This window comes from Streptomyces sp. NPDC026092, from assembly GCF_040638605.1.
Taxonomy (GTDB): Bacteria; Actinomycetota; Actinomycetes; order Streptomycetales; family Streptomycetaceae; genus Streptomyces.
In genome coordinates, this window is sequence record NZ_JBEZYN010000008.1 from 1 (window position 1) to 54275 (window position 54275).

Annotated in this window: 58 protein-coding genes and 1 pseudogene (1 of these 59 running past the window's edge); 25 read left to right on the top strand and 34 right to left on the bottom strand. The window is 71.7% G+C overall.

The features are described 5' to 3' along the window. Both AB0F56_RS14875 and AB0F56_RS14880 read left to right on the top strand, forming a co-directional pair. A pseudogene (locus tag AB0F56_RS14875) lies at positions 1 to 420 on the top strand (hypothetical protein); the annotation flags it as partial. A gap of 360 nt (positions 421 to 780) precedes the next feature. Continuing rightward, the gene (locus tag AB0F56_RS14880; RefSeq protein ID WP_362008710.1) at positions 781 to 1668 is read left to right on the top strand and encodes a PhzF family phenazine biosynthesis isomerase; all 888 of its coding nucleotides are present in this window, start codon (positions 781 to 783) and stop codon (positions 1666 to 1668) included. A 70-nt stretch (positions 1669 to 1738) separates the two neighbouring features. On the opposite strand, the gene AB0F56_RS14885 is transcribed toward AB0F56_RS14880, so the two are convergent. The 3 genes from AB0F56_RS14885 to AB0F56_RS14895 all read right to left on the bottom strand — a co-directional run bounded on the left by AB0F56_RS14885 (position 1739) and on the right by AB0F56_RS14895 (position 3932). Beyond that, a complete protein-coding gene (locus tag AB0F56_RS14885) occupies positions 1739 to 2884 on the bottom strand; it encodes a sigma-70 family RNA polymerase sigma factor (RefSeq protein WP_362009488.1) in 1146 nt (381 codons plus the stop codon). A gap of 8 nt (positions 2885 to 2892) precedes the next feature. Continuing rightward, positions 2893 to 3300: a YciI family protein gene (locus tag AB0F56_RS14890; RefSeq protein WP_362008713.1), complete on the bottom strand. Its 408-nt coding sequence runs from the start codon at positions 3298 to 3300 to the stop codon at positions 2893 to 2895. A gap of 173 nt (positions 3301 to 3473) precedes the next feature. Next, complete coding sequence (locus AB0F56_RS14895) at positions 3474 to 3932, bottom strand: hydrolase (protein ID WP_362008715.1); 459 nt, start codon at positions 3930 to 3932, stop codon at positions 3474 to 3476. Between the two features lie 75 nt (positions 3933 to 4007). On the opposite strand from AB0F56_RS14895, the gene AB0F56_RS14900 reads away from it, so the two are divergent. After that, the gene (locus tag AB0F56_RS14900) at positions 4008 to 4748 is read left to right on the top strand and encodes a VOC family protein (RefSeq protein ID WP_362009491.1); all 741 of its coding nucleotides are present in this window, start codon (positions 4008 to 4010) and stop codon (positions 4746 to 4748) included. Positions 4749 to 4887: 139 nt separating this feature from the next. Beyond that, positions 4888 to 6264: a glycerophosphodiester phosphodiesterase family protein gene (locus AB0F56_RS14905; RefSeq protein ID WP_362008718.1), complete on the top strand. Its 1377-nt coding sequence runs from the start codon at positions 4888 to 4890 to the stop codon at positions 6262 to 6264. A 31-nt stretch (positions 6265 to 6295) separates the two neighbouring features. On the opposite strand, the gene AB0F56_RS14910 is transcribed toward AB0F56_RS14905, so the two are convergent. Next, complete coding sequence (locus AB0F56_RS14910; protein WP_362008719.1) at positions 6296 to 6748, bottom strand: MarR family transcriptional regulator; 453 nt, start codon at positions 6746 to 6748, stop codon at positions 6296 to 6298. Next, positions 6745 to 7239 (bottom strand): MarR family transcriptional regulator, encoded by a 495-nt coding sequence (locus AB0F56_RS14915; RefSeq protein WP_362008721.1) that lies wholly within the window; start codon positions 7237 to 7239, stop codon positions 6745 to 6747. Before AB0F56_RS14915 ends, AB0F56_RS14910 begins: the two co-directional genes overlap by 4 nt. 159 nt (positions 7240 to 7398) lie before the next feature. Here AB0F56_RS14915 and AB0F56_RS14920 point away from each other — a divergent pair, with 159 nt between their 5' ends. From AB0F56_RS14920 to argG, 3 genes are read left to right on the top strand one after another with little or no spacing between them, the layout of a single operon-like run. After that, a complete protein-coding gene (locus AB0F56_RS14920; protein ID WP_362008724.1) occupies positions 7399 to 8721 on the top strand; it encodes a diacylglycerol kinase family protein in 1323 nt (440 codons plus the stop codon). Then, positions 8718 to 9305 (top strand): phosphatase PAP2 family protein, encoded by a 588-nt coding sequence (locus tag AB0F56_RS14925; RefSeq protein ID WP_362008727.1) that lies wholly within the window; start codon positions 8718 to 8720, stop codon positions 9303 to 9305. Before AB0F56_RS14920 ends, AB0F56_RS14925 begins: the two co-directional genes overlap by 4 nt. Before the next feature lie 51 nt (positions 9306 to 9356). Beyond that, positions 9357 to 10802: an argininosuccinate synthase gene (gene argG, locus AB0F56_RS14930; protein WP_362008729.1), complete on the top strand. Its 1446-nt coding sequence runs from the start codon at positions 9357 to 9359 to the stop codon at positions 10800 to 10802. Positions 10803 to 10873: 71 nt separating this feature from the next. Here argG and AB0F56_RS14935 read toward each other — a convergent pair whose 3' ends face one another. The 3 genes from AB0F56_RS14935 to AB0F56_RS14945 form a co-directional block, all read right to left on the bottom strand. Beyond that, a complete protein-coding gene (locus tag AB0F56_RS14935) occupies positions 10874 to 11296 on the bottom strand; it encodes a DUF6114 domain-containing protein (protein ID WP_362008731.1) in 423 nt (140 codons plus the stop codon). A 2-nt stretch (positions 11297 to 11298) separates the two neighbouring features. Further along, entirely contained in the window at positions 11299 to 11961 is a 663-nt protein-coding gene (locus AB0F56_RS14940; protein WP_362008734.1) for a DUF6230 family protein, read from the bottom strand. 224 nt (positions 11962 to 12185) lie between these two features. Further along, positions 12186 to 12857 (bottom strand): TetR/AcrR family transcriptional regulator, encoded by a 672-nt coding sequence (locus tag AB0F56_RS14945; RefSeq protein ID WP_362008737.1) that lies wholly within the window; start codon positions 12855 to 12857, stop codon positions 12186 to 12188. Between the two features lie 320 nt (positions 12858 to 13177). Here AB0F56_RS14945 and AB0F56_RS14950 point away from each other — a divergent pair, with 320 nt between their 5' ends. Beyond that, positions 13178 to 13840 (top strand): Tat pathway signal sequence domain protein, encoded by a 663-nt coding sequence (locus AB0F56_RS14950; RefSeq protein WP_362008740.1) that lies wholly within the window; start codon positions 13178 to 13180, stop codon positions 13838 to 13840. An 85-nt stretch (positions 13841 to 13925) separates the two neighbouring features. On the opposite strand, the gene AB0F56_RS14955 is transcribed toward AB0F56_RS14950, so the two are convergent. Continuing rightward, entirely contained in the window at positions 13926 to 14714 is a 789-nt protein-coding gene (locus AB0F56_RS14955; protein ID WP_362008743.1) for a hypothetical protein, read from the bottom strand. A gap of 43 nt (positions 14715 to 14757) precedes the next feature. Next, on the bottom strand, positions 14758 to 16683 hold the full coding sequence (locus tag AB0F56_RS14960) for a ricin-type beta-trefoil lectin domain protein (protein ID WP_362009493.1): 1926 nt from the start codon (positions 16681 to 16683) through the stop codon (positions 14758 to 14760). A 265-nt stretch (positions 16684 to 16948) separates the two neighbouring features. Between AB0F56_RS14960 and AB0F56_RS14965 the strand changes: the two genes are divergently transcribed. Next, positions 16949 to 17938: a LacI family DNA-binding transcriptional regulator gene (locus AB0F56_RS14965; protein WP_362008745.1), complete on the top strand. Its 990-nt coding sequence runs from the start codon at positions 16949 to 16951 to the stop codon at positions 17936 to 17938. Positions 17939 to 18064: 126 nt separating this feature from the next. Continuing rightward, positions 18065 to 21151: a glycoside hydrolase family 3 N-terminal domain-containing protein gene (locus AB0F56_RS14970; RefSeq protein WP_362008748.1), complete on the top strand. Its 3087-nt coding sequence runs from the start codon at positions 18065 to 18067 to the stop codon at positions 21149 to 21151. Positions 21152 to 21157: 6 nt separating this feature from the next. On the opposite strand, the gene AB0F56_RS14975 is transcribed toward AB0F56_RS14970, so the two are convergent. Beyond that, positions 21158 to 22057: an MBL fold metallo-hydrolase gene (locus tag AB0F56_RS14975; protein ID WP_362008751.1), complete on the bottom strand. Its 900-nt coding sequence runs from the start codon at positions 22055 to 22057 to the stop codon at positions 21158 to 21160. A gap of 100 nt (positions 22058 to 22157) precedes the next feature. Here AB0F56_RS14975 and AB0F56_RS14980 point away from each other — a divergent pair, with 100 nt between their 5' ends. Further along, positions 22158 to 23123 (top strand): AraC family transcriptional regulator, encoded by a 966-nt coding sequence (locus AB0F56_RS14980; RefSeq protein WP_362008753.1) that lies wholly within the window; start codon positions 22158 to 22160, stop codon positions 23121 to 23123. Here AB0F56_RS14980 and AB0F56_RS14985 read toward each other — a convergent pair. After that, positions 23105 to 23449, bottom strand: coding sequence for a MerR family transcriptional regulator (locus tag AB0F56_RS14985; protein WP_362008755.1), 345 nt, complete (start codon positions 23447 to 23449; stop codon positions 23105 to 23107). The genes AB0F56_RS14980 and AB0F56_RS14985 overlap by 19 nt on opposite strands. Positions 23450 to 23549: 100 nt before the next feature. Between AB0F56_RS14985 and AB0F56_RS14990 the strand changes: the two genes are divergently transcribed. Continuing rightward, entirely contained in the window at positions 23550 to 24194 is a 645-nt protein-coding gene (locus AB0F56_RS14990; RefSeq protein WP_362008757.1) for an NAD(P)H-dependent oxidoreductase, read from the top strand. Here AB0F56_RS14990 and AB0F56_RS14995 read toward each other — a convergent pair. Both AB0F56_RS14995 and AB0F56_RS15000 read right to left on the bottom strand, forming a co-directional pair. Then, positions 24173 to 25099 (bottom strand): endo alpha-1,4 polygalactosaminidase, encoded by a 927-nt coding sequence (locus tag AB0F56_RS14995; RefSeq protein WP_362008759.1) that lies wholly within the window; start codon positions 25097 to 25099, stop codon positions 24173 to 24175. The two genes, AB0F56_RS14990 and AB0F56_RS14995, sit on opposite strands and share 22 nt — an antisense overlap. Before the next feature lie 72 nt (positions 25100 to 25171). Further along, positions 25172 to 25348: a hypothetical protein gene (locus AB0F56_RS15000; protein ID WP_362008762.1), complete on the bottom strand. Its 177-nt coding sequence runs from the start codon at positions 25346 to 25348 to the stop codon at positions 25172 to 25174. Between the two features lie 20 nt (positions 25349 to 25368). Between AB0F56_RS15000 and AB0F56_RS15005 the strand changes: the two genes are divergently transcribed. Further along, complete coding sequence (locus AB0F56_RS15005) at positions 25369 to 25527, top strand: hypothetical protein (protein WP_362008764.1); 159 nt, start codon at positions 25369 to 25371, stop codon at positions 25525 to 25527. Positions 25528 to 25541: 14 nt separating this feature from the next. Here AB0F56_RS15005 and AB0F56_RS15010 read toward each other — a convergent pair whose 3' ends face one another. From AB0F56_RS15010 to AB0F56_RS15025, 4 genes are all read right to left on the bottom strand, one after another. Next, on the bottom strand, positions 25542 to 25988 hold the full coding sequence (locus AB0F56_RS15010) for an SRPBCC family protein (RefSeq protein ID WP_362008766.1): 447 nt from the start codon (positions 25986 to 25988) through the stop codon (positions 25542 to 25544). A 112-nt stretch (positions 25989 to 26100) separates the two neighbouring features. After that, positions 26101 to 26541 carry a DUF5990 family protein gene (locus tag AB0F56_RS15015; protein ID WP_362008768.1) on the bottom strand — a complete coding sequence of 147 codons (441 nt, stop codon included), beginning with the start codon at positions 26539 to 26541 and terminating at the stop codon, positions 26101 to 26103. Further along, a complete protein-coding gene (locus AB0F56_RS15020; protein ID WP_362008770.1) occupies positions 26538 to 26867 on the bottom strand; it encodes a helix-turn-helix transcriptional regulator in 330 nt (109 codons plus the stop codon). The genes AB0F56_RS15015 and AB0F56_RS15020 overlap by 4 nt, the downstream gene beginning before the upstream one ends. A gap of 22 nt (positions 26868 to 26889) precedes the next feature. After that, complete coding sequence (locus AB0F56_RS15025) at positions 26890 to 27483, bottom strand: cysteine hydrolase family protein (protein WP_362008772.1); 594 nt, start codon at positions 27481 to 27483, stop codon at positions 26890 to 26892. Between the two features lie 144 nt (positions 27484 to 27627). On the opposite strand from AB0F56_RS15025, the gene AB0F56_RS15030 reads away from it, so the two are divergent. Next, positions 27628 to 28998 carry a cytochrome P450 gene (locus AB0F56_RS15030; protein ID WP_362008774.1) on the top strand — a complete coding sequence of 457 codons (1371 nt, stop codon included), beginning with the start codon at positions 27628 to 27630 and terminating at the stop codon, positions 28996 to 28998. A 16-nt stretch (positions 28999 to 29014) separates the two neighbouring features. On the opposite strand, the gene AB0F56_RS15035 is transcribed toward AB0F56_RS15030, so the two are convergent. Further along, the gene (locus AB0F56_RS15035; RefSeq protein ID WP_362008776.1) at positions 29015 to 29680 is read right to left on the bottom strand and encodes a permease prefix domain 1-containing protein; all 666 of its coding nucleotides are present in this window, start codon (positions 29678 to 29680) and stop codon (positions 29015 to 29017) included. After that, positions 29677 to 30018 (bottom strand): helix-turn-helix transcriptional regulator, encoded by a 342-nt coding sequence (locus AB0F56_RS15040; RefSeq protein WP_362008778.1) that lies wholly within the window; start codon positions 30016 to 30018, stop codon positions 29677 to 29679. The genes AB0F56_RS15035 and AB0F56_RS15040 overlap by 4 nt, the downstream gene beginning before the upstream one ends. 84 nt (positions 30019 to 30102) lie before the next feature. Here AB0F56_RS15040 and AB0F56_RS15045 point away from each other — a divergent pair, with 84 nt between their 5' ends. From AB0F56_RS15045 to AB0F56_RS15070, 6 genes are all read left to right on the top strand, one after another. Further along, entirely contained in the window at positions 30103 to 30549 is a 447-nt protein-coding gene (locus AB0F56_RS15045; protein ID WP_362008781.1) for a hypothetical protein, read from the top strand. Positions 30550 to 30554: 5 nt separating this feature from the next. Further along, on the top strand, positions 30555 to 30797 hold the full coding sequence (locus AB0F56_RS15050; RefSeq protein WP_362009496.1) for a hypothetical protein: 243 nt from the start codon (positions 30555 to 30557) through the stop codon (positions 30795 to 30797). Between the two features lie 56 nt (positions 30798 to 30853). Then, on the top strand, positions 30854 to 31438 hold the full coding sequence (locus tag AB0F56_RS15055; protein WP_362008784.1) for a hypothetical protein: 585 nt from the start codon (positions 30854 to 30856) through the stop codon (positions 31436 to 31438). A gap of 23 nt (positions 31439 to 31461) precedes the next feature. Next, the gene (locus AB0F56_RS15060; protein WP_362008786.1) at positions 31462 to 32292 is read left to right on the top strand and encodes a DUF5995 family protein; all 831 of its coding nucleotides are present in this window, start codon (positions 31462 to 31464) and stop codon (positions 32290 to 32292) included. 118 nt (positions 32293 to 32410) lie between these two features. Further along, the gene (locus AB0F56_RS15065) at positions 32411 to 32926 is read left to right on the top strand and encodes an NUDIX hydrolase (RefSeq protein WP_362008789.1); all 516 of its coding nucleotides are present in this window, start codon (positions 32411 to 32413) and stop codon (positions 32924 to 32926) included. An 85-nt stretch (positions 32927 to 33011) separates the two neighbouring features. Beyond that, positions 33012 to 33851 (top strand): SGNH/GDSL hydrolase family protein, encoded by an 840-nt coding sequence (locus tag AB0F56_RS15070; RefSeq protein WP_362008792.1) that lies wholly within the window; start codon positions 33012 to 33014, stop codon positions 33849 to 33851. Here AB0F56_RS15070 and AB0F56_RS15075 read toward each other — a convergent pair. Beyond that, positions 33799 to 34203, bottom strand: coding sequence for a DUF5997 family protein (locus AB0F56_RS15075; RefSeq protein WP_362008795.1), 405 nt, complete (start codon positions 34201 to 34203; stop codon positions 33799 to 33801). The genes AB0F56_RS15070 and AB0F56_RS15075 overlap by 53 nt on opposite strands. Positions 34204 to 34261: 58 nt before the next feature. Between AB0F56_RS15075 and AB0F56_RS15080 the strand changes: the two genes are divergently transcribed. Beyond that, positions 34262 to 35035 carry a LysR family transcriptional regulator substrate-binding protein gene (locus AB0F56_RS15080; RefSeq protein ID WP_362008797.1) on the top strand — a complete coding sequence of 258 codons (774 nt, stop codon included), beginning with the start codon at positions 34262 to 34264 and terminating at the stop codon, positions 35033 to 35035. 32 nt (positions 35036 to 35067) lie between these two features. Beyond that, positions 35068 to 36060 carry an MBL fold metallo-hydrolase gene (locus AB0F56_RS15085; protein WP_362008799.1) on the top strand — a complete coding sequence of 331 codons (993 nt, stop codon included), beginning with the start codon at positions 35068 to 35070 and terminating at the stop codon, positions 36058 to 36060. Positions 36061 to 36080: 20 nt separating this feature from the next. Here the strand turns inward: AB0F56_RS15085 and AB0F56_RS15090 are convergent, their stop codons facing one another. From AB0F56_RS15090 to AB0F56_RS15125, 8 genes are all read right to left on the bottom strand, one after another. Next, positions 36081 to 36245, bottom strand: coding sequence for a hypothetical protein (locus AB0F56_RS15090; protein WP_362008801.1), 165 nt, complete (start codon positions 36243 to 36245; stop codon positions 36081 to 36083). 199 nt (positions 36246 to 36444) lie between these two features. Then, positions 36445 to 37629: a cytochrome P450 gene (locus AB0F56_RS15095; RefSeq protein WP_362008803.1), complete on the bottom strand. Its 1185-nt coding sequence runs from the start codon at positions 37627 to 37629 to the stop codon at positions 36445 to 36447. Then, the gene (locus AB0F56_RS15100) at positions 37619 to 38329 is read right to left on the bottom strand and encodes a tRNA-dependent cyclodipeptide synthase (RefSeq protein WP_362008806.1); all 711 of its coding nucleotides are present in this window, start codon (positions 38327 to 38329) and stop codon (positions 37619 to 37621) included. Before AB0F56_RS15100 ends, AB0F56_RS15095 begins: the two co-directional genes overlap by 11 nt. Positions 38330 to 38618: 289 nt before the next feature. Next, on the bottom strand, positions 38619 to 40028 hold the full coding sequence (locus tag AB0F56_RS15105) for a serine hydrolase domain-containing protein (RefSeq protein ID WP_362008808.1): 1410 nt from the start codon (positions 40026 to 40028) through the stop codon (positions 38619 to 38621). 141 nt (positions 40029 to 40169) lie between these two features. Further along, the gene (locus tag AB0F56_RS15110; RefSeq protein ID WP_362008811.1) at positions 40170 to 40958 is read right to left on the bottom strand and encodes a hypothetical protein; all 789 of its coding nucleotides are present in this window, start codon (positions 40956 to 40958) and stop codon (positions 40170 to 40172) included. Between the two features lie 176 nt (positions 40959 to 41134). Next, on the bottom strand, positions 41135 to 41479 hold the full coding sequence (locus AB0F56_RS15115; RefSeq protein ID WP_362008813.1) for a hypothetical protein: 345 nt from the start codon (positions 41477 to 41479) through the stop codon (positions 41135 to 41137). A gap of 72 nt (positions 41480 to 41551) precedes the next feature. Continuing rightward, a complete protein-coding gene (locus AB0F56_RS15120) occupies positions 41552 to 43078 on the bottom strand; it encodes a carboxylesterase family protein (protein ID WP_362008816.1) in 1527 nt (508 codons plus the stop codon). Positions 43079 to 43159: 81 nt separating this feature from the next. Continuing rightward, on the bottom strand, positions 43160 to 45670 hold the full coding sequence (locus AB0F56_RS15125) for a SpoIIE family protein phosphatase (protein WP_362008818.1): 2511 nt from the start codon (positions 45668 to 45670) through the stop codon (positions 43160 to 43162). Positions 45671 to 45845: 175 nt separating this feature from the next. Between AB0F56_RS15125 and AB0F56_RS15130 the strand changes: the two genes are divergently transcribed. Beyond that, a complete protein-coding gene (locus AB0F56_RS15130) occupies positions 45846 to 47222 on the top strand; it encodes an NAD(P)/FAD-dependent oxidoreductase (RefSeq protein WP_362008821.1) in 1377 nt (458 codons plus the stop codon). Here AB0F56_RS15130 and AB0F56_RS15135 read toward each other — a convergent pair. Continuing rightward, positions 47158 to 48339 carry a Cmx/CmrA family chloramphenicol efflux MFS transporter gene (locus AB0F56_RS15135; protein WP_362009498.1) on the bottom strand — a complete coding sequence of 394 codons (1182 nt, stop codon included), beginning with the start codon at positions 48337 to 48339 and terminating at the stop codon, positions 47158 to 47160. The genes AB0F56_RS15130 and AB0F56_RS15135 overlap by 65 nt on opposite strands. Before the next feature lie 298 nt (positions 48340 to 48637). Beyond that, positions 48638 to 49729, bottom strand: coding sequence for a magnesium/cobalt transporter CorA (gene corA / locus AB0F56_RS15140; protein WP_362008824.1), 1092 nt, complete (start codon positions 49727 to 49729; stop codon positions 48638 to 48640). A 172-nt stretch (positions 49730 to 49901) separates the two neighbouring features. On the opposite strand from corA, the gene AB0F56_RS15145 reads away from it, so the two are divergent. Beyond that, on the top strand, positions 49902 to 51257 hold the full coding sequence (locus AB0F56_RS15145) for a serine hydrolase domain-containing protein (RefSeq protein WP_362008827.1): 1356 nt from the start codon (positions 49902 to 49904) through the stop codon (positions 51255 to 51257). A 54-nt stretch (positions 51258 to 51311) separates the two neighbouring features. On the opposite strand, the gene AB0F56_RS15150 is transcribed toward AB0F56_RS15145, so the two are convergent. The 3 genes from AB0F56_RS15150 to AB0F56_RS15160 all read right to left on the bottom strand — a co-directional run bounded on the left by AB0F56_RS15150 (position 51312) and on the right by AB0F56_RS15160 (position 54026). Continuing rightward, the gene (locus AB0F56_RS15150) at positions 51312 to 51908 is read right to left on the bottom strand and encodes a hypothetical protein (RefSeq protein WP_362008829.1); all 597 of its coding nucleotides are present in this window, start codon (positions 51906 to 51908) and stop codon (positions 51312 to 51314) included. A 127-nt stretch (positions 51909 to 52035) separates the two neighbouring features. Next, positions 52036 to 53001, bottom strand: coding sequence for a tellurite resistance/C4-dicarboxylate transporter family protein (locus tag AB0F56_RS15155; RefSeq protein WP_362008831.1), 966 nt, complete (start codon positions 52999 to 53001; stop codon positions 52036 to 52038). Positions 53002 to 53111: 110 nt separating this feature from the next. Continuing rightward, positions 53112 to 54026 carry a PfkB family carbohydrate kinase gene (locus AB0F56_RS15160; RefSeq protein ID WP_362008833.1) on the bottom strand — a complete coding sequence of 305 codons (915 nt, stop codon included), beginning with the start codon at positions 54024 to 54026 and terminating at the stop codon, positions 53112 to 53114. 205 nt (positions 54027 to 54231) lie between these two features. On the opposite strand from AB0F56_RS15160, the gene AB0F56_RS15165 reads away from it, so the two are divergent. Continuing rightward, positions 54232 to 54275 carry the 5' portion of a hypothetical protein gene (locus tag AB0F56_RS15165; RefSeq protein WP_362008835.1) on the top strand. The gene runs 577 nt beyond the window's last position, so only the first 44 of its 621 coding nucleotides appear in the window; its start codon is at positions 54232 to 54234; its stop codon lies beyond the right edge, outside the window.

Sequence of the window (54275 nt, forward strand, 5' to 3'; positions counted from 1 at the left end):
GGCACCGCCCGGCACCGGGTCCAGGAGACCGCGGTGCACACCTACGACGCCCAGCTCGCCGGAGGCTCCCCGCAGCCGCTGCCGGTCGAGCTGGCACTCGACGGTGTGGAGGAGTTCCTGTTCACCGTCTGCGCAACGCCGAGTGCCTGGCCGCACAAGCCCACGGCCTTCGACTTCCACGCCACCGAGGGCCGCTCCTGGCGCCTCACCGTCGACGGCGACGGCGCACGCATCACCCGCATCCCCGCTCCCACCGCCGCGACCGGCGAAGACTCGGACGCAGCCGGCGCCTCCGTCCACGGCACGGCCAGTGAGCTGGTCCTCTACCTGTACGACCGGATCCAGGCCGACTCCTTGCACGTTGACGGAGACGCAGGGCTGCTCGACCTGCTCCGCGCCTGGGAGCCGGAGGAGAAGTAGGACGTAGCGGGGGCGGTTGGCCGCGCCTCCATCGTTTACGGGATACGCCTTAGGGCATGTCCGGTCGATCATGAGCGGGTCAGATGACCCGTGCGGCTGCGGTGCCAGGCCGGCAGCTCGCGCGGCGGTACGGGCAAGCCGACCTTCATCTCCACCTTCATGCGCGCGCGGCGGATCCCGGGGAGGGCCACGTGTCTCCGCTCGCGCGCAGTGAGCATCGTCGAGGGCGCGAGCAGATCGATGCGAGGGGGCGTATGCCATGAGCGCAGGCCGAGATGGCCGAGATCGTGACCGCGGAGTGGAGCTCCGAAACGGTCCCTGTCTGGGAACCAACCCGGGGATCCCCGCCGTTGCCCCGGCATGAACTACATCCGGGAGACCCCCGACGTCCTGCGTTACACCGCCTTCTCCGACGATCCCGAGGGAGGCAATCCCGCCGGAATCGTTCTCGACGCAACGGGCCTCAGCGACGAGGAGATGCTGGCGATCGCCGCCGAAGTCGGCTACAGCGAGAGCGCGTTCCTGACAGCGCCGCCCGAGGGAGCGGGCTCCGGCGCGTGGGACGCCGGGCGGGCGTACACCATCCGCTACTTCAGCCCCAAGGCGGAAGTGCCCTTCTGCGGTCACGCCACCGTCGCCACGGCCGTGGCCCTCGGCGAGCGCGTCGGCCCCGGCGACCTGGTATTCACGACGCGGGCCGGGACCGTGCCGGTCACCGTGACGCGCGAGGGCGGGGCGCTGCGGGCCACCCTCACGAGCGTCGAGCCGCACGTCGAGGAGATCGCGGCCGATGACCTGGCAGAGGCACTCGCCGCGCTCGACTGGCCGGCCGGCGACCTCGATCCCGCCCTGCCTCCCCGCATCGCCTTCGCGGGCGCCCGCCATCTGGTCCTTGCGGCTGCGAGCCGAAAGCGCCTGGCCCACCTGGCGTACGACTTCGCCCGCCTGGAGGCCCTCATGCACCGGCTCGACCTGACGACGCTGCAGTTGGTCTGGCGCGCCTCTGCGGAGGTCTTCCACGTCCGCGCCCCGTTCCCGGTGGGCGGTGTGGTCGAGGACCCGGCGACCGGGGCGGCGGCCGCCGCCTTCGGCGCGTACGCCCGTGAGCTCGGACTCGTGCCCGAGGCGACGGCCCTCACCCTCCACCAAGGGGAGGACATGGGACGCCCCGGCGTCCTCACGGTGGAACTGCGGGCGGGCGACCGGCGGATCAGGGTCGGCGGCGCAGGGACCCGCATCCCGGCCTGACTCGAGCGACAGGCTCTAAGACTCCCCCGCGCTCGCACCGAACGTCCCCGAGGACTTCGAGCGCGTCCCGTCAGTGAGGTCGGCGGGCGTTGAGGCGGGCGGCCTGGCGGGTCAGGTGGTTGCGTTCGGCGAGGTTGGGGGCCTTGTGGGCCGCCTCGGCGTACAGGCGTGCCGCCGTCGCCAGGTCGCCGTCGCGTTCGTGGAGGTAGGCCGCCACCGCGGCGTGGCGGGGCAGTGAGGTGTCCAGCGCGGCGAGGGCCGCCAGGCCGGCGCGCGGGCCGTCGGCCTCGCCGACCGCGACCGCGCGGTTGAGCCGGACGATCGGGCTGTCGGTCAGCCCCGCGAGCTCGTCGTACCACTCGACGATCTGCACCCAGTCGGTCTCCTCGGCGGTGGGCGCGTCGGCGTGGAGGGCCGCGATGGCGGCCTGGGCCTGGAACTCGCCCAGCCGGTCGCGGGCGAGGGCCGCCTGGAGGATCCCGATGCCCTCGGCGATCAGCGCGGTGTCCCACCGGCCGCGGTCCTGCTCGGCGAGCGGCACCAGGCTGCCGTCGGGCGCGGTCCGGGCGGCGCGCCGGGCGTGGTGGAGGAGCATGAGGGCGAGCAGCCCGGACACCTCGGGGTGGTCGATGCGGGCCGCGAGCTGCCGGGTGAGCCGGATGGCCTCGGCGGCGAGGTCGACATCGCCGGAGTAGCCCTCGTTGAAGACGAGGTAGAGGACGCGCAGCACGGTGGCGACGTCGCCCGGCCGGTCGAAGCGCACGCCGGAGACGGTGCGCTTGGCCCGGCTGATGCGCTGCGCCATCGTCGCCTCGGGCACCAGGTAGGCCTCGGCGATCTGGCGAGTGGTCAGCCCACCGACGGCACGCAGGGTGAGCGCGACCGCCGATGCAGGGGTCAGTGAGGGGTGGGCGCAGAGGAAGTACAGCTGGAGCGTGTCGTCCATCTCGGGCGCCGGACCTGGCTGCGGCTCCTCCTCGGAGCGGTCCTCACGCCGGCGGCGGGCCGCGTCGGCGCGGGTCGCGTCGAGGAACTTGCGCCAGGCCACGGTGACCAGCCAGCCCTTCGCATCGCGCGGAGGGTCGGCCGGCCAGACGCGGAGCGCCTCGATCAGAGCGTCCTGTACGGCGTCCTCGGCCGCCGCGAAGTCTGCTCCGCGGCGGACGAGGACGGTGAGCACGCTCGGTGTGAGGCTTCTGAGCAGGGCCTCGTCCATCGGTGACGTCACTCGGTGATGGTCGGCGGCTCGGAGAAGAACGGGCGCACCTCCAGCCATTCGTGGATCGGCTTGCCGCCCGCGCCGGGGGCGGCCGACAGCTCTCCGGCCAGTTCGACGGCGCGCTCGTAGCTGTCGACGTCGATGATCATCCAGCCGGCGATGAGGTCCTTGGTCTCGGCGAACGGTCCGTCGGTGACCGGCGGGCGTCCCTCCCCGTCGTACCGGACCCACGCTCCTTCGGGGGCGAGCGCCTGGCCGTCGACGTACTCGCCCGTCTTCTCCAGCCGGGTCGCGAAGTCGCTCATGTACTGCACGTGCGCCGAGATCTCCTCGGGGGTCCACTGGTCCATCGGCACGTCGTTGACCGCCGCCGGGGCGCCGCGGTAGTGCTTCAGCAGCAGGTACTTCGCCATCGTGGTTCTCCTTGGTGCTCGTGCGACCCATTGTGGTCGCGTTCACCCCGGGGACGGAGCCGGACGCGGGTTCTCGACATCAGCGTCCGATTTTTTTCTTGAGCTCTCGTGGATGCGGCTGGGTGAGGCGTGTTTGTCGTCTGTGGAGGAGAGCCGGACGGCGTTGCCCGGGCTTACCGTGTCCGACTCGCTTCGGCAGGCGAGCGTCCGGGCTCTCGGATGGCCCTCTTCGCTCCGATCAGGACGCGGTAGCGCTGCCGTGCCGCGAAGTCGGTCAGCCTCCAGACGGCTGGGCGTCCCACTTCCGCGCTGAGGTGGAGGACGGCATCCGGGCCGACGAACACGCCGACGTGTGCGCCGTAGGGATCCTCTGTCGCATTGAACAGGAGCAGGTCGAGCGGTTCGGCGGTCGGAGTGTGGACCGTGGCTGTGGTGTCGTCCCACAGGTCGCTGGAGCGCAGGGGCGGCAGGGTCAGGCCGAAGTGCCTGAGCACCTCGTAGGCGAACACCTGGCAGTTGGCCCCCGTCTCGAGGCCTGGCCTCTTGGTCACCGCCGCCGATCCCGGGAAGCGGGAACCGACGTGCGGGACGGTCCAGAACGCGGCCGGCAGGCGGGAGAGCAACGGTTCCATGTCTCCATCATGGCTTCTGCCTGGTGGGCGGCTACTGGGCGGGTGTCGATGCGAGCGGTGCATAGGATCGTCGGTATGGCGCTGCGACCTGTTCACGTGAACATCAAGGCTCTTGACGGCTCGGCGATCGGCCGGTTCTGGGCGTCGGCGCTCGACTGGTACGCCTACAGCCCTGGTGCGACCACTTACGTCGGGCCCGCCGGCGGTCTCGTCTGGCCGGACCCGGTCCATGTCTGCATCGACGTCGTTCCCGTTCCGGAGCCCAAGACAGCGACGAAGAACCGGGTCCACCTCGATCTCGCCACCACCTCTACGGCCCATCAGGCGGAGTTGGTCGCTCGCCTCAAGGCCCTCGGTGCCACACCCGTCGACGTGGGCCAGGGAACCGTGCCGTGGACGGTTCTCGCCGATCCTGAGGGCAACGAGTTCTGCGTGCTGGAGCCTCGGGAGGTCTACCGGGACACCGGGCCGATCGCCGCCGTCGTGGTCGACTGTGCCGATCCGCGGGCCATGGGCCGGTTCTGGGGTGAGGCTCTGGACTGGGTCCTGCATGACGTCACTGACGAGAATGCCGTGATGCGGTCTGCCAAGGGGGTTGGACCGTATCTCGAGTTCCTCCGCACGCCCGACATGAAGACCGTGCCTGACCGTGTCCATCTCGACCTCCTGCCCTACCCCGGTGACGACACGACTGCGGAAGTGGACCGGCTGCGGGCGCTCGGCGCCACCGACCTCGACCTCGGTCAGGGCGACGTCCCGTGGACGTGTCTGACCGACCCGGAGGGGCACGAGTTCTGCGTCCTCCCCCTGCCCTGACGCGGCAGGCCGGCGCGCGACGGGGTGAGCGCCTGCAGGTCGGGGCCTGCGGGTCGGGGCCTCCGGCTCGGCGAATCCCGCCATCGGACACGTACGTGATGGCCAAGGACGGCGAGGTGGAGGCCACTAGCCTCCGCGTATGCGTCGTGATCTCTTTCGTTCCGCGTTCGTCCTGGGCTCGTGCGTGGCGCTGTGCTGTCTGAGTGGTGCTCATGTCGCCGCGGCACAGCCCTCGGATGCCGGCGTTGTCGTCCGGGAGGACTTCTCCTCCCGTGGATTGCCCGGGCAGTGGCGGGTGGTCGGCGGGAAGTGGCGGGTGGACGGGGGGCGGCTGGTCGGCGATTCCGGGGTGGGGCGGGGGGTGGTGACGTTCGGGGGTGGTTCGGCCGATTTCCGGTTCGAGGCTCGGGCTCGTTTCGAACGGGGGGAAGAGTCGAAGCGGTGGTTCGGGTTGGGGGTCGATGTGCCTGCTTCCGGGAGCCGGCCGGAGACTGTCGGCGTGGTACGTGGCGGAAAGACCGGGTTCTCGTTCGGGGAGGGAAGTGGTGAGGGGGCGCCCGTTCCGTTCGTGGGGGCTGCGGATGGAGAGGTTCGGGTGCGTGTCGAGGCTCGGGGGCGGCAGGCGGTCTGGTTTCTCGACGATCGGCAGGTGTTGGTGACCAGCCGGTCCCAGGCCAGTGGTGGGGTGGCGCTGGCTGTGGGTGGGGGGACCGTGTCGTTCGACGATGTGCGGGTGACGCGTGTGAGGTCGTCCGCGTTTCAGCGTGTAGCCGCCGCGCCGGTGACCGTGGTGGCGCACCGGGGAGCCTCCTCCGTCGCCCCCGAGAACACGATGGTCGCGCAGGAGGTGGGGCGGCGTTCCGGGGCGGTCTTCATCGAGAACGACGTCCGGCTGAGCAGTGACCGCGTGCCCTTCCTCATGCACGACACGACCGTGGACCGGACCACGGACGGCGTGGGGAATCTCTCGGCGTTGAGTGCCGCGCAGCTTCGTGGGCTGGATGCGGGGTCCTGGTTCGCGCCGGCGTTCGCCGGAGCCCGAATTCCCACGCTCGCCGAGCAGTTGGCCGATCTCCGGACCCGCGGCGGAAGCCTGCTCCTGGAGACCAAGCAGGCCGACAGCATCGAGGACATCGCGACGGTGATCGATGTCGTACGGGCGGAGAACATGACCGGGCGGGTGATGGTCCAGAGTTTCGATCCCCAGCACCTGCGGTGGGTGCGCGCGCTCGCCCCCGAGATTCCACTCGGCCTGTTGCGCGACAAACTGGACGCCGACCCCGTCGCCGTGAGCCAGGAGTTGGGTCTGGCCCTCTACATCCCCAGTGGCGCGGCCCTGGAGGCCCGGCCGGGCGTCGTGGGCGATCTGCACGCGGCAGGCCTTGGCGTGTGGGTGTGGACGGTGGACACCGCCGAGCGGTGGGGCCGGTACGACGGCTACGGCGTGGACGGGGTCATCACCAACCGGGCCGGCGAGCTCAACGGCTGGCTCAGTGGGCGGGCCGCGGGGCGGTGAACGAGGCCACGGGCCCTCCCCTGGCCGACCGTCAAGAGCTCAGCGCCGCCAGCTCCGCGTTCGCCCGCTCCGTCACCAGCGTGAGGACGCGGCCCGCGGCCACCAGGTCCTCGGTGGGGATGTCGCCCCAGATGCGGGCGGAGATGGGCGCGGACTCCGCGCCCACGGCAGCGACCAGTTCGCGACCCGTGTCCGTGGGGCGCAGGTGCGGGCCGTCGGTGACGAGGAGGTCCTTGGCGAGCAGTTCGTCGAGTGTGGCGTGGGCGTCGGCCGGAGTGGCTTTGACCGAAGCGACGACCTGGGCTGCGAGGTCCTCCGGTGTCTGTGGGGTCTCGGCCGTGACGGCGGCGCGCAGGGCGATCTGCTGCTGGAACGTGGCGCCGTGCCGGGCCAGGACGTGCTCCAGGACGCCGCGTGCGGCGTAGTGGGCCAGGCCGAGGGCGCGGGAGTCGGCTGCCGGGGTGGTCGATGCGGTGGTGGTCATGGTGTGTGCCTCTCCGTGTTCTCGTCGTTCGGTACGGGTGGAGCGAGAGGTGCGTCGAGCAGGGTCGTGAGTTCGGCGGTGAACGCGTGCGTTCTTGGGTCGTCGAGTCCGCCGAGCGGTTCCAGAAGCTGCTGGAGGAGGTCCTGGACGACCTCGATGGCCTGCCGGGTGACCGTCGTGCCGTCCTCGGTGAGGGCCAGTTGTACGGCGCGCGGGTCGCGGGGGTCGCGGGTGCGCTCGATCAGGCCGGACGTCTCCAGGGCGCGCGCCAGCTTCGATACGTACAGCGCCTCCAGGCCCGTGTGGTCGGCGAGGCGGCGCTGGCTGGGGCGCTCGCCGGTGCGCTGCATGCCGTACAGCGAGGCGACCAGAACGTACTGCGCGTGCGTGAGGCCCATGGGGGCCATCGCGCGATCGACCGCGACGCGCCACTTGTTGGCGAGTCGCCATACCAGGAAGCCGGGCGTGGGGCCCCGTGAAGCCTTGCTCATGACTCATACGGTACATGGCTATTATCGCCATGGCTACTACATCTGTCGGAGCCCGCTCACCCGGACGGGTGCCTCCCGGGCGCCGTGCCGCCGTACCTGCGGGAAGGGTGGCGGGACGACCCTGCGCATAAAGGCCCGACGGCCGGTAAGGCGAGGAGCATGGCGACAGACCTGAGCGACGAGCGAGCGGATGCACGGTCCCGGCTATGGGCGCGGGGGGCCGTGCTGGCGGTGGCGGCTGCCGTCGCCGTGCTGTTGGTGGCCGTCGGCGGGGGTGGGGCGCTCGTTGTCCTCAGTGGGTTCCTGGCGCTCGTCGTGTCCGCTGCGGGTGTCTGGTGGATGGTGGCCCGGCGCGGGCCGCTGCGGTGGCTCGGAGCGATCCTCATGGTCGGCGCGCCCGTCGGCCTGCTCGTCCTCTACGTGCACAGCGGGCTCTGGGTGATCGCTCTCGTCGCCCTGGCCCTCTGGGTGGTGGCCCTGGGGTGTGGGCGGATGGCCCTGCGGCCGTCGCATCAGAGGCATGTCATGCGGGCCGTCCCCCGGCCGGCTCCCCGCCGTCCCGTGATCCTCATGAACCCGAACTCCGGCGGCGGCAAGGTCGGCCGCTTCGAGCTCGTCGAGCGGGCCGAGCGGCTCGGCGCGCGCGTGATCGTTCTCGAGCCGTCCGGCGGCGACAAGGTGCTCGACCTGGCCCGCCGGGCCGTCTCCGAGGGGGCCGACCTGCTGGGCGTCGCGGGTGGCGACGGTACGCAGGCGGAGGTCGCGGCGGTCGCCGCCGAGCACGATCTGCCGTTCCTGGTGGTGCCCGCCGGCACCCGGAACCATCTCGCCATGGACCTGGGGCTCGACCGCGACGATCCCTCGCTCAGCCTGGACGCCCTCACCGACGGCGAGGAGCTGCGGGTCGACCTCGGGGACGTCAACGGGCGGGCGTTCGTCAACACCGTGTCGTTCGGGGTGTACGCGCAGGTCGTGCAGCGGCCCGAGTACCGCGACGCGAAGGCCGAGACGGCGCTCGACGCCATGCCCGATCTCCTCCACGAGAGCGGGCCACGTCTCGATGCCACGGCCGACGGCACCGCCCTGCCGTCCCAGCAGGCGATCCTCGTCAGCAACAACCCCTACACGCGGCCCGACCCGTTCACCGGCCGCCGCCCCCGCCTCGACCAGGGCGAGCTCGGCGTCATCGGCATCCGCGTCGAGGGCGCGGCCGGGGCCGCCGACATCGCGCTGCGCGGCTCGCAGTCCGACAGCCTGAACGTCCTGACCGCGCACCGGGTCGAGGTGACCGGCGGCGGCGACACCGTGCCGGTCGCCGTCGACGGCGAGGCCCTGACCCTGCCGACCCCCGTGACCTGCACCATCCGCCCGCACGCGCTGCGCGTGCGAGTGCCGCGCGACCGGCCCGGGGCGCCGCCCGTCGCCCCCGCCGTCAACTGGCGACGCATCTTCACACTGGCCTTCCGAGGGAGGGGCGCATGACCAGCAGTCCGCGCGAAGAGGAGGAGACGCCGGGTGGGATCGGCGCCGTACTGAGCGATCTCCGGGCGGTCGACGGTGCCCTGTACGCCGCCGTTGCCGCGACGCCCACGCCCACGCTCGACAGGGGGTTGCGGAGGCTGTCCCACGCGGCCGACCATTCCAAGATCTCCTTCGCGGTCGCCGCCGCGCTCGCCCTCTCCCCCGGCCGGCCCCGGCGCGCCGCCGTCCTGGGCGTCGGTGCGGTCGCGGTGGCCTCGGCGTGCGCGAACCTCCTGGGCAAGCGTCTCGTACGCCGTGCCAGGCCGGACCGGGAAGCTGCGCGGGTGATCGTGGACCGTCACGTCCCCATGCCCACCTCCGCCTCCTTCCCCTCCGGGCACACGGCCTCGGCCGTCGCCTTCGCCACCGCCGTCGGCGCCGTCCTGCCTCCGGCCGCCCTCCCGCTCACCGCGCTGGCCTGCGCGGTCGGGTACTCCCGTATCCACACCGGCGTCCACTATCCGGGCGACGTGCTGGCCGGAGCCGTTCTGGGAGCCACCTCCGCCACCGCCGTCCTCACCCTGGCCGGAGTGAGGGCCGAATGATCGTCGCGGAATCGCTTTGCATGGTCATGCGTTCTGATGCATACTCTTTCTATGTCTAAGGTCCTCACCTCCCTTCCTTCCGGCGAGCGGGTCGGAATCGCCTTCTCCGGCGGACTCGACACCTCGGTCGCGGTCGCGTGGATGCGCGACAAGGGCGCCGTCCCGTGCACGTACACCGCCGACATCGGCCAGTACGACGAGCCCGACATCGCCTCCGTGCCCGGTCGCGCCAAGACCTACGGCGCCGAGATCGCCCGGCTGGTCGACTGCCGCGCCGCGCTGGTCGAGGAGGGCCTGGCCGCGCTCACCTGCGGGGCGTTCCACATCCGCTCGGGCGGTCGCGCGTACTTCAACACGACGCCGCTCGGCCGTGCCGTCACGGGCACGCTCCTGGTGCGGGCGATGATGGAGGACGACGTCCAGATCTGGGGCGACGGATCGACGTTCAAGGGCAACGACATCGAGCGGTTCTACCGCTACGGGCTGCTCGCCAACCCGCACCTGCGGATCTACAAGCCGTGGCTCGACGCGGACTTCGTGACCGAGCTCGGTGGCCGTACCGAGATGTCCGAGTGGCTGCTCGCCCACGGTCTGCCCTACCGGGACAGCACCGAGAAGGCGTACTCCACCGACGCCAACATCTGGGGCGCCACCCACGAGGCGAAGATCCTGGAGCACCTCGACACCGGCGTGGAGACCGTGCAGCCGATCATGGGCGTGCGGTTCTGGGACCCGTCGGTCGAGATCGCGACCGAGGACGTGACGATCGGCTTCGACCAGGGCCGGCCGGTGACGATCAACGGCAAGGAGTTCTCCTCCCCCGTCTCCCTCGTGATGGAGGCGAACGACATCGGCGGACGCCACGGCATGGGCATGTCCGACCAGATCGAGAACCGGATCATCGAGGCGAAGAGCCGCGGGATCTACGAGGCGCCCGGCATGGCGCTGCTGCACGCGGCGTACGAGCGTCTGGTCAACGCCATCCACAACGAGGACACCCTCGCCCAGTACCACAGCGAGGGCCGGCGCCTCGGCCGGCTGATGTACGAGGGCCGCTGGCTCGACCCGCAGGCGCTGATGATCCGCGAGTCGCTGCAGCGCTGGGTCGGCGCGGCCGTCACGGGTGAGGTGACCCTGCGGCTGCGGCGCGGCGAGGACTACTCGATCGTCGACACGACCGGTCCCGCGTTCAGCTACCACCCGGACAAGCTGTCGATGGAGCGTACCGAGGACTCCGCGTTCGGCCCGGTCGACCGGATCGGTCAGCTGACGATGCGCAACCTCGACATCGCCGACTCGCGCGCCAAGCTGGAGCAGTACGCGGACCTCGGCCTCATCGGCACCGCCAACCCGGCGATCGGCGCGGCCCAGGCCGCCGCGACCGGACTGATCGGCACGATGCCGCACGGCGGCGCCGAGGCGATCGCCTCGCGTGGCGAGGTCTCGGCCGAGGACGAGCTGCTCGACCGCGCGGCGATGGAGTCCGGCACCGACTGATCGACCCGCTTCGCCCCCGGGGCGCTGCCTCCGACACCGAGAGGTGTCGGCGACAGCGCCCTTGGTCGCGTCTACGCCCGTTTCTCGCGGCGTGCGCGAGGCAGGCGCCAGCGGCGCGGTGGCTGGTCCGGGACCCAGCCGAAGGCGAGTGAGCTGCCGACGAGGCCGAGGAGCATCCCGATGAAGAACCCGCCGAGGTTCGAGGTGACCCAGGTGGCGAGCGAGGCCAGGACGGCGACGATCGAGTAGAAGAGGCGCTGGCGCGGGTTGAGGACGATCAGCGCCCCGCAGACGATCATGATCACCGGGAGCACGTATCCGGCCAGGCTGTCCGCCCCCGCCGTGAGGATGACCGTGACGCTCGCCCGTTGGGTGAGCAGGATCTCGGCACCGCCGAGCAGGACCAGGAGGCCCGGGGCGAAGGGGCGGCGGTGACGCCATCCGGCGAAGGCCCGCCAGGGGTGTCGGCCGCAGCCGGTGGCCGGCGCCGTCACGGTCAGCAACCCTCGGACGCGAAGCTCATGTGCAGGTCGGGCAGGGTGAAGCGGGTCGCCGTGGTGGCGTAGTTCTTCTGGTACACGTCGGTGATGGTGACCGTGTCGGCCTGCTGGCCGAAGGAGCCGAGCGGGCCCTTGACCGGGGGTTTGTCGAAGGTACTGGCGTCCCCACCGATCTCGATGTTGTCGAACGCCGCGACCTTGCCGGAGATCTCGGTGGAGTCCGTGGTCAGGCCCGCGGCCTTCACGGGCGTGCCCCGGTTGCCGGCCGTGATGCGCAGATGGGTGCCGCCCAGCTCCACGCTCTGGCAGAGGTTGGTGAGTTCGGCCTGGCGGATGGCGGTGACGATGACCAGGACCTGGCCACCGGTGTCACCGGCGTTGGGGCTGCCCTCGGGCATGGTGTCCATCCCGCCGAACTGGCCGAAGCCGGTGCCCTTGAGGGTGTCGGCCTTGACGACGAACGGCATGCCGGAGATGGCGAACTGGGCGGCGAGCGCGCCCTGGGCGGTCAGGACGACGAGGGTGCCGGCGATCGCGCACGCGGGGAGCGCCATCAGGCCGGCCCGGCGGAAGCGGACGCGGCCTCTACGGCGGGGCTCCTCGGCCGCGGGTGAGGCGGGTAAGGACGCGGTGGGGGTGGGGTCTTCGGACAGGGCCATGAGGTGCTCCTGACAGTGATGAGTCGTGAGGAAACAGACCTGTGGCGGCGATGTCCTGGCGCGGACGGTGGCGTGTGCCGGTTTCCCGTGCCCGCCCGGGTTTTCCTCGCGTGGTCGTACGGAGGCGGCCGCGTGGCAGGGAACCGCCTGGACCGTAAACCCGTCGTTACCGCCCAGTCAACTAGTGTGCGATAAACGGGAGTTGATCGATCAGGCGGGACGCCTCAGGGGCCGCTGAACGGGGACACCACGACGTGCACGAGGGTGTCGAGCAGGAGAGGGAGGCGGGCCGTCCGGTCCTCGTCGACCGCGCGGTGGACCGCCGCGTGGACGGCGCCGACGACGGTGTCCACCAGCTCCTCCCGCGCGACTCCCGGCGGTGCGGGCGGGGCGTGGACGAAGAACCGGCGGAAACTGGCCAGAAGTTCGGCACGGGCGCGGCGGCCCGCGGGGCCCGCCGACTCGATCTCGACGACCATCCGGGCGAACGCGGGCGTCTGCGAGAGCAGGGCCAGCATCGTCCGCAGCCCGGCCCGCACGCCCGCCGGCCACGACGCCGCGCCGCCGGCCTCCGTGTACGCCCGTTCCATGGCCCGTACGACCATCTGCGTACCGCTCCGGTACGCGGCCAGAACCGCGTCCTCCTTGCCCGTGAACAGGGCGTAGAACACCGGGCGGGTCACTCCGGCGGCCCGGCAGATGTCGCTGATCCGGGCACCGCCGTAGCCGTGCGCGGCAACCATGCGGGCCACTCCGTCGAGCAGCCGCTCGCGCTGCCGCGAGGCCACCTGCTCCGGCGTCAGCCGACGGGGGCCGGGGCGCAGGGAACGCTCCGGGTCGCGGCCCGTGCGGGCGCCGGGCAGCGCCTGCCACTCCTCGGTCGGACGAGCACCCATCACCGGCCACATCCCCCCGGGGCTGTTGACGTCACATACTCGACAGGTTTACAACCCTGATGGGTTTTCCTCTCGTGTGTGCGGCGACCGGCGGCGGGCTCGGACATCGCACCCGCGCACCACGCACCGCACCGCCGCGCACCGCACACACGCGGCAACACCGCACCGCTCATCGTGTATCACGCTCTTGTCGCGTCCCGCGACACCGCTGGACCGATCCGTGGCGCCGGATCGGTCCGACCCAGGATCCCCCCTTCGCTCCGCCCTGCTCTTCGAGCCTCTTCGAGCACCCCCACCCTGGGACGAAAGGAACCCCCACCATGAACAAGCGTGCCTTCTTGGTCTCCACCGGAGCCGCCCTCGCCGCCGTCCTGGCCGTCACCCACCCGGCCACCGCCACCGGCGCCGCGGGCAACGTCCTGACGACCGGCAGCTCGAGCGGCCCGGCCGTCGCGGTCGGCGACGTCCTCGTCGCCTCGCTCGCCTCCGGCGGTACGGCGAAGATCGCCACCACGTCCGGTGGCAACAGCGGCATCACCTGCAACTCCTCGGCGTTCAACGCGACCGTCACCGCCAACCCGGCCGCGCCGGGCACCGCGACCGAGACGCTCAACTCGCACACGCTGAGCAGCTGTACGACCAACATCCCGGGATCGACCGGGGTGCAGAGCATCACGGTCAACAACCTCCCGTACACGACGGCCGTCACGTCCGGCGGCTCGCTGACCGTGACCGCCGGGAGCGCCGGCCCGATCCAGACCACGCTGAAGATCAACACCATCCTGGGCCTGACGACCTGCGTCTATCGCGCGACCGGCCTGACGGCGACCCCGTCCAACACCGACAACTCGCTGGCCTTCGCCAACCAGCAGTTCACCAAGGCCAGCGGGCCCGCCACCTGCCCCGCCAACGGCTTCTTCACGGCGAAGTACGCCCCCGTCTCGGACACGACCCAGAGCGGCGCCGCCGTCTTCGTCAACTGACCGGGCGACGGACGCGCGACGCGTAGCACGGCAACAGGGTCCGTCCGGGAGCGCCCGTCATGCGCTCCCGGACGGTTCCGGCGGGTCAGGGCCGGCTCGGAGAGCCGAGGTAGGACCGGGCGCGTGCCGCCTGGGCGTGGTCGCCCAGGAGTTCCAGGGCGTCTCCGATGCGTCGGAGGGGTTCCCGGGCCGGGCCCGCCTCGTCCAGCATGCGGATGAGGGCGATACGGGCGTGCTCGACGTGGCCCTGACGGCGGGCGAGTTCGATCCAGGTGAACGGGCTCTCCGGCGGCAGGCCGTCGAGTTCCGCCTCGGCGACGAGGTCGCGGAGCTTCGGCCGGTAGGTCTTCTCCAACTGGTACGCCCGCAGTTCCTGGGAGTTGAGCAGGACGTAGTGCGGGTCGGTGCGCCGGGTGGCCGACTCCGAAAGGGCGATGAGCTCGGTCAGCGGACGGTCCGGCAGGCCGAGGCCGTCGATCAGCGCCGCCCGCTGGGCGTCGAGCTCGGGGGCGAACTCCTCTCGGGCTTCGTCGTCCCCTTGCCGTACAGCGGTGAGCAGAGCCTCCTCGTCCATGCCCGGCTCGACGTCCTCGCACCACGCCGGCAGCCGTACGAGCATCTCCAGCGCCTCGCTCACGGAGTCGGCGAGGAGCGAGGCGTACCCGTCGGAGGACGCGTGGAGCACCACCGTACCTCCGCAGAGGAAGTACGTGCCGCCGGTGTCGTCGCCGGCGATCGCCTCCAACGACGCGCCGGACGCCAGGTGGACCTCCTCCACGTGGTACGCCCGGCCGATGTCGAAGTTGAAGGGGAACTCGGCCAGTGCGGCGAGTTCGGGGCGGCTCCGGAGGAGCTCCAGTACGCGGTCGGTCATGCGTACGCACCCTAGGACACGCGCCCACGAACCCCGCGCGGGCCTAGATGACGGTCGGGCGCCATTTCTGGTTGGCGGCTCCCGTGCAGGACCAGATCTGGGCGCGGGTGCCGTTCGTGGAGGAGTTGTCCGTGGCGTCCAGGCACTTGCCGGCGGCGACGTTCACGAGGTCGGCCGAGGAGGGTTCGTGGCGCCAGTGCTGGGCGCCTGTGCCGTTGCAGGTGTAGAGCTGGACCTTCGCGCCGTCCGCGGTCGAACCGCCGGTCACGTCGAGGCACTTGCCGAGGGCGCGGACCGTGCCGTCGGGGTGGAAGGTCCAGTTCTGGGCCGCCGAGGCGTTGCACTGGTAGAGCTGGACCGGCGTTCCGTCCGCGGCGGATCCGCCCGCGACGTCGAGGCAGGCTCCGCCGAGGCCGACCAGGGATTGCGTGGCGGACTGGGTGCCCGCCCAGGTGAAGGTGGCGGAGGTCTTGCCGGGGAGCGTGTACGTGTAGTGGCTGCCGCCCCAGTTCACGGTCGTCTGCCGCGCGGTCGTCGAGTCGTTGTAGGCGATGAGCGCCTTCGAGCCGTCGGGGTTGCGCCAGGCGACGTTGGGGACGTCGGAGGTTGCCGTGGAGGCGATGCGGTGGGCGCCGGGCCGGACGAACTTCGTCAGGTGGCCCATGGTGTAGTACTCGATCGTGTAGTCGACCTGGCCGTGCCGGGAGTCGCCGTTGTGGACGGTGATCAGGCCGTCGCAGACACCGCAGCCGCCGTTGTGCGGGCCCCGGTTCTGGTCGACCGCGAGGGACCACTTGGTGACCGACTTCGCCCAGTTCCGGGTGTAGTCGATGATGTTCATCATGTCCTCGCGCTGCTGGTTCGCGATCCAGGTGCCGCCCGAGTGCTCGGTCTGGAAGGCGTTCAGCTGCGGGTAGCGGTCGTGGATCTCGGTCTGCTCGGCAACGTTGCCGCCGTAACCGTGCCAGGCGATTCCGCCGAAGTTGGGGTGGCTGCGCACGGCGGCGTCGTCGACCGTCTGGGCGGCGTACGCGTCGTACGTGTCCCAGTTCCAGTCGTGCGCCAGGACCTTGGTGGAGAGGCCCGCGGACTGGAGGCCCGGCAGCAGCTCGCTCTTGGTGAAGTAGGCGAGCCCGGAGGCGTTCCAGCTCATCGACGGGTAGCCGGAGCAGCAGGTCGGTTCGTTCTGCGCGGTGACGTAGTCGACCGGAACGCCCTGGTCGCGCCAGCCCTGGAGGTACTTGACGAAGTAGTCGGCGTACGTGCCGTAGTGCTCGGCCTTCAGCCAACCGCCGTTCAGCTGACCGCTGTCCTTCATCCAGGCGGGCGCGGTCCAGGGTGAGGCGACGAGGGTGAGGGCCGGGTTGAGCTGCTTGGCCTGCTTGGTGAGCGGCAGGACGTCCTGGAGGTCGTGGGTGAGGGAGAACCGCGCGAGGGTGGGGTCGGTCTGACCGGCCGGCAGGTCGTTGTACGTGTAGCCGAAGCGGGCCAGGTCCGAGCCGCCCATGGGGTTGCGGACGAAGGACAGGCCGATGCCCTCGGTCGGCGAGAAGAGCTTGCGCATCGTCGCGTCCCGGGTCGCCTGGGACAGGGCTCCGGAGCCCTTCATCAGCCAGGCCGCGGTGTCGGTGAACGAGGCGCCGCCGCCGGTGAAGGTCTGGTAGCGGGTGTTCTCGTCGACGGTGAGGGCGGTGCCCGCGCCGCCGTTGCCGCTCTGGAAGGTGATCGGTGTCTGTTGCTGGAGGCCGCGGGTGACATGGCGGCCTCCAGCGTCGTCGGTGGTGGTCAGCCAGACGTTCACCTGCTCCCCCGCGGCGTGCGCCGTGCCGGCGGAGAGGCCGGTGATTCCGGCCAGGCCCGTCAGGCCCGACGCGGCGAGCGCGCCGGCGAGGAGGGTTCTCAGGACGCGGTTGTGGGGGCGTATTCGGTGGCGGCGGCTGTGCGTGCGGCGGTGCGTCGAACGGAGCATGTGGGTGCCCTTCTCGGCGGTGGGGGTGGGGGCCGCGGGTCCGGTGTCGAGTGCCGGGCCGGTCGCGTCGAGAGTGAACTGGGCATCGGGTCGGCCGTCAAGGTGTCGCGCATTCACATCCTGAACTCATGAACCGAGTTGAGACGTTCACCGCGTGAACTCTTGACGGTTGAGCGGGGTGGCGGTTGACTCGCCGCACCGTGCCGGAACCGGTTCCGGAAGCGGTACCGACACCGATGTCAGTCCCCTCGACGCGGAGGCCCCGATGCGTGTCACGATCGCCGACGTCGCACGTCAGGCGGGTGTCAGTAAGACGACGGTCTCCCGGGTCCTGAACACCGGGGCGGAGGTGGACTCGGCGACCGCCGCCCGCGTTCGTGAAGTGATCGATGTGCTGGGCTATGTCCCCAGCTCAGGCGCTGTCGGTCTGGCGCGCGGCTCCAGCCGGACGATCGGCATGCTGACGCCGTCGCTCACCTGGCCGTGGATGGGCGAGGTCCTCCAGGGCGTCGTCGACACGGTCGAGGCGGCCGGCTACGGGCTGCTGCTCTTCACGTGCAACCGGGGTGCCGACTCCGTCCGGCACTTCGCCGGTCAGGTGTCCGCCCGGGCTTTCGACGGGCTCCTCGTCGTCGAACCGGAGAACACCCTCGACACGATCGCGGCGATGCACCGGCGCGGCCTGCCCGTCGTGCTCATCGACGATCGGGGCCTCCAGCCGGCGTTCCCCTCGGTCGCCACCACCCATCGCGCCGGCGGCGAGGCCGCCGCACGCCATCTGCTCGCCTCGGGCCGCACCCGGCCGCTGGTCGTCACCGGGCGCCGCCACTTCGGCTGCGTACGGGAACGGCTCGAAGGGTTCCGCGAGGTCCTGCCGACCGAGCTGGTCGTCGAGGGCGAGTTCACGGAGGAGACCGGGCTCTCCGCCGTGCGGCGGGCCCTCGCCGAAGGCCGGGACTTCGATGGTGTCTTCGCGCACAACGACCTCATCGCGGCCGGTGTGCTGCGCGCGCTGCGCGAGGCCGGGCGGAGCGTCCCGGACGACGTGGCCGTCGTCGGCTTCGACGACATTCCCATGGCACGGCACACCGAACCGCCGCTGACCACCATCCGCCAGCCCATGCGCCGCATGGGCGAGACCGCCGCGCGGATGCTGCTCGCCGGGCTCGGCGGCGAACCGATCCCCCGTGAACCGGTGGTCCTGCCCACCGAACTCGTCGTACGGCGCTCCGCACCCGGACTCCAGTCCCCCTAGACCCGTACCTCCGTCACTCCCGGCCCGGCCAACCCTGCCCTGCCGCGCGCCGCCGTCCCCGCACGCCGTTCCCGTGCGCCGTTCCCCCGTACCCGTACGTCCCTCTGTCCCGTACAAGGAGCCGCAATGCCACGAACTACGGCGGTGATCGCCGTCACCGCTCTGCTCGGCACCCTCCTCGCCGGAGCGACCCTGCCGAGCGCCGCAGCCGACGAGTCCGCGAGCGCGCCCGCGCCGGTGGCCGTCGACCGGTTCGAAGGGGAGATACCCTTCGCCGGACCGCCCGCGGAGGGCATCTTCACGTGGGGCAGTGACGCGGACGACCCGCCGAAGCTGCGGATCGCCGCGCGTGCCGACGCTCCCGAGGGCGCGAAGGTCCTCGAAGGCGACTACGACATCAGCGGCTGGGGCGGGTTCAGCCACGACTTCGCGTTCGACAAGCCCGCCCACGACTGGACCGCGTACAAGGGCATCCGCTTCTGGTGGTACGGGCAGAACACCGCTCCCCTGCCGCCCGGTTCGGGCAAACGCGTCAACTTCGAGCTCAAGGACGGCGGGGCGAACGGCGAGGCGTCCGAGCTGTGGACCATGTCGTTCACGGACGACTGGGAGGGCTGGCACCTCGTCGAGATCCCGTTCTCGGAGTTCCAGTACCGCGCCGACTACCAGCCGGTCGGCGGCATCGACCAGATCCTCGGCCTGAACGAGATGTGGGGGTACGCCCTCACGCTGCCGCCAGGCTCGCCCGGCGCCTTCGCGATGGACGGCGTCGAGCTGTACGGGACGGCCGAGCCGGCCCTGAACACCAAGGTCGTCACCGGTGCCGCCGTGCACCCGGTCGACGAGGGCGGCACCGCCGAGGTGAAGGTGTCCGTCGCCACGACGGGCTCGATCCCGCTCGCCGAGCCGGTGACCGTCACGTACACGACCGACGGCGGAGGCGGCAGCGCCGAGTCCGGCGCGGACTACACGCCCGTCAGTGGTTCCGTGACCTTCCCGGCCGGTACGGCCTCCGGCGCGACCCGGTCGATCGTCGTGGCGACGAAGAAGGATCGTTCCGCCGAGTCGGCCGAGACGATCCCGGTCACGCTTGGCGTCACGGGCGCCAAGGCCCCGGCGGAGCAGCCTGTGGTCGTCGTGAACGCCCACGGCCTGCCGTATCTGAACGCGAAGCTCCCGGTGAAGAAGCGGGTGGCGGATCTGCTCGGGCGGATGTCGCTCGCGGAGAAGGCCGGCCAGATGACGCAGGCCGAGCGCAACGCGCTGCGGTCGCCGGGCGACATCGCCTCCTACGACCTCGGCTCGCTGCTCTCCGGCGGCGGGTCGGTGCCCTCCCCCAACACGCCTTCCGCCTGGGCGAAGATGATCGACGGCTACCAGCTGCGCGCGCAGGCCACGCGTTTCCAGATCCCGCTGATCTACGGCGTGGACGCGGTGCACGGCCACAACAACGTCGTCGGTTCGACGATCATGCCGCACAACATCGGCCTCGGCGCGGCGCGTGACCCGAAGCTCGCCGAGCGGACCGGTGCCGTGACCGCGAAGGAGGTCCGGGCGACGGGCATCCCGTGGGACTTCGCACCGTGTCTGTGCGTCACGCGCGACGAGCGCTGGGGGCGTTCCTACGAGGCGTTCGGCGAGGACCCCGCCCTGGTGACCGCGATGGAGACCGTGATCAACGGGATGCAGGGCGCGCCGGACGGCAGGGACCTGGACCGTGACGACAAGGTGCTGACCAGCGCCAAGCACTTCGTGGGCGACGGCGGTACGGAGTTCGGCTCCTCGACCACCGGTTCGTACACGATCGACCAGGGCGTCACGAAGGTCACCCGCGAGGAGCTGGAGGCGGTGCATCTCGCGCCGTTCGCCGAGGCGGTGAAGCGCGGGGCGGGCACGGTCATGCCCTCGTACTCCTCGCTCGACATCCTGGGCGACGACCAGGGGCCGGTGAAGATGCACGCCCACGCGGAGATGATCAACGGAGTCCTGAAGGACCGCATGGGCTTCGAGGGCTTCGTGATCAGCGACTGGCAGGCGATCGACCAGATCCCCGGCGACTACCCGAGCGATGTGCGGACGTCCGTCAACGCCGGGCTCGACATGATCATGGTGCCGACGAACTACCAGGGCTTCACGCGGACCTTGAAGGACGAGGTGACGGCCGGGCGGATCGGCCAGGCGCGGATCGACGACGCGGTGGCGCGGATCCTGACGCAGAAGTTCAGGCTCGGCCTGTTCGAGCAGCCGTACGCGGACACCTCGCACCTCTCCGAGATCGGCTCCCCCGCGCACCGCGCGGTGGCGCGCGAGGCGGTCGCCAAGTCCCAGGTGCTGTTGAAGAACGAGGGCGGACTGCTGCCGCTGGCGAAGGACCGGAAGGTGTACGTCGCCGGGTCCAACGCCGACGACCTCGGCAACCAGGCGGGCGGCTGGACCATCAGCTGGCAGGGCGCGTCCGGCCGGACGACCACGGGGACGACGATCCTGGAGGGCATGCGGAAGGCGGCGCCCGACGCGGAGATCACCTACTCGAAGGACGCCTCGACGGCCACGGACGGGTACGACGTCGGTGTGGTCGTCGTCGGTGAGACTCCGTACGCGGAGGGCATCGGGGATGTGGGCAACGGCCACGACCTGGAACTCACCGCCGCCGACAAGGCGGCCGTCGACAAGGTCTGCGCCGCGATGAAGTGCGTGGTCCTGGTCGTGTCCGGCCGCCCGCAGCTCATCGGTGACCGGCTGGGCGCGATCGACGCGCTCGTGGCGTCGTGGCTGCCGGGCACGGAGGGCGACGGCGTCGCCGACGTGCTCTACGGTTTCCGTCCGTTCACCGGACAGCTCCCCGTGACCTGGCCCAAGTCAGAGGCGCAGCTGCCGGTCAACGTCGGGGACGCGGCCTACGATCCGCAGTTCCCGTACGGCTGGGGGCTGACCACGCTCTCCCCGGCCCCGGCCGGCGGGGAGCCCGCGCTGAAGGCCATCGGCGTCGCGGCCAAGGTCCTCCAGGCGCTCGGGCACGGTACGTCGGCGGAGGGCAGGGAGCTGGTGGCGAGGGCCCGGGCGATCGTCCAGCAGAGGATCGGCCAGAACATCACGGAGGCGACGGCGAAGCCGTTCGCCGAGGCGGACCACCTGCTGCTGACGGGAGACCTGACGGGCGCGGTGGCGAAGCTGAGGACCGCGTACGCGGCGGCCGCGCCCAGCGCTCCGTAACAGCCTCTAGGGCCGACGGGCGACCGTGAGGGTGCCGGCTTCGCGGCGGACCTCCGCGATGCCGGTACCGCCGAAGTGGGCGGGGACGATCAGTTCCCGTTCCGCGGCGGCCCGTTCGAGGACGCGGCGGCGGCTGGTGACGGCCGCCGCCGCGTCCAGGCAGAAGCAGCTGTTGCACGAGGCCCGGAGGAGCTGCACCGGGCTGTGCAGGAGATCTCCGACGAAGACCGCACGGTCGCCTCCCGAAGCGAGCCTCAGCACGGCGGAGCCGGGAGTGTGGCCGGGCGCGGATTCCAGCGTGAGGTGTTCGTCGATGCGGTACGTGCCGTCCCAGAGCTCCACTTGGCCGGCTCGGTGCACGGGCGCGACGCTGTCCTCGTACACGAGCCGGTCGTGTTCCTGCCTTCCGCTCCCCTCGGCGTTCCCCGGGCCGAAGAAGGCGTCGTCGGCAGCGGGGACGAGGTACTGGGCGTGGGGGAAGGTCGGGACCCACTCTCCGTCGGTCCGGGTCGTGTTCCAGCCGACGTGGTCGGCGTGGATGTGGGTGTTGACGACGACGTCGACGTCCTCGGGGCGGATCCCGGCGCGAGCCAGGGCACCGAGGAAGTCTCCCTGCCAGTGGTGGAACGGCGTGCCGGGCCGCTCACGGCCGTTGCCCACTCCGGTATCGACGAGGACGGTCCGGCCGGCGCTGCGGAGGACCCAGGTCTGGAGCGCCATCACGGCCTGGTCCGTGTGTGGATCCCAGTGGTCGGGCGCCAGCCACTGCTCGTTGGCGCGCCAAAGATCGGGCTCGGCGTCCGGGACCAGGCCTCGGGAAGGGGCGAAGGGGCCCTGCCATTCGACGACCCGAATGACTTCGACGTCTCCCAGGGTCATGCGCCGCGCGTTCTGTGTGGTGTTCATGGAATCGACCTTAGGGAGGCCTGTTGAGCCTCTCAATGCCTGTACTGCTCCCATGAATACGTGGTCGTCTCACGATTGACACCACAGATAGCCTGCCTCCATGGATGTGGTGAGCGATGCGATCGCGACCGTACGCATGGGGCGGGCATCGTCCAACCGTGTGCGGGCGAACGGGCGTTGGTGTGCGCGGCTCGCGCCGTACGACGGCGCGGGATTTCACGTCGTGCTCGAGGGCGGCTGCTGGTTGCTGCCGGACGACGGTCCGGCGGTGTCGCTCGGGGTGGGCGACGCGGTGCTCCTGCCGCACGGGACGGGGCATGTGATCGCCGACTCCCCCGCCGACGCGGAGACCGTCGCACGTGCGGTGCCGTTCGACGGGTGGACCGGTGGGACGCCGGGCGGTTGGACCGGTGGGACGCCGGGTTCGTCCGCGCCCGCCGCGGAGCTTCTGTGCGGCAAGTACCGCCTCGATCACAGCCGCGTCCACCCGCTCCTCGCGGAACTGCCGACCGTCGTCCATCTGCCGCACCGGGTGGGAGACCAGGCCGAACTGCGCGCGGCCATCTCTCTGTTGGGCGGCGAGCTGAGCGCGGACCGGCCCGGATCGGGGATCGCCGTTCCCGGCCTCGTGGACCTCCTGCTGGTCTACATGATCAGGGCCTGGGTGGCCCAGGACGGCGGCGGGGCGTGGTCGGCCGTCCTCGGGGACGGTGTGACGGCGGCGGCCCTTCGGGCACTGCACGCCGACCCCGCCGCCGCCTGGACCAACGACCGGCTGGCCGCGGAGGCGGGCGTGTCGCGGCCCACGCTCGCGCGGCGGTTCACCTCCCTGGTCGGGCGGCCGCCGATGGCGTACCTCACCTGGTGGCGGCTGACCCTGGCCGCCGCGCGGCTGCGTGATACCGAGGACTCGCTGGCGGCGATCGCCCGCCGCGTCGGCTACGGAACGCCGTACGCGCTGTCGCACGCCTTCAGCCGCGAATTCGGTACGACACCGGGCCGGTACCGCGACCTCCGCCGGCAGCGGGAAACGACCGGCACGGCCGATCAAGGGCTCGGCAGATAGCCCGCGAGGGCCTCGCGGCCTCGGCGGAGGTCCTCGATGCGGGCGTCGGCCGCGGCCAGCTCGCGGTCCAGGATCGCGCGGACGTCGACGCACCAGTTGAACTCGGGCAGTTCGCCCCGGGCACAGGGCAGGATCTCCCTGATCACGTCCGTCGACAGGCCTGCGCGCAGCAGGGCACGGACCTGGCGGACGGTGGTCACGGCGTCGTCGGCGTAGTCGCGGTACCCGTTCGGGCCGCGGGCGGCTTCGAGCAGGCCTTGCTCCTCGTAGTAGCGCAGCAGCCGCGTGCTGACGCCCGTGTGCCTCGACAGTTCTCCGATCAGCATGTGACCTGCCCGTTCATGTCGTGCTTGACCTTCGCATCGGTGTGAAGGCTTAACGTCCCTTCCAGGAAGGACATTCCGCACCGCACCACAGGAGACCGCCATGACCTCTCTGCCCCCGGTCGATCAGGACCGTGACCGCTCGTTCCTCTTCGTCCTCGGGAGTTCCCGGCCGGACGGCAACACGGAGATACTCGCGCGCGCCGCGGCCGAGCAGTTGCCGGAGGGCGTCACACGGAACTGGGTGGATCTGTCACAGCTTCCGCTGCCCGACTTCCAGGACGGCAGGCACGAGGGCGAGGGCTGGCCGGTCGGCGAGAACGAGGAGGCGCTGCGGCGTGCCACGCTGGCGGCGACGGACGTCGTCCTCGCCTCACCGCTGTACTGGTACACCCTCTCCGCCCAGACCAAGCGCTACCTCGACTACTGGTCGGGCTGGCTGAACGTGCCCGGCTCGGACTTCAAGCAGCGGATGGCGGGCCGGACGCTGTGGGGTGTGAGCGCGATGGCGCACAGCGAGGCCGTCGTCGCCAGTGGGCTGGAGACGACGCTCCGCTTCTCGGCCGCGTACATGGGGATGCGCTTCGGCGGTGTGTTGCACGGCACCGGTTCGCGGCCGGGGCGGGTGCGAGCGGACACCGAGGCACTCGTCCGCGCCAAGACGTTCTTCCAGCGGGACGCCCCTCTCGCCCGGTTCCCGTTCGAGGAGGACGAGCCGAGTGACGCTCAGCAGGTCGCGCGGACGTAGCCGGTCTCGCCGGCGGGCCGTACGTCGGTGTCGCGCAGGACGACGGAGAGGGTGGCGCCCCAGCGCTCGCAGGCGCGCGCGAGGCCCTGGGTTTCGTACTCGATGACGAGGACGCGGTTGTCGAAGGCGGTCGCGTACGGGCCGCATTCGTCGTACTGGCCGCACTCCTCGGCGACCGCGAAGTCGAAGCCGAGGGCGCGGCCGCGCTGGGCGAGTTCGGCGGCGTTCTTCTGCCCGATCGCGAGTCCCGCCTTGTGGGCGCGGGCGACCAGGAGCTCGGCGAAGGCCAGGTCGTGTTCGGGGGTGAGGCGGCCTTCGGAGCGTTCGTGGGAGTCGAGGTTGTCGGCCTCCACGGCCTGGAAGCCGGCGGCCGCGCAGCCGTCGATCCACTCGCCGACGACGTCGGCGAGCCGCTCGCGCTTGTCCGGTGTGGAGATGTCGAAGAGGGCCTCGTCCCAGTCCTGGTCCATGACCGGCACTCCGTCGGCGTTCTTCAGGAGCAGGTCGGGGTGGTTCTTCTGCCACCAGTCCGTGGCGTCCGGCTGGGCCTGGAAGGCGTTGACGTAGCAGATGTTGTAGAGCCCCTCCGTCGGCTTCGCCGTCCGGTCGCGGGAGACCGCGCCGACTCCGGGGGGCGGCGGGTACGGTCCGCCGATCTGGTAGTCGAAGCCGACGTGGGGCTCGGGCGGGACGACCGCGCGCGCGGAGGAAGGCGGCGGGGAGGACGGGGCCGAGTCGCCACCGCCCTCGCCGTCACCGGGCACCCCGCATCCGACCGCCGTGGCGGCGAGGACGCCGGCCAGGGTCAGGGTCGAGACGGCGACGCGGAGGGTGCGGGGTCGGCGGGCGCTCACTGTACGGGGCTCCAGGTCGTCGAGCGCCGTGTGCCGGGGCCTTTCAGCCACGGCGGCGGGGCGCGTACGGTACGTGCAGACCTACCGTACGGCCCCGTCGGCGGCCTTCGGGCGCGCGGCCCGTCAGGGTTCCAGCGGGAGGGGCCGGTTGGCGCCCCTCAGGAACTCGACGGTGACGAAGACGAGCCGACCCGGCCGTTGTAGGCGTGGGACGCGAACTCCGCGCGCCGTTCCCAGGAACCAGCCGGCGTGGCCCTCGGCGGTCACGGTCCGGGCGAGCCGCAGGCCTTCGGTGCTCACAGGCGGCCGCCGCCGTCCGTGTGGAGGACGGTTCCGGCTCCGACGTCGGTGGGGTGGGTGCCTACGCCGTCAAGATCACGTCGACGTCGAAGTGCAGCGCGAACCCGAACGTCGTCCACGCGTCCAACACGGTCACGAACGCGGGCAGCGGCCTGACGAACGTCCCCGTCACGCCCTGACCTGACCCGGGTGTCTACGACGCTTCGGCCGCCGCCTTGATGCGGCGGCCGAACGCGTCGGCGTCCTTGCGGGCGGCGGACAGGGCGAGGCCGACGAGGAGCTTGCCGATGCCGTGGCCCTCCAGGACGTTGTGGATCCTGACCCTGGTGCCGCCCGTCGGCAGGGGTTCGAGGTCGTAGCCGCCCTCGCGGGCCTTGACGATGTTCTTGGAGATCTCGGCCCAGCGGATCCGGTGCGGCGCTTCGAACTCGGTGATGCGGAACTCGCGGGAGGTCGTCATCCCGGCGTCCTTCACCGTGCTGCGGAAGACGGTTCCGACGGCCGTCGGGGTGTCCGGGACGCGTTCGATCTTCTGCACGCGGGGGCTGAACTTCGGGTCGTTGCGGCCGTCGGCGAGGAACGCGAAGACCTCGTCGATGGGGCGGTCGACGTCCGTCGTCGCCTCGAACTGTCCGGACATGAGCCCACTCCCTGGAGTCTTGGCTGCCGTGCGGCGATCGTACGGGCGAGAACCCCGCGCCGCGCTCCGGCAAGCGCCGGTCGGGTGACGGGGGCTCAGCGGCTCGTCGGTCTCAGCCCACCGTCCACTCGATGCGGGGCGGGCGTACTGCGGCGCAGAGCGGCAGGCCGTGGGCGTCGGTGAGGCCGAGCCGCCCCTCGGCCGCGCCCCGGTCGACGGCGGTCGCGGGCAGGTCGTCGAGGAAGAGCTTGGCCCGGCGGAACATCGTGAACGCGCCGCCCGGGGGCCACTCGCCCCACGTGAGGTAGAGGAACCGCGCGCCGCGCTTGCCGTGGACGTACGGCCCGCGGAAGTCCCGCGTGCCGTCCGGTGCGAGCACCGTGTCCACGGTGAACTCCCACACCGCCTCGGCCGCGTCCCCCGGCACCGCGCCGTCCGGGTCGCGTCCGCGCTGCACGGCGACGTGGACGTCCTCGAACGTGCCGCAGGAGCGCCCCGGCAGCTCGCCGCCGACGATGCGCAGCGCGAGCGGTGTCCCGGCGGCGGCCCTCATTCCTTGCCCACCACGGCCTGGAGAAGGCCGGGGAAGGCCTCCTCGAACTCCTCGCGGCGCAGCCCGTTCATCCGGGAGGTGCCGACGTAGTGCTGCCTAATGAGACCGGCCTCGCGCAGCACGTGGAAGTGGTGCGTGGCCGTGGACTTGCTGACCGGGAGGTCGATGGCTCCGCAGTTCAGGTCCTGGTCCGCGGCGTGCAGCACGCTGACGATCTGCCGGCGGACGGGATCGACGAGGGCTTCCAGCACCTGCTGGAGGCCGATCGTGCGGAGGTCCGGGTGGGGCGGGACCCGGTCCTGCCCGCTGCGTTGTGGTGTCACCATCGGCTGTCTCGACCTCCCGCGGTCATCGTAGGGCACCCACCTGGTGAGCCGGGGCGGTGAACGTGACGGCGGAGGCGGGGGTGGTGGTGTCGGCCTCGCGGCTGAGTGCCCAGGCGGCGACGCGGGAGACCGTGGTGGCGGGGACCGGGTCGGCGATTCCGGGGGCGGCCGGGATGTCGTGCGTGGCGTGGGCGTCGTGCGGCAGGACGACGCGGTAGCCGAGCTCCAGGGCCGTGCGGGCGGTCGCCTGGACGCACATCTCGGACATCATTCCGCAGACGGCGAGCGAGCGTACGCCCGCGTCGGCGAGCAGGCCGCTCAGTGGGGTCCCCGCGAAGCTGTCGTCCCGGACCTTGCGGATCACCACCTCGGTGGGGCCGGGCTCGACGCGGTGGTGGAGTTCCCAGCCGGGGGTGTGGGGTGCGCAGTCCGCGCCGGGCGGGCCGTCGTTCTGCACGTGGACGACGAGGGCGCCGGCCTCGCGCGCCCGGGCGATCAGGGCGGCCGTACGGTCCAGGAGGCGGCCGGCGTCCGGTACGGCGCCGGGGCCGGTGACGAAGGCCGTCTGGACGTCCACGACGAGCAGGGCTTCTGCGGGGTGCGCGCGAAGGGTCATGGTGTCATCCTGTCCGGCCGCGCGGGGGCGCCTCCACAGGATTTCGCGGGGGCTTTGGTCGACGCTTGGAGGGCGCCCGGCCAGGCGTGATCCGGCGCACAGACCGACCGGTAGGGGCAGTGCCGCATGCTAGCGTCCGCGAGCGTGACATCCGCCCCCGGCGGGCCGGGGCCCGCTTCCGCGACGGCTCCCGCCGACTCCTGTCCGTACGGTGGGACGACTTCGTACGGAGGGACGACTCCGCACGGTGGGACGACCGGCGCCGAGGGCTCTCCGCTCCCGCTCCTCGATCAGCTGGACGTGTTCGGGGAGGACTTCGTCCGCGACCCGTACCCGTGGCTCGACGCGCTGCGGGACCAGGCGCCCGTCCATCGCGACGCCACCACCGGGCTCTGGCTGGTCAGCCGGTACGAGGACATCCGCCGGGTGCTGCTCGACCCGGAGGCGTTCCGGCCGGACAACGCCCAGCACGCGGTCACCCCGTTGAGCGTGCCGGCGCTCCGGCTCCTGGCCCGCGCGGGCTTCCGGCTGCGGCCCGCCCTCGCCAACAACGCGACCGAGAGCCACGCGGGGCTGCGGCGCATCGTCACGCGGTTCTTCAACGCCCAGCGGGTCGCGGCGGCGGTGCCCGTCATCGAGCGGGTCGCGGGCGAACTCCTGAACTCCGTACGGGCGGAGCTCGACGGTCAGGGCGACAGCGACCTCTTCGGCACCTTCGCGCACACGCTCCCCTGCCGGGTCATGATGGAGCTGCTCGGCATCGACGGTCTGGCCCCCGCGACCCTGGTGCGCTGGAGCGACGCCTCCCTCGAGCTGTTCTACGGACGCCCGACGCCGGAGCGGCAGCTCGAACTGGCCGAGCTGGTCGGCGAGTTCCATCAGTGGCTGACCTCGGTCGTGACCGACCGGACCGCCCCGCCGGACAGTTTCGTCGGCGCGCTGGCCCGCCACCGGCTGCCGGACGGCGAGCCGGTGGACGTGGCGACGGCGGTCGGCGCGTGCTTCTTCGTCTTCATCGCCGGGCAGTCCACGACCGGCCAGCTCATCGCCACGGTGCTTCGGGGCGCGCTGGCCGAACCCGGCCTGTGGCGGCGTCTGGCGCACGAGGAGGGCCTGGCCGAGGCCTGGGTCGAGGAGGTGCTGCGCCGCGAACCGCCCGTGACGACCTGGCGGCGAGTGACGGCGGCGCCGGTGGAACTGGGCGGCGTACGGCTCCCCGCCCGGGCCGAGCTGCTGCTGATGCTCCTGGGCAGCGGCTCCGACCGGGAGGTCTTCGACGCCCCGGAGCAGATGCTTCCCTCCCGCGAGAACGTCCGCCACCATCTGTCCTTCGGCGCCGGGCGCCACCGCTGCCCGGGCGCGTCCCTCGCGCGGACGGAGGCCGCTGTCGCGCTGCGCGCGGCGGCCCGCCGACTCCCCGGTCTTCGCCCGACCCCGGGCGCGCCGCTTCCGCCGGTCCTGGACCTGCTCTCGTTCCGGGCACCTCTCGAAGTGCGGGTGAGCGTCGCTCCATAGGGAGCTCGGTCAGCGGTCAGACGGGCAGCTTGGCGCAGCGCCGGCAGGCGCGGGCGGAGGGCGCGGTCAGCGCGTGCGAGGCGGCGGCGAGGGTGCAGGCGGTCGCGATCAGGGGCCAGGCGGCGGTCGTGAAGGCGGCGACGGCCAGGGAGAGGGTCGCCACGGCCATCGACACACTGGCCGTGGTGCCCGTCCAGGCGACCAGGAGCGGCAGTCGGTGCGGGACCCATACGTGACGCGCGAGCGGGCCGGTGGCGGCGAGGGCGGTCGCGGCGAGCAGAGCGGCGACGCCCGCGACGGCGGCCAGGGACTGGGCCGTACCGGCAAGCAGTCCGTCCTGGCCGGTTCCCGTGGTGAGGAGCGCGTACCAGCAGGCGAGCAGCAGCGGAGCGACGAGGACGACGGAGCGGGCCGTGTGGCGGGCCTGGGCGACCGTCAGTTCACGCTGGCACGAGGGTGCGAGCTCGGCGGGGCTGCCGAACTCCCGTACCGCCTCCTGGACGGCTTCCTCGTAGCCGGCCCCTTCATTGATCAGGGCCTCGGCGGTGTCGATGAGCCCGCCGCGCACTTCCTCGACGAGGCGCGCGGTGGCCTTGGGCGGGCCGTGGAGGGCGCTCCGGAGTTCCGCGACGTAGGCGTCGACGGGGTCAGTCGGGCCGGTGGGGTCCGCGGCTGCGCTCATGTCGCGGGTCCGGGGCGGACGGCCGGGTTCAGGACCGAGCCGATGGCCGCCGTGAACTCGTGCCAGGCCGCCCGCTCCCCCGCGAGGCCCTCGCGGCCCGCGTCGGTGAGTTCGTAGCAGCGCCGGCGGCGCTCGCCGACCGCGTCCCAGCTGCTGCTCAGCAGCCCGATCCGCTCCAGCCGGTTGAGCGCCGGGTAGATCGTGCCCGTGCGCAGGTCGAGTACGCCTCCGCTGCGCTGCTGGACCGCGGTGATGATCGCGTATCCGTGCAGCGGCCCTTGCTCCAGTACGGCAAGCAGCAGTCCGTCGAGGTGCCCTCGCACCGCATCCGCCCTCATGAGTAGGCAGCCTACACACGGAGGAGTAGACATGCTATCTATTGGCAGCCAACACATACGCTCACTCGACTGAAGAGGCCTGCGGTGACCAAGCTGCTGCTGTCCGTACATGTCCTCGCGGCGATCCTGGTGGTCGGACCGATCACCGTGGCCGCGTCACTCTTCCCCCGTTACGCGCGCCAGGACTCGCCGGTGGCCGCGCTGCTGCACCGGATCTGCCGCGGGTACGCCGTCGCCGGTGTCGCCGTCCCGGTCTTCGGCCTCGCGACCGCGCTCCAGCTGGGCGTCCTCACCGACGCCTGGCTGCTGACATCGCTGGCGCTCACGGCGATCGCCGCGGCCGTCCTGGCGCTGGCGATACTGCCCGGCCAGCGACTCCTCCTGAACGGCGGCGAAGGCGACGGGGACACGACCGGCGCCTCGCGCTCGACCGCCTCGCGCCTGGCCATGCTCACGGGGGTCTTCAACATCCTCTGGGCGGTCGTCGTCGTCCTCATGATCGTCCGCCCCGGCTCGACCACGGGAGCGTGACGACTGTGCGCACCCTGCGTATCGCAGCCGCCGTGGAGGCGGCCTCCCTGGTGGCCCTCCTGGCCAACCTGCTCACGACCCACACGCCCGCGATCGCGTCACTCGTCGGCCCGCTGCACGGCACGGCGTACCTCGTCACCATCGCGGCCGCCTGGCCGGCGCCGGGCACACGATGGCTCGCCGTCATCCCCGGCGTCGGCGGACTCCTGGCCCTGCGCCGACTGAAGGGCGGCCATCAAGCCGCTTAGAGCAGCCGAGCCACTCAGAACCATCTCTCACAGGGAGTGATGATATGCTACGCAACGTGACAATGGAGCCTGAGGGCATTCCTCGCACCCGCACGAACGCGCCCAATCACGTCTATTACTTCGACATCGGGACCGGCATCTGGCAGGGAATCGCCACCTTCCGCGTCACCGATTGGCGTCGTCTCCTGCGCAGCGACATCGGGTTGATGAACAAGCTGCTCGCGGCCGCCATGCACACCGTCGAGCGGCTCACCGGCGCGCCGCGGCAGGAGTCGACGATCGTGGCGAAGCCGCACGAGGGCGAGTTCGGCGTGGCCGACAACGTGGTCAAGATCTCCAAGTTCGGCATGACCCTGTACCTCTTGGAAGAAGAGTACGTACTGCACAGTGACGGAATCGGAGTCACCGTGAACGGGAAGGAGAGGCTCGGCCCTGTGCCGGGCCTGCTCACGCGGACCTTCACCTACTCCGCGGAAATTCGCGACGAAGGGATGGCCGCGACGTACCTCATGCCGTTGCTCGGAACTCCTTGGACCGCGGACTACCAAGTCGCGGCCGACCGTCAGAGCCTCTTCGCGGAATTGCTGTGCGACTGGGGCAGGGTGACCGAGGAAACCCGCCTGATCAGCGCGCCGGCTTAGCGAGCGGCTGGAACAGACTCCCGATGACCGCCGAGTTCATGCTTCCCGCCGAAAAGGTCACCCGGGTCGCCGGACTGCTTGCCGACCGGGTCAGGCAGTACGACACCACACGCGATCGCCGGGCCGCGTTCGCCTACACCTACTACCGCCTCACGACGACGCTCGCCACAGCCTTGGACACCGGCAGCCCCGCGTTCAAGGACCCGCCATGGGTCGCCGAGTTGTGCGAGACGCTCGCATCGGCCTACTTCAGCGCGATGGACAGCATCGACGCATGGCTGGCAGGGCGATCCGCTGGGGCCTCGGACGAAGTTCGGCCCAGCGATCTGCCGGATTCCATCCCTCAACCGTGGCGAGACGTCTTCGCCGCTTCGAGCGTCCGGCGCTCCTACCTGCTGGAAGACGTGCTCTTTTCCATGATGGCGCACATGTCCTACGACTTGCCGGCGGCATTGCGGCGCATGGCGACATCCACGGGCGACCGCAGACACATCGCCGACTTCCACCACATGAACGCCGTGCTGGCGTCCTGTATCGACGAGGTCCAGGACGACCTTTCCTCCAGGTACATGCGTGGACTCAGCTCTCTGGACAAGCTGTTCACCCGTAGCGACGAACTGTTGACCAATTACGGGATCCGGGTCGCACGGGGCTTGGCCTGGTTCAACTGCGACAGACTCCTGGACCCGGATTCGACCGAGGATGCGACGCAGTCGATCGGCAGGAGCACCGCCGCGCTCATCTCCGAAATCCGCTCCCCCGGCAACCGGACGCTGCGCGCCGGCTTGTGGATCCTGCGCAGATTGATTCCCGACCGCCGGCATTGGCCCGCAGCGGGTACACCCCTCGCGTAATCACCAAGCCCCACGAGACGTAATCGTCAACGAACAAGATCCCCTCGCAACAGGCCCTGGCCGGGCATGGTGTTGGCTGGTGGGCGACACGCGTCCATGGTTCGTACGAGGAGTCGACATGCGTCCGGCCGACCGGCCCACCCCACCCCCGCCGCACCGCAACGCCCAGCCGCCGTCCGCGCAGGCCTCGCTCGGGGCCGGTGTCGTGGTGACCGACGCGGCCGGGCGGGTGCTGCTCGGGCTCCATCCGAGCGGCACGTGGGAGCTGCCCGGAGGCAAGGTCGACCCGGGCGAGTCCATCGAGCAGGCGGCCGTCCGCGAACTCGCCGAGGAGACCACCCTCGTGGCCGATGTGGCCGATGTCGACGTCGTCGGGATCCTGCTGGACTCGCTGACATCGACGGAGCTCACCCGGCTGACGGCGGTGGCGGTGGTACGGGCCTTCAGCGGCACCCCGGTCGTCGCGGAGCCGGACAAGATCGAGCGCTGGGAGTGGACCCCGCTCGACCGCCTCCCCGAGACGATGTTCGCGCCCTCCGCCCAGGCGCTCAGGACGTGGTGCCCGGAACTGCCCATCGAGGAGGGGCCGTTCCATCGCTACCCCATGACCCCGGCGGCTTCACCGAACCCCTAGTCGCATAGTTGAATAGGTCGGGTGTTGAATACCTTCGAGGGCGCGCCGCACGAGGCGCGTCGCCGCACGGAGGAGCAGCAGGCGTATGCACACCGGCCCGTACGAGCGTTACGTCGCCCTGGGCGACAGTCAGACCGAAGGACTCGGGGACGGCGACGACAGCACGGGGCTGCGCGGTTGTGCCGACCGGCTCGCCGAGCTGATGGCGGTCGGCAGTCCAGGGCTCGCCTACGCCAACCTGGCCGTCCGGGGCAGGCTCGCCGGGCAGGTGCGCGCGGAGCAGCTCGGCCCGGCGCTCGCGCTGCGGCCCGACGTGGCCACCGTGGTGGCGGGGATGAACGACCTGCTCAGGCCCCGGTTCGACGCGGACGAGACGGCCGGTCATCTGGAGGCGATGTTCGCCGAGCTCACTGCGGGAGGCGCGCGGGTGGCGACGGTGACGTTCCCGGACCTCGGGCGGCTCGTCCCGGTGGCCCGGCCGCTCGGCTCCCGTGTCGTCGCGCTCAACGCGCGGATCCGGGAGGCGGCGGCGCGGCACGGTGTGGTGGTCGCCGAGACCGACCGGCACCCGGTGGTAACCGATGCTCGGCTGTGGAGCCCGGACCGGCTGCACGCCAGTCCGCTGGGTCATGCGCGGATCGCCGCCGCCGTGGCCGACGCCCTCGGGCTGCCCGGCAGCGACGACTCCTGGACGCGGCCGCTGCCGGCGGCGCCCGGAACGCCTCCGGCGGGCCCGCGCAGGGCGCTCGACGAGGCGCGGTGGGTCGCGGGCTTCCTCGGCCCATGGATCGGCAGGCGCCTGCGCGGCCGCTCCTCCGGAGACGGCCGCACGGCGAAGCGTCCCGACTTCGTGCCGGTCGGGAACGCGCTGGTCAGGACTGCGAGCGGTCGGCCTTCGCGGCCTTCTCCGCCTGCTTCTCCTTGATGCGGACCGCTTCCTTGCGGACATCGGCCTGGGTGGCGCGCTCCTTCTGGAGCCACTCCGGGGCTTCCTGCTTCAGGGCCTCGATCTGCTCGGTGGTGAGCGCCTCCGTGATGCCACCCCGGGCGAGGCCGGAGATGGAGATCCCCAGCTTCGCCGCGATCACCGGGCGGGGGTGGGGGCCGTTGCGGCGGAGCTCGCGGAGCCACTCGGGCGGATCGGTCTGGAGGGCGTTCAGCTCGGTGCGCGAGACCACACCCTCCCGGAACTCGGCGGGGGTGGCCTCGAGGTACACACCCAGCTTCTTCGCCGCGGTCGCGGGCTTCATCGTCTGGGCGGTCTGGTGCGACGTCATGGTCTCAAGGGTATCGAGCGTATGAACCACCGCTGACCACGGCGGGTAACCTGGCGGAGTGACTGGCCAGGAAGAACCCTCCTCGTTCCGGCTCGCGTACGTCCCGGGAGTGACGCCCACGAAGTGGGTGCGGATCTGGAACGAGCGGCTCCCGGACGTCCCGCTGACCCTCGTCCAGGTTCCGGCCGACGAGGCCTTCGAGCTGCTGCGGGGCGGCGGCGCGGACGCCGGCTTCGTCCGCCTGCCCGTCGACGACACGGACCTCAGCGCGATCCCCCTGTACGTCGAGACGACGGTCGTCGTCGTGCCGAAGGACCATGTGGCGGCGGCGGTCGAGGAGGTCTCGCCGGAGGACCTGGCCGAGGAGATCGTGCTGCACCCGCTCGACGACACCCTGGACTGGGAGCGCCCGCCGGGGCTGCCGGCCATGGAGCGCCCGGCGACGACCGCGGACGCGATCGAGCTCGTGGCGGCGGGCGTGGGGCTGCTGGTAGTCCCGCAGTCGCTGGCGCGGCTGCACCACCGCAAGGACCTCACCTACCGGACCCTGCGGGACGCGCCCGAGTCGCGGGTCGCCCTGTCCTGGCCGCAGGCCGAGCCGACCCCGGACCTGGTCGAGGAGTTCATCGGGATCGTCCGGGGCCGCACCGTGAACAGCACCCGCGGCCGTGCGCAGACTCCCCCACAGCAGAAGGCCAAGGCCAGGACCGGCGACAAGGCCAAGCGTCCGGAGCGGAGCACCGGGGGCAGGCCCGCGGCCAAGGGCGGCGCCAAGGGCGCGAAGGGCGTCAAGCGCGGCGCCAAGCCCGGGAAGCCTCGCCGCAGGTCCTAGCCTTCCGGCCCGTCGCCTGATCTTCTGGCGGCATGAACGACGACACTCACACCTTTCACCGGCGGACCGTCCTGCGGGGCGCCGCCGCCGGTTCGGCCTTACCACTCCTCCCGGCCGCCGCCGCTGCCGCCCACGCCCGCCCCGCCGCCTCCTCCCCCGCTCCCGAGCCCGGCTCGGCGGCGCTGCGCTGGCTGGGGACGGCCGGCTGGCGGATCGACGCGGGCGGGAGGACGGTGCTCTTCGACCCGTATCTGACCCGCTTCAAGACCGGTCTCTTCGACAAGCCCTTCAATCCGGCCACGCCGATCGCGGAGACCGACGCCACCCTGGTCCGGGACTTCGCCGGGCGTCCAGAGCTGATCCTGGTCAGCCACTCCCACTGGGACCACATCGCCGACGTCCCGTACCTCGCGAAGACGACCGGCGCCCGCGTGCTGGGGACCGAGACGACGTACCACCTGCTGGTCGCCCTCGGTGTCGATCCGGGGCAGATCTCCGTGGTCAAGGGCGGTGAGGTGCTCGACTTCGGCCGGGGTCTGGTGGTCGAGGTCGTGGCGAGCCTGCACAGCCGCAACAAGCAGCACTCGTACTTCGCGCCGGGCACGCTGACCGGGCCGCCCGCCACCGTGCCCGCCACCATCTCCGACCTGCCCGAGGGCGACACCCTCGCCTTCCAGGTGACGGCCGGATCCGGCGGGCCGACGCTCTTCCTCATGGGCGCCAGCGACTTCGACCACCGGTCCGCCGAGGGGCTGCGCCCGGATGTGGCGATGGTCGCGGTCCCCTCCAGCACCTCCACCCACCGGTACGTGCCCCGGCTCATGCGGGCCCTCGGTCGGCCGGAGGTCGTCGTGCCCGTGCACTGGGACAACTTCGAGACGCCCCTGCGCGACCCCGTGCGGGCCGATCCGACGATGGACCTGGCCGGGCTGATCGGCCAGGTCCGCCGGGAGTCACCCGGGACGCGCGTCGTCGTCCCGGACTACCGGACGGTCTACGGCGCGGATCTGCGCCCCCGCCGCTGAGCCGGAGCTCCCGTTCCGGCTCAGCCGAGGCGGATGTGGTCCACCGCCCAGTACCAGTTGTTTCCGGCGTCGTACATCCGGAAGCGGAGGGTCACCGTCCTGGCGCCCGCCGGGACGGTGAACTCGGCCGCGCCGGCGGCGCCGCCGAGGAGGGTGCGGCGGGAGACGTCGGGGGACAGGGGCATGGCAGGTGCTCCTTCGGGTGTCGCCTCGGGACCTCGCTTCGGTCCAGACCCGTTATGTGTAGGTGATGTGAGGGTCCGGATTCCGCGTCTTCGGTGAACGGCGGACGAACACCCTTCGCGCTACTCGGGGTACGGAAACGCCGTCGCCCCCGGCGGGTGGCCGGGGGCGACGGTGCGGAACGGACCCGTCAGGCGGTGGTCACCAGGCGACCGGAAGGCGTTCGGGGATGCGCTTCATGAAGCGGGTGCGCCAGACGAGTTGGTCGACCGGGACCGCGAGGTGCAGGTCGGGCATCTTGTCGAGCAGGACCTCCAGGGCGATCTCGGTGTGCTTCTTGCCGAGGGCCGTGGCCGGGCAGTAGTGGCCGCCTCCGCCGAAGGAGAGGTGGGTGCCGGCGTTCGGCCGGGTGATGTCCACGGTGTGCGGGTCGGGGAAGACGGCCGGGTCGGTGTTGGCCGCCTCCACCAGGACGAGGAGGAGTTCTCCCTTCCGCACCTCGACGTCTCCGAGCGTGACGTCTTCGAGGGCGAGGCGCGGAAGCCCGTCGGCGATGGACAGGTTGACCCGCAGCAGTTCGTCCACGGCGGACGACAGAAGCTCCGGCTCCTTGCGCAGCCGCTCCCAGACGTCGGGGTTCTGGAGCAGGGAGAAGAGGGCCATGGTGAGGAAGCCCATGGTGGAGATGACGCCCGCGCCGAAGAAGGTGACGCCGACCGTGGCGAGCATCTCGTCGGTCAGGTGGGCATAGTCGGGGTTCCCGCGCAAGGCCGCGAGTTCGGCCATGAGCCCGGTGGTCGCCGGGTCGTCGAGCCGTTCGACCATGTACGCGATGTCGCGGTCCCAGTTGAGCCGGGCACCGGTGACGGGGCAGGCCGAGTTCATGAACGCGATGTCCAGGCTGGCGGCCAGGCGCGGCGCGTCGGACTCGGGGATGCCGAGGATCCGGCAGTGCAGGTGCTCGGCGTACGGGCTGGTGAACCGGGAGCGCAGGTCGACCGGCGGTCCGTAGGCGAGGAGTTCGTCGACCAGCGCGGTGGCGTGGTCGCGCATCCAGTCGGTCAGGCCGTCCGTCTTGGGGTTGATGGCCTTGAGGACGGCCTTGCGCAGTCCGGCGCCGGTGATGTTGCCCATGTTGTTGACCACCTCGGGCGGGATGGTCAGGGCGTACTGCCGGGGCGCGCCGGGCGCCGAGGTGTCCTTGAGCGAGAACCTCGGGTCTTCGAGGACCTGCTTGCAGAGCTCGTAGGAGGAGACGAGCCATGCCTCGTCGCCGGCGATCGTACGGACCCGCTTGACCGGTTCGGCGCGCAGGGACTCGATCTCGGGCGGCAGGCGGTCGCCGCGCGCCGAGAACGGGAAGTCGAGGAGCGTGTCAGTGGTCATCGTGGTCTCCGAGCATGGGTGTGACGATGGCGTGGCCCTGGTTGCGGGAGGCACGCAGTCCGGAGCCTCTGGAGTAGAGGAGTTCGGCCATCGGCAGGAGCTGGTGGTAGCAGTTGAGGGAGGAGGGGACACCGAGGATCGCGGGGGTGTCCAGGAAGAGCGGTGCCTCGGCGCAGATGTACTGGAGGCAGACCTCGCGCTGGCGGGCGGTGGGGGTCTGTCCGTCGAGGACCTTGGAGGAGAGGAACGCCGCGACGAGCCGGTCGCAGGTGGCGAGGAACTCGGCGTCGGTGGCGAGCAGATCGTCCAGGTGTTTGCGCAGGTGCCGGTAGGCCGGGATGTCGAGGAGCGCGGACATGGGGCGCCCTCGGAGCCGTTCACCACCGGGGTCGATGGCGGCGACGGCGTTGTTGACCTTGGCGCGGACGCCGCGGAGGTTCTTGACCGCTTTGCGGCGGGCTTCGTCCGGCGGGTAGCCGAGAGCCTCGTACATGTCGGCGACGTGCAGGTCGGTGTAGATGAGGTCGACCTGTTCGAAGCCGCGGAGTCCCCAGGCGGCGAGGTCGGCCACCCGCTGGGCGGAGAAGTAGCCGTTGCCCGGGGAGATGCCGATGACCGCGTGGGCGCCTTCGGTGTGGATCACTTGGCAGTGCTGCGTGTACGGCTGGACCTTGAAGCTGTCGGTCGCTGTCGTCGTCAAGTGAAGAGATGTCCTTCGGGCCGCTAGTCCCGTCGGGGCCTTGTGCCCCTGGTGTGGCGGCGACGGCATGAAGTTACCGGTGATCTCCACAGAGTGACGATTCTGGGCGTGAGGTGGCCGGATACTTTCGGTACCTGACGTGATTTGACGCATCATCTCGGCGGTGAGCGATGAATTCCGGTCACTCCGGACAGGCCTCACCGCTCACCGGACGCACGGCCACCGGCCTCGCCCGTCCGAAAACGTCGACGTCTTCGGAGCGGGCGAGGCCGGTGGCCTGGAGCGGGCGTCACACGGAGGCGGTGGGAACCCGGGTGAAGACCCGGCCGCCGAGGTCGATGCCGGCGACCGCGCCGTTCTCGCCACGGGAGAAGAAGCCCCGCTGCCCCGCGAGACCACCGGCGGTCACGATGAACTCGTCGCCGTCGCCGGGCAGGAGCCCCATGGCGGCCGGCTCGTAGTCCGCCGGCATCTCGAAGTCGGCCGCCGCCCGGATCTCCGGCTTGATCACGGCCCCGAGGGTCAGCCCCGCCGCGTCCGTGCCGACGGTGAGGATCATCCCGTCGTTGTCGTACGCCCCGAGCAGGTCCCGGGCACGCGCCTCGTCGTACGGCAGCGGCTCCGGGTCCTTGTCGACGACGCCCAGGTAGTGCTCCAGGGCCCAGCGGACGGCGGAGCGGTTGAACGGAATGCCTTCCGCGCCCGAGTTGGACATGGCGACGACGGCGAAGTTCCGCTCGGGGACGATCACCAGCTCCACGAACTGGCCGTTGGTCGAGCCGCCGTGCTCGATCGTCCGCACACCGTCCACCTCGCGCAGGAACCAGCAGATGCCGAAGCCGTCGCCCAGGTTGCTGCCGCGCAGCTCGACCGTCTGCTCGCGCATCCGGTGCAGCACCTCGGTCGGCATCAGCCGCTCGCCGCTCTCCGTACGACCGTCGCCGAGCTGGAACCGCGCCCAGCGCAGGACGTCCGCGGCCGAGGAGGCGAGACCACCGCCGGGGTTGTTGCCCCGGGTGAGCCGCCACTCCCTCGCGACGGCCAGGTCGCCGTCCTCGTCGGGGTTGTGGCCCACGGCGAACCGGCGGGTCATGACCTCCGCCGTCCCGAAGAAGCTGTCGGTGAGCCCCAGCGGCTCGAGCAGGAGCGAGGCGATGGCCTGCTCGTACGTCAGACCCGTGACGTTCTCCAGGACGCGGCCGAGCAGGTTGAACGCGGCCTGGCTGTACGAGGCGCGCTCCCCCGGCGCGCCGATGAACTGCAGGTCGGCCATCTTCGCCACGAAGCCGGCCAGGGCGTCGTCGCCGTCACCGGTGTCGACGATGATGTTCCAGTCGAGGCCCGAGGTGTGGTTGAGCAGGTTCAGGACGGTGATCTCGGAGGCCGCCTCCTCGTCGGCGAGGACGAGCTCGGGCACGTACCGGCGCACCGGCGCGTCCAGTTCGATCCGGCCGTCGGCCACCAGGCGCATCAGCGCGGTCGCCGTGAAGGTCTTGCTCGTGGAACCCAGCTGGAAGAGCGTGTCCTTGTCGACCGGCAGCGGGTTGTCCAGGCTCGTCACACCGTGGCTCGCGAAGGCCTCCCGGCCGTCGGCCCACACACCCACGATGCCGCCGGGGATGCTGTGCTTGACGCCCATCTGCTCGACGAACTCGGCCAGCTGGGACGGGGACTGCTCGATGGTGGTGGTGACGCTCATGGTGGGTGCTCCGTATCGGGTGTCGTCGTTTCCTGATGACCACGACGATGCCCGGGCGCCCTGACAGCGTGCCGACCGTGCGCTGACAGCGGCTGACCGGCGCCGGCCCGCGCTGTCAGCGGCGCCACCGCGGGCAGGCGGTCAGCCCGCGATCTTGGCCGCCGGTCCCATGACGATGACGGGTTCCTTGGCCGGGTCAAGCGCGAGCAGGAGCTTTCGCATGACGTCGACGGTGAGGGAGACGCAGGCCTGGGTGGGGCCGCCGTGGTCGACGTGGACCCAGACACCGCCGCCCTTCTCCAGGCCGAGCGGCCGCTCCTTGTTCAGGGGGGTGGTGCCCGGGACGCGGTTGTAGTCGATGGCGATCACGTGGTCGAACGAGCCCTCCAGAGGTTCGCCGAGGAACCCGACGCCCGGGGAGACGAACTCCTCGTCCTGGTCGTAGGGCAGCTTCGAGCCGGGGTCGGGCAGCAGTCCGCCCGCGTCGCCGAGCCGGAACACGCCGGTCGGGGAGCGCAGATCGCCGGCCCAGTGGTCATCGGTCCAGCCGCGCAGGGCGTTGTGCGCCGTCCACGGCCCGCCCGTACGGCGCCACTTGCCCGCCGTGTCCCGCTCGTAGAGCGAGGCCGTGGCCACGTTGGAGTCCTGGGACTCGCCGGTCACGACGAACACCTGGCTCGTGCCGTCCGGGATCCGCGTCAGGGTCGCGGGGCCGACCCCGGGCGGCGCGGCGGGCACCTGCGGAGCGCGGGCCCGCGGCGGGAGCGGCGGGGCCTCCGCCCCGGTGTTCTTGGCGGCGGCCCGGGCCTCCTGCGACGCGTCCGGGGCGGCGGGTTGGTCGTACACCTTCAGGTAACCGACGAGCGCGAGGGTCGCGCAGAGCGCGGCGGTCACCACGCGCGGGCCGGGGCGGACGTTCCTGACATGCATGGGGCGGCATCCTCCGACGCTCGCGGACGGCAATGCCGCGATACGTACCCGATCCGCGCCCCCGCCTGTCGGCAGAGCCGCGCACTCACCCGACCGGTGCAGAGCGCAGGGCGATCGCCCGGGCAACAGTGGCCCGCTGAAGCCCCGTCAGGAGTGCCTGGGGTGCCCCAGGGGTGTCAGGCCGTGGCGGTGGGGGTCTCGTCGAGTTCCCAGGCGTGGCGCTTGAAGTCGCGGGCGAAGTCGGGGTGGTCCTCCCAGTTGCGGGCGACTCCGCGCAGGACGTCCCAGTTGTGCTCCAGGGCCTGGTCGATGATGTGGCGGAGCGCCGGGTCTGCGGCCGCCCGCTGGTCGGCGAGGCCCTTGACGGCCGCGGCGGCCTTCACCGTGCCGAGGAGGGCCCGCAGCGCACGGGAGGTGTCGTCCATGCCGAATCCGTGGTCGCTGCCGTTCGCGGGGTCGAACAGCGGCCGGAGACGGTCCTCGATGAAAGCGGTGATCCGCTCGAAGTGCCGCACGTCCATCGGGTTCTCATCTCCTGCGTCGGGGGGCGCGCCCGGGTGGGTCGCGTCTGCGCCGCCATTATCCCGTGCGCGTCACCCGAGAGACGGCGGGGCCATCCGCGCGCCGCGCCAGAGCGCGTGAGCGGGCATCGGGCCCTCGGTGCGGTCCCGGGGGACGTCCCAGACGTGGACGGTGGGGGCGGCGGGAGCTTCGGGGCCGGCGGCCGGACCGGCGAGCGGGGCCCAGCCCGGGTCGCCGGTGGCGGCGAAGGCGGCCCAGGCGTCGACCATCCGCCGGGACAGCGCGCGGTCGTCGGCGTCGGCGGGACCGCCGGTCAGGAAGTCGACGCCCGTGGCGTCCAGGGTGCCGAGGGCGAAGGGCACGTCGGCGGCGTGCCAGGCGCGCACCGGGCTGCCGTCGGGCCGGGTACGGCGCCGGTCGAACCGGGAGAGGAACGTGCGTCCGCCTCCGGCGCGGGCGTGCGCCTCGGCGAGGCGGACGGTGGGCAGGGTGAAGACCGCGTCGCCCGCGAGCGCGAGGAAGACGTCGAGTACGGGCGCTCCGGGCATGAGGGTCCGGTAGGCGGCGACGAGGTCGGAGGAGAGGCCGTAGGCGGCGGCGAAGCGGGCGAGTCCGTCTTCCGTGGTGACGGACGGCATGGCTCCCACCTGACGCATGAGCCAGTACTCCTCGGTGGTGTGGCAGACGAGGAGGTCGACGTGACCGCCGACGGGCGGCCCTTCGAGGGGGTCCCGGTCCAGCAGGACGCCGTCGAGGACGGGTCCGTAGAGCACAGTGTCGTAGTGGAGGAAGCCGGCCGACGGATCCCCCGCGTACCGTGCCACCACCCGGTCCGAGGCCTCCACGAGTTCCTTCGGGGTCGCGGAGAGCAGGCCCTCGGCGGTCGGCGCCACTCCCGCAGCCGCGGCCACCTCGCAAGCCAGGCCGGCGGCGAACTCCGGCGGGAAGAACGCGTCGGGGACGCTGTGCGCGACGGCGCGGTGGATGAGTCCGTCGGCCGGCGCACCGGTCATCAGGCAGGCGATCGAGCCGCCGCCCGCGGACTGGCCCGCCACCGTGACGTTGTCCGGGTCGCCGCCGAAGGCCGCGATGTTGTCGCGCACCCACTCCAGCGCGGCGATCTGGTCGAGCAGTCCGCGGTTGTCGGGGAAGCCGGGCACATGGCCGAAGCCTTCGAAGCCGAGGCGGTAGTTGCAGGTCACTACCACCGTGCCGGCCCGGGCCAGGGCGGAGCCGTCGTAGTCGGGCTGCGCGGAGGAGCCGAAGGTGTAGGCGCCGCCGTGGATCCAGAACAGAACGGGCAGCGGGCCGGAACTCTCCTCCGGCGCCCAGACGTTGAGCGTGAGAACGCCTTCGTCGTCCGGGTTCCAGACCGGTGAGCCGGGCAGTTCCGCCGACTGCGGGGCCACCGGGCCGAAGCGGGTGCAGTCCCGCACCTCGTCCCAGGCCGCCGCCGGTCGCGGCGCCCGGAAGCGCCCGGGGCCGAAGGGCGGTGCCGCGTAGGGGATGCCCAGCGTGATCCTCAGCCCGTCGGCGACGGTGCCGCGCACCAGTCCCTTGTCGGTCTCGACGGTGTGGTCGGCGACGCCCGTTCGCACAGGTGGAGCTCCTTCTCGACGCCGTCGGCCCTTCCGCGCGGCAGCACACCCTCGCACGGGCGGCACGGACCGGACAATCGGTTAAAGATCTTCCAGTGCGGCGGGGTCCAGGGCGGCCTCCAGAACGGATTCGTCCAGCTCCAAGGGCTGTTCGGCCCAGATGACCTTACCCTCGGCGGTGTAGCGGGTGCCCCAGCGGCGGGTGAACTGGGAGATCAGGAAGAGCCCTCGGCCGCCCTCGTCGGTGGTGCGGGCGTGGCGCAGGTGGGGCGAGGTGCTACTGGCGTCGAAGACCTCGCAGATCAGGGTGCGTTCGAGGATGAGGCGCAGCCGGATCGGTCCGGAGGCGTGCCGGATGGCGTTGGTGACGAGTTCGCTGACGACGAGTTCGGTGGTGAAGGCGAGTTCCTCCAGGCCCCACGCGGCGAGTTGGCGGGCTGCCATCACCCGGGCGCGGGCGACGACGGCCGGGTCGGCGGGCAGGTCCCACACCGCGACCTGCCCGGCCGCGAGGCCGCGGGTGCGGACCAGGAGGAGGGCCGCGTCGTCGGTGTACGGCCTGCTGGGCGCGAGTTCGTCGGCGACGCTGCGACAGAGTTCGTCGAGCGGCAGGTCCCGGGACTCCAGGACCCGGCGCAGCCCGTCCCTGCCCGCTCCCGGCGCGGCGATCAGTCCGTCGGTGTAGAAGGCGAGGACGCTGCCCTCGGCGAGGGGCAGCTCGACGGACTCGAAGGGGAGTCCGCCGATGCCTAGGGCGGGTCCGGGCGGGAGTTCCGGGAAGGTGACGGTGCCGTCGGGTGCGCGGATGGCGGGCGCGAGGTGGCCGGCGCTCGCCAGGTCGCAGCAGAGGCCGACCGGGTCGTAGACCGCGTACAGGCAGCTGGCGCCGACGCCGGCGGGGTTGGGCGCGCCGCTCAGGTCCGTCGCGGTGCCCTCGCGGCTGACCTGGACGACGAGGTCGTCGAGGTGGGCGAGGAGTTCCTCGGGCCCGAGGTCGAGGTCGGCGAGGGTGCGTACGGCGGTACGGAGCTGGCCCATGGTGGCGGCGGCCTCGATCCCGTGGCCGAGGACCTCGCCGACGACCAGGGCGACCCGGGCTCCGGAGAGTGGGATGACGTCGAACCAGTCGCCGCCGAGGCCGGAGAGTTCGTCGGCGGGACGGTAGAAGGAGGCGGCGTCGACGGCTTCCTGGGGCGGGACGCCGTGCGGCAGCAGGCTGCGTTGGAGCACGAGCGCGGCGGCCTGCTCGCGGGCGTAGCGGCGGGCGTTGTCGAGGCAGACGGCGGCTCGGGCGACGATCTCCTCGGCGAGCCGCAGGTCGTCCTCGTCGAACGCCTCGTCCCGCCGGGTGCGCAGGAACGTGGCCACGCCCAGGGTGACGCCCCGGGCGAGGATCGGCACGACCATCGCCGTGTGGGGTACGGCCTCGGCCGCCCCGCTCGCCTCGGCCGGGGCCGTCGTCTCCACCAGGGCGGTCGGGATCGCCGCTTCGCGTGTCGAGGCGTCCAGGTGGGCCGCCCGCCAGGAGCGGCCGTGGGCGATGGCGTCCATCTGGGGCGAGGACGGCAGGTATCCGGACGGCTGCCCCGGCTCCAGAACCTCCTTCACTCCACCGGTGCGTACGTTCTGCGCGCCGCCTCGGACCAGGCGCAGGGCGGTGGCGGCGGCCGTCGGGCCGGGGGACGGCTCGGCGCCTCTCAGGACGGCGTCCAGGAGGTCGACGGCGACGAAGTCGGCCAGGGCGGGGACCGCCACGTCGGCGAGGTCCTGGGCGGTGCCCATGACGTCCAGGCTGCGGCCGATGCGTTCGCTGGCCCGGGCCATGAGGGCGAGGCGGAGCCGGGCGCGGTAGCGGTCGGTGATGTCGACGACGGCGTAACAGACGCCGAGGGCCCGGCCGTTGTCGTCGTCGAGCCGGACGAAGGACATGGCGTGGGCATGGTCCCGGTAGGGGTGGGCACGAGTGCGGCCCACGTGCTCGTACCCGACGACCGGTTCGCCGGTCGTCAGCACCTGGCGCATCTTCGACTCGACGATGTCGGCGTTCATCCCGGGCTGGATCTCCGCGAGGCGTTTGCCGCGCCGCTGCTCGACCGTGCCGCCGCCGAAGTGTTCGAGCGCGGTGTTCGACCACACGCAGCGCAGCTCGGCGTCGACGAAGCAGAGGCCGATGGGCATCTCGGTGACCATGCGTTCCAGGAGCGCGGGGCCCATGGTCCACTGCCGGGACGGCGCAGCGCCCACGGCGACGACGAGCCAGCGGGCCGGGCCCGCCTCCCCCGGCAGGGGCAGCACGGTGACGTCGACGGCGATGGTGCGGCCGTCCCGGTGACGCGCGAGCAGGACGCCCGACCAGCCGCCGTCACGCTCCGCGGTCGCCAGGATGTCGGCGAGCCGGCCGCCCTCGTCGCCCGCCAGGAGCGAGCCGACGCGGCGGCCGCCGAGCTCCGCCGCGGGGTAGCCGAGCAGCCGCTCGGCGGCGTAGGGGCGGCCTACGACCGTCCCGCCCTCGTCGAAGAGGAGAACGACGGAATCGGCGACACCGAACACGGCTTCGTGCGCGCTGGTGTCTGGGTCCTCGGGTCTCCCCACGGCCGTCGGCTCCGTTCTCACAGCCCACCCTGCCTGTCCCTTCTATCACAGCATGCCCGGATTATTACCGTTGGATCCCGTTTTGATATCACTCCTTCGGCGGACAAACCGGGTTCCGGATCGGCCGGAGAGGTTAGTGAGGTCTCAAGGACCGACGACCCGGGAGGCGGGCTCCGTGACTCGACCGAGGATTCTGGTGGTGGGCGCCGGCTTCGCCGGGGTCGGCTGCGTACGGCGGCTTGAGCGGCGGCTCACCGGGCGCGAGGCGCAGATCTCGCTCCTGTCCCCCTTCTCGTACCAGCTCTATCTGCCGCTCCTCCCCCAGGTCGCGGCCGGTGTGCTGACCCCGCAGTCGGTCGCCCTGTCGTTGCGGCGCAGCAAGCGGCACCGGACGCGGATCATCCCCGGCGGCGCGGTCGGCGTGGACACCAAGGCGAAGGTCTGCCTGGTACGGACGATCTCGGGCGAGCTCGTCGACGAGCCGTACGACCACCTGGTGCTCGCGCCCGGCAGTGTGACCCGCACCTTCGACATCCCGGGCCTGAGCGAGCACGCGCGGGGCATGAAGACGCTCGCCGAGGCGGCCTACATCCGTGACCACGTCATCGCCCAGCTCGATCTGGCGGACGCGGGCGAGGACGACGCGGAGCGCGCGGCCCGGCTCTGCTTCGTGGTGGTCGGCGGCGGATACGCGGGGACCGAGACGGCGGCATGTCTGCAGCGGCTGACCCACAACGCGGTCCAGCGCTATCCGCGTCTCGACCCGGCGCTGATCAAGTGGCATCTGGTGGACCTCGCGCCCAAGCTCATGCCGGAGCTGGGCGACAAGCTGGGCGCCGCCGCGCTCGAGATCCTGCGGCGGCGCGGGATCGAGGTCTCGCTCGGTGTCTCGGTGGCCTCCGTGGACGACGAGGCGGTGACGCTCACCGACGGGCGAGTGCTCCCGAGCCGCACGCTGATCTGGACGGCCGGGGTCGCCGCCAGCCCCCTGATCGGCACGCTGGAGGCGGAGACGAACCGGGGCCGTCTGGTGGTCGGACCCGACATGGTGGTGCCGGGTCTCGACGGCGTGCACGCCCTCGGTGACGCCGCCGCCGTACCGGACCTGGCGAAGAACGAGCCCGGCGCGATCTGCCCGCCCACGGCGCAGCACGCCATGCGCCAGGGCAAGCAGGTCGCCGACAACCTCGTCGCGACGCTGCGCGGCGAGCCGACGTACCCGTACCACCACCGGGATCTCGGTCTGGTGGTGGACCTGGGCGGGCGGGACGCCGTCTCGAAGCCGCTCGGCATCGAGCTGCACGGCACGCCCGCCCAGGCGGTGGCCCGGGCGTATCACTGGGCGGCGCTGCGCACCAATGTCGCCAAGACGCGGGTGATGACGAACTGGCTGCTCAACGCCGTGGCCGGGGACGACTTCGTCCGTACGGGATTCCTGTCGTCCCGGTCCGGGACGCTGGCCGACTTCGAGTACACGGACGCGTACCTCACACCCGATCAGGTACGGGCCCACACCTCCGCGCTGCGGGCTCAGGTGTCACCAGGGCCGTGAGCAGGGCCAGGACCGTGAGGAGGGCGCTGGTCCACAGGGGCGCGCGGTAGCCGTGCCCGGCCGCGAGGACGGCGGCGCCCAGCCACGGTCCGAGGGCCGCGCCCACGTTGAGCGCGGCCACGGCGAAGGCCCCGGCCAGGGTGGGGGCTTCGGCGGTGGCCGTGCGGAGCGCGCGGGTGATCAGGGTGGAGCCGACGGCGAACGACAGGGTGCCCAGGGCGAGAACGAGGACGATCGCCGCCGGCGCGCTCCCGGCCGTCAGCGCGAACAGGCTCCAGCCGGCCGCCGCACCTGTGCCGCCCACGGCCACGAGCAGGCCGGGGCGGGTGTCGGAGAGGCGGCCCGCGAGGACCACGCCCCCGAAGGAGCCCGCTCCGAACAGGGCGAGGAGGACGGGGATCCAGCCGGGGGCGAGGCCGGTCACGTCCGTGACGACGGGCGCCAGGTAGGTGAAGCCGCAGAACATGGCGCCGTTCGCGAGGGCGCAGACCAGGAGCGTCACCAGGAGCCGCGGCCTGCGCAGCGCCCGCGCTTCGGACCGCGTGTCACGGGGCCGGGCGCCGGCGTCGCCGCCTTCTGCGGGTACCGACCGGGCGATGGCGAGGAGCGCGGGTACGCAGAGCAGGGCGACGGCCCAGAAGGCGGCGCGCCAGCCCCACAGTTGGCCGAGCAGCGCCCCGCCAGGCACGCCCACGACACAGGCGAGCGTCGTGCCGCCGAGCAGCACGGCGGTCGCCCGGCCCCTGGATTCCGGGCCGACCATGGCGGTCGCGGCGACGAGTGCCACCGCGAGGAATCCGGCGTTGGCGAGGGCGCCGATCACCCGGGTGGCGAGCAGGATCCCGAAGTGTGGGGTGAGGGCGCCGATCACGTGCGTGAGCAGGAAGGTGCCGAGGAGGACGGTCAGCGCGGACCGTCGCGACCAGCGCCTGGCCAGGAGCGCCGTCAGGGGCGCGCCGACGATCATTCCGACCGCGAAGGCGGAGGTCAGCGTCCCCGCGAGCGGGATCGACACCCCCAGCTCCGCGGCGATGTCCGGCAGCAGGCCGGAGAGCATGAACTCGGAGGTTCCCTGGGCGAAGACGGCCAGGCCGAGCAGATAGAGGGCGAAGGGCATCGAGAGGTCTCCACGGTCGAGCAGCGGCGTGAGCCGCACCCGGTGCCGGAACAGGGGTGCGGTGGGCTGCCGGCGCGCGGTCACGCGCGGGCAGGGGAGACGGCCGATCCGTTGGCCTCGGTCACGCTCACGCCCAGCACGACGGACGGCCCCTCAGGGGCCGCGGTGCTTCAGCGGGTCGACTCGGGAAGCCACCGGAGGGCCGGTGGCCGGAGTCTGTCCGACTCGGGGCTCGACATGGGCTCACCGTACGGGGCGTGCCCTCGGCCGGTCCACCCGATAGCGCCGCCCCGTCGCCTCACAGCCAGCCGTTGCGGCGGAAGCTGCGGTGGAGGAGGAAGCAGGCCAGGGCCATGACGCTCACGACGAGCGGGTAGCCGTAGGTCCAGCGGAGTTCGGGCATGTGGTCGAAGTTCATGCCGTAAACGCCGCAGACCATCGTGGGGACGGCGATGATCGCGGCCCAGGCCGTGATCTTCCGCATGTCCTCGTTCTGGGCGACGGTCACCTGGGCCAGATGGGCCTGGAGGATCGAGTCGAGGAGCGCGTCGAAGGACGTGATCTGTTCCGTGACCCGTGACAGGTGGTCGGCGACGTCGCGGAAGTACGGCTGTATCTCCGCCGAGACCAGGGACAGGGGCTGCGCGGTCGCCAGGGCCTGCAACGGACGGTCGAGGGGGGCCACCGCTCGCTTCAGTTCGAGCAGTTCGCGCTTGAGCTGGTAGACGCGGCCGGCGTCGCCGCGGGAGACCTGCTCGCTGAAGACGGCCGTCTCCACGGCGTCGATGTCGTTCTGCACGGCGTCGGCGACGGCGAGGTAGTCGTCGACCACGTGGTCGGCGATCGCGTGCAGCACCGCGGCCGGCCCCTTGGCGAGCTGGTCGGGCTCGGCTTCCAGCGCCTCGCGCAGCGGGCCGAGCGAACCGTGGCTGCCGTGCCGGACGGTGATGACGAAGTCCGGCCCGGTGAAGACCATGAGTTCACCGGTGTCGACAACCTCGCTGGTGGCCGTGAGCTCCTCGTGCTCCACGTAGCGGACGGTCTTGAAGACGGCGAAAAGCGTGTCGTCGTACCGCTCCAGCTTGGGCCGCTGGTGGGCGTGGACGGCGTCCTCGACGGCCAGCGGATGGAGTCCGAACAGCTCGGCGAGCCCGGCGAACTCCTCGACGGACGGCTCGTGCAGACCGATCCAGACGAACCCGTCGCCCGATTTGCGTACCCGTCGCACCGCCTCGTCCGCGGGGCAGGACCCGCGCTGCCGCGCCCCGTCCTCGTACAGCACGCAGTTGACCACCGAGCTGCCCAGCGGCGAGCGGGCGGGGTGGCTCAGGTCGACGGTCCGGCGGTAGGCACGGCGGACGGTGCGCCTCAGGTTGCGGATTATGGGCACGCGGGACTCCTTGGAACGATCAGCGGCCAGTCTGCCACCGACGCACCGCGGACGGGACTCCTGACAAATGTCACGCGTTCCTGTGCGCAAGATCCTCCCGAGGGCTGAGGGCGGCCGGGACGCGGGCGACGAGTATGGGACGACTGCCGATCGAGCGAAACAGGATCTCTTGATGAATTCGTCCCGCAGGGCCCCCCTTTCCGTCGTCGCCGCCGCCACGCTGGTCGCGCTCTCCGCCACGGCGTTACAGGCGCAGGCCGCCGTCACCGCCGCGCCCGGCTCCCCCACGGCCGCCGTCTCCGCCGCCTCGGCGACCGCTGCCGGCCACCGGCTCGACCGCCCCGCGCTGCGCGGCTCGCTCGACGCCTTCCACAAGGCGGGCATGTACGGCGCCTATTCGGCCGTCCGCGACGGCTCGGCGCAGTGGCGGGGAGCCACCGGGTTCGCCGACATCGACAGCCGCCGCCCCACGCGGCCGAACCTCGAGCACCGGGTCGGCAGCATCACCAAGACCTTCACGGCCGTCGCCGTCCTCCAGCAGGCCGGCGCCGGACGCATCGACCTCGACGCTCCGATCGGCCGCTACATCCCGGACATCGTCTCCGACGAGCGGGGGCGGCAGGTGACCGTCCGGATGCTGCTCAACCACACCAGTGGCATCGCCGACTACGTCCTGCCCGCCTTCCCGGGCATCCTGGAGAACCCCGGCAAGACACTCGACGAGCACCGGCTCCGCAAGATCGCCCCCACGGAGCTCGCCCGCCTCGGTCTCGCCGCCCCGCCCGTCGCGCAGCGCGGCACCCACTCGTACTCCAACACCAACTACATCCTGGCCGGGCTGATCCTGGAACGGGTGACCGGCCAGAAGGCCGAGGCGTACATCACCCGCAACGTCATCCGCAAGGCGGGCTTGAGGCACACCTACTTCCCCAGCTCGCCCGCGATCAAGGGCCCGCACGCGCGGATGTACGAGTCCTTCTTCGGCCTGATCGACCCGGCACGCGACTACAGCACCTACGACATGTCGTGGGCGGGAACGGCCGGCGCCCTGGTCTCGACGACGAGCGACCTCAACGACTTCTACCGCCGGCTCCTCAGCGGCCGGTTGCTCGGCACGGCGCAGCTGCGCGAGATGAAGACCACCGTCCCGGCCTACGAGACCCAGCCGGGTGAGGAGGTGCTGATGGGCTACGGCCTCGGCATCTACACCCTCAAGATGCCGAACGGCGGCTGGTACTGGGGCCATGACGGTGGCGTCTTCGGCGCCGGCACCTGGGCCCTTTCGTCCGAGGACGGCCGTCGTCAGGTCGCCATCGGCTACAACCTGATGAAGTACCAGCGCTTCGACTCCGAGGGACGTCCTCTGCCGGACCCCGTCACCGACGCGCTGTACGCCCACGTGGACGGCGCCCTCGGCGGCACCACCGCTCCCCCGCGCGGTGTGACGCCCCAGCGCGCGCAGGGGACGCAGTCGCTGCCCGCCCTGCCGATCGGCCCGGACGCACTCCACCAGGCGACTCTCCGGTAACCCTCCGCCGGCAGCACCCCGCCACCGCCCCGTCGGGGTGTGGCGGACAGGCCGTCACCTGGACTGCAGCGCGTCCAGGGCGACGGCCTGGGCTATCGCCAGGCGGCGGTCGAGGTGCTCGTCGTGGATCGTCAGGACGTACCTGTCCCGCAGGCCGAGGCGCTTGCGCACCGACATGACGGGGCGGTCCGACCGGGCGAAGTCGAAGTGGTACGGCCAGGCGAACGGCAGGATGTCGACGAAGGGGATGATGTCCCAGACCCTGCGCAGCACGGCCACGGTCATGTTCCGCTCGACACCCGTCGTCTCGGCCGCCGCCCCCTCCTCGCTCATGTGCCAGGTGCTGCGCAGCAGCGAGGCGGCGAAGTTCTTGCGGAACGAGCCGACCTGGCTGCCCGAGGCGGCGCGGACGTCGTAGGTCGCGCCGAGGTCCACGACCTGCCGGGCCTGGAAGGTGAAGAGGACCTGCTTCTGGGACTCGTCCGTGTAGAACGTGATCCGTTCCTTCAGGGCCATGCGCTTCTGGTGCGCGAACGCGACCATCTCGCCCTCGGCGCCGTCCGGTCCGGCCGTGTGGACCACGTAGCGGTTGGCCATGGGCGTGATCTTCTGGCTGATGTGAAACTGCTGCTGCGCCTGCTCGAGACCCATGGTGTGCTCCGCGCTCGTCGGTTCCTTCTCGACGATGTTCGCCCGTCGGGAGCACCCGCCGCAGTCATCGAAAGTCGCTTCCCGGGGAGACGAACGGATCGCGTGTCCCCGACCCCGGCTCCGCCTCTCAGGGCCTGTACTCGCCCGACGGGGCGACCGCCCGGCCGGCCGGCGCGCGGACCATCAGCACCAGCGTGACGAGCCAGCCCACCGTCGCGATCCACAGGAGGGCCTGCCCGAGGCCGTCGAGCCAGCCGATGTCCGTCGCCGCCGAGGTCGACAGGCAGGCGACGGCCGTCATCCCCATCGGGAACACGGTGGCCCAGCGTCGTACGTCGTAGCCCGGGCGGCGCGCCAGCAGCTCGGCGCCGAACAGGACGACGTACCAGACGAGATCGGCGGCCAGCAGGACCAGGGTGACCGTCCGCAGGACGGTGTGGGCCCCCGTGCCCGCCCATACGCCGGTGGCGAGGAGCTTGGAACCCGCGAGCGCGGAGATGGCGAGGGCGCCACCCGCCACCCACTGGTCGCCGGCGCCCTCGGTGACCTGGCGGAAGTCGAAGCGGAACACGGCGGCCGCGTAGAGCAGCAGCCCGAGGACGAAGAAGACCAGGGCCGTCCGGGCGAGCCACTCCTCCGCCGCCGGAACAGCCAGGGTGGCTGCGAGGACCGCGAGTCCCTGCGTGGCGACACAGATCAGGAAGACGCCGCCGGGCATCCGGCGCCCCACGTGCCTCAGTACCGCCGTGAGCAGCGGTGCCCACAGCACGGCGGACAGCACCAGGAGGGCGGCGGCCGCCGTGGTCCAGCCGAGGAGCGCCACGCGCACCCCGAGCACCGTCGTGGCGGCGATGGCGGTCAGGGCGGGCGGGGTGTCGGCCTCGGCGACCCATCGGCGCCTGCTGCGCAGCAGGCGGTTGGCGAAATCGCCCGCGAGCAGGACCCACACCACGGCCGCGAGGCAGAGCAGCACGCGGGAGACCGTCTCACGGCCGGTCAGGTGGAACCCGACCGAGAGGATGCCGGTGGCCATCACGGCGGCGCCCGCGGCAGGCGGCAATTCGGCCCACCAACGGGCGACGCGCTCCTTCATGCCCCCTATCGCACCGGCTGCCCGCCGTCCCCGCCACTCGGACACCGGAGGACACGGGAGGACACGGGAGGAAGGACGTGAGACGGCTGGAACGGGCGGTACGCCGCTGGTCAGCCTCCTGCCGCGGTCGCCAGGAGCGCCTCGGGGGTGATGAGTGCCGTGGAGCCGGGGGCCGTGCAGGCGTGGGCTCCGGAGATCGCTCCAAGGCGGGCGCAGGTCAGGACGGGCTCACCGGCGAGCAAGCCGTAGAGGAAGCCGCTGACGTATGCGTCGCCGGCGCCGTTGGTGTCCACGACCGGGGCGTGCGGGGCGACGGCGGGGACATGGTGCGGCGTCGTGCCGCCGTCCCGGGTGAGGACGTACGAGCCGTCCGCGCCCGCCGTCGCGACCACCGTCCGGGCTCGGCCCTCGCGCAGGATCTCCCGCATCAGCGCCGTCGTACCGTCGCCCGCGCCCGCCGCGCTGAGGAAGACGAGGTCGGAGCGGAGGGCGAACTCCCGGTGGTGGTCCGCGAGGCCGTCCCAGTCGTGCAGGTCCGTGGAGACGGGCACGCCGAGTTCCTCGAGGTCGTCGTACAGGAAGCGCGCGAAGTTCATGATCGAGACGTGGACGTGGCGCGCGTGGCGCAGCCGGGGCAGGTAGTGCTCCCTCGGCATGCGCAGGTCCGCCGGGTCCCGGCTGTCGTAGAAGGACATGCGGCGCCCGGTCGCGTCGACGAGGTTCACCGCGCGCCGGGTCCCGGCGGGTGAGATCACCGGGTGGAACTCGACGTCCCCCTCGGCCATCCGCCGCCGCACGAGCGCGCCGATCCCGTCGTCGCCCACGCAGTCGAGCAGGGCGACGCGCAGGCCGAGGGCCCGCGCGCCCAGGGCCACGTTGCCGCCGGTGTGCCCCGGCCACTCCTCGATCGGTCCGACGTGGACCGAGTCCGCGAGGGGGACGGGCAGGGCGTCGACACGGATGACCGTGTCCACCCCGCTTCCCCCGACCACCACGATGTCGTACCGGTCGTTCTGTCGACTCACCTCTGCCGCCTCTCGGTCCCGCCGCGCCCAGTATGGGGCGCCGCCCGCGGGTGGGAGCAGGCGCAGTCCGCGCGAGGGAGCACGCGCCGTCCGCGGGAGCGAGCAAGGCGCCGTCCGAAGGAGCGAGCAAGGGGCTCGTCAGGAGCACGTATACGGGTCGTCAAAGAGCTCGGTCGGGGCGGGGCGCCGGGCCTACCGTCCCTCTATGGAACCTCCTGAACCCTCGTCGCCCGCCGACGGACATACCCC

Excerpts from the sequence above, each read along its gene's own strand:
- AB0F56_RS14880 (WP_362008710.1), top strand. The coding sequence starts at position 781 with ATGAACTACATCCGGGAGACCCCCGACGTCCTGCGTTACACCGCCTTC.
- AB0F56_RS14885 (WP_362009488.1), bottom strand. The coding sequence starts at position 2,884 with ATGGACGAGGCCCTGCTCAGAAGCCTCACACCGAGCGTGCTCACCGTC.
- AB0F56_RS14890 (WP_362008713.1), bottom strand. The coding sequence starts at position 3,300 with ATGGCGAAGTACCTGCTGCTGAAGCACTACCGCGGCGCCCCGGCGGCG.
- AB0F56_RS14895 (WP_362008715.1), bottom strand. The coding sequence starts at position 3,932 with ATGGAACCGTTGCTCTCCCGCCTGCCGGCCGCGTTCTGGACCGTCCCG.
- AB0F56_RS14900 (WP_362009491.1), top strand. The coding sequence starts at position 4,008 with ATGGCGCTGCGACCTGTTCACGTGAACATCAAGGCTCTTGACGGCTCG.
- AB0F56_RS14905 (WP_362008718.1), top strand. The coding sequence starts at position 4,888 with ATGCGTCGTGATCTCTTTCGTTCCGCGTTCGTCCTGGGCTCGTGCGTG.
- AB0F56_RS14910 (WP_362008719.1), bottom strand. The coding sequence starts at position 6,748 with ATGACCACCACCGCATCGACCACCCCGGCAGCCGACTCCCGCGCCCTC.
- AB0F56_RS14915 (WP_362008721.1), bottom strand. The coding sequence starts at position 7,239 with ATGAGCAAGGCTTCACGGGGCCCCACGCCCGGCTTCCTGGTATGGCGA.
- AB0F56_RS14920 (WP_362008724.1), top strand. The coding sequence starts at position 7,399 with ATGGCGACAGACCTGAGCGACGAGCGAGCGGATGCACGGTCCCGGCTA.
- AB0F56_RS14925 (WP_362008727.1), top strand. The coding sequence starts at position 8,718 with ATGACCAGCAGTCCGCGCGAAGAGGAGGAGACGCCGGGTGGGATCGGC.
- argG (WP_362008729.1), top strand. The coding sequence starts at position 9,357 with ATGTCTAAGGTCCTCACCTCCCTTCCTTCCGGCGAGCGGGTCGGAATC.
- AB0F56_RS14940 (WP_362008734.1), bottom strand. The coding sequence starts at position 11,961 with ATGGCCCTGTCCGAAGACCCCACCCCCACCGCGTCCTTACCCGCCTCA.
- AB0F56_RS14945 (WP_362008737.1), bottom strand. The coding sequence starts at position 12,857 with ATGGGTGCTCGTCCGACCGAGGAGTGGCAGGCGCTGCCCGGCGCCCGC.
- AB0F56_RS14950 (WP_362008740.1), top strand. The coding sequence starts at position 13,178 with ATGAACAAGCGTGCCTTCTTGGTCTCCACCGGAGCCGCCCTCGCCGCC.
- AB0F56_RS14955 (WP_362008743.1), bottom strand. The coding sequence starts at position 14,714 with ATGACCGACCGCGTACTGGAGCTCCTCCGGAGCCGCCCCGAACTCGCC.
- AB0F56_RS14960 (WP_362009493.1), bottom strand. The coding sequence starts at position 16,683 with ATGCTCCGTTCGACGCACCGCCGCACGCACAGCCGCCGCCACCGAATA.
- AB0F56_RS14965 (WP_362008745.1), top strand. The coding sequence starts at position 16,949 with ATGCGTGTCACGATCGCCGACGTCGCACGTCAGGCGGGTGTCAGTAAG.
- AB0F56_RS14970 (WP_362008748.1), top strand. The coding sequence starts at position 18,065 with ATGCCACGAACTACGGCGGTGATCGCCGTCACCGCTCTGCTCGGCACC.
- AB0F56_RS14975 (WP_362008751.1), bottom strand. The coding sequence starts at position 22,057 with ATGAACACCACACAGAACGCGCGGCGCATGACCCTGGGAGACGTCGAA.
- AB0F56_RS14980 (WP_362008753.1), top strand. The coding sequence starts at position 22,158 with ATGGATGTGGTGAGCGATGCGATCGCGACCGTACGCATGGGGCGGGCA.
- AB0F56_RS14985 (WP_362008755.1), bottom strand. The coding sequence starts at position 23,449 with ATGCTGATCGGAGAACTGTCGAGGCACACGGGCGTCAGCACGCGGCTG.
- AB0F56_RS14990 (WP_362008757.1), top strand. The coding sequence starts at position 23,550 with ATGACCTCTCTGCCCCCGGTCGATCAGGACCGTGACCGCTCGTTCCTC.
- AB0F56_RS15010 (WP_362008766.1), bottom strand. The coding sequence starts at position 25,988 with ATGTCCGGACAGTTCGAGGCGACGACGGACGTCGACCGCCCCATCGAC.
- AB0F56_RS15015 (WP_362008768.1), bottom strand. The coding sequence starts at position 26,541 with ATGAGGGCCGCCGCCGGGACACCGCTCGCGCTGCGCATCGTCGGCGGC.
- AB0F56_RS15020 (WP_362008770.1), bottom strand. The coding sequence starts at position 26,867 with ATGGTGACACCACAACGCAGCGGGCAGGACCGGGTCCCGCCCCACCCG.
- AB0F56_RS15025 (WP_362008772.1), bottom strand. The coding sequence starts at position 27,483 with ATGACCCTTCGCGCGCACCCCGCAGAAGCCCTGCTCGTCGTGGACGTC.
- AB0F56_RS15035 (WP_362008776.1), bottom strand. The coding sequence starts at position 29,680 with ATGAGCGCAGCCGCGGACCCCACCGGCCCGACTGACCCCGTCGACGCC.
- AB0F56_RS15040 (WP_362008778.1), bottom strand. The coding sequence starts at position 30,018 with ATGAGGGCGGATGCGGTGCGAGGGCACCTCGACGGACTGCTGCTTGCC.
- AB0F56_RS15060 (WP_362008786.1), top strand. The coding sequence starts at position 31,462 with ATGACCGCCGAGTTCATGCTTCCCGCCGAAAAGGTCACCCGGGTCGCC.
- AB0F56_RS15065 (WP_362008789.1), top strand. The coding sequence starts at position 32,411 with ATGCGTCCGGCCGACCGGCCCACCCCACCCCCGCCGCACCGCAACGCC.
- AB0F56_RS15070 (WP_362008792.1), top strand. The coding sequence starts at position 33,012 with ATGCACACCGGCCCGTACGAGCGTTACGTCGCCCTGGGCGACAGTCAG.
- AB0F56_RS15075 (WP_362008795.1), bottom strand. The coding sequence starts at position 34,203 with ATGACGTCGCACCAGACCGCCCAGACGATGAAGCCCGCGACCGCGGCG.
- AB0F56_RS15085 (WP_362008799.1), top strand. The coding sequence starts at position 35,068 with ATGAACGACGACACTCACACCTTTCACCGGCGGACCGTCCTGCGGGGC.
- AB0F56_RS15090 (WP_362008801.1), bottom strand. The coding sequence starts at position 36,245 with ATGCCCCTGTCCCCCGACGTCTCCCGCCGCACCCTCCTCGGCGGCGCC.
- AB0F56_RS15095 (WP_362008803.1), bottom strand. The coding sequence starts at position 37,629 with ATGACCACTGACACGCTCCTCGACTTCCCGTTCTCGGCGCGCGGCGAC.
- AB0F56_RS15105 (WP_362008808.1), bottom strand. The coding sequence starts at position 40,028 with ATGAGCGTCACCACCACCATCGAGCAGTCCCCGTCCCAGCTGGCCGAG.
- AB0F56_RS15110 (WP_362008811.1), bottom strand. The coding sequence starts at position 40,958 with ATGCATGTCAGGAACGTCCGCCCCGGCCCGCGCGTGGTGACCGCCGCG.
- AB0F56_RS15115 (WP_362008813.1), bottom strand. The coding sequence starts at position 41,479 with ATGGACGTGCGGCACTTCGAGCGGATCACCGCTTTCATCGAGGACCGT.
- AB0F56_RS15135 (WP_362009498.1), bottom strand. The coding sequence starts at position 48,339 with ATGCCCTTCGCCCTCTATCTGCTCGGCCTGGCCGTCTTCGCCCAGGGA.
- AB0F56_RS15145 (WP_362008827.1), top strand. The coding sequence starts at position 49,902 with ATGAATTCGTCCCGCAGGGCCCCCCTTTCCGTCGTCGCCGCCGCCACG.
- AB0F56_RS15150 (WP_362008829.1), bottom strand. The coding sequence starts at position 51,908 with ATGGGTCTCGAGCAGGCGCAGCAGCAGTTTCACATCAGCCAGAAGATC.
- AB0F56_RS15155 (WP_362008831.1), bottom strand. The coding sequence starts at position 53,001 with ATGAAGGAGCGCGTCGCCCGTTGGTGGGCCGAATTGCCGCCTGCCGCG.